The following is a 55,844-nucleotide window of genomic DNA, read 5'->3' on the forward strand; positions in this document are numbered from 1 at the left end:
GGTGCACCATGCGTTCCTGTTTACCGGCACCCGCGGGGTCGGCAAGACCACCATTGCCCGTATTTTCGCCAAGTCGCTGAACTGCGAGCAGGGCACAAGCGCCGATCCATGCGGTCAGTGTCCGGCCTGCCTGGATATCGACTCCGGTCGCTACATCGATCTGCTCGAGATCGATGCCGCGTCCAATACCGGTGTGGATGATGTCCGCGAGGTGATCGAGAACGCCCAGTACATGCCCTCCCGCGGCAAGTACAAGGTCTACCTGATCGACGAAGTGCACATGCTGTCCAAGGCGGCGTTCAATGCGCTGCTCAAGACGCTGGAAGAGCCGCCGGAGCATGTGAAGTTCCTGCTGGCCACCACCGATCCGCAGAAGCTGCCGGTGACGGTGCTCTCGCGCTGCCTGCAGTTCAACCTGAAGCGGTTGGACGAGGACCAGATCCAGGGCCAGATGACCAAGATCCTGGCGGCCGAGGAAATCGAGTCCGACCCGACCGCGATCGTGCAGTTGGCCAAGGCCGCCGATGGCAGCCTGCGTGACGGCCTGTCGCTGCTGGATCAGGCGATCGCCTATGCCGGCGGCGCGCTGCGCGAGGATGTGGTGCGCGCGATGCTGGGCACGGTCGACCGCACCCAGGTCGCGGCGATGCTGGATGCGCTCGCCGATGGCGATGGTCCGCGCCTGCTGCAGACCGTGGCCCTGCTGGCCGAGTTCTCGCCGGACTGGAGCGGGGTGCTCGATGCCCTGGCCGAAGCCCTGCACCGGATCCAGGTGCAGCAGCTGGTGCCGGGCGCCGCGACGGCGGGCGAGGGGATCGATGCCGAGGCCTTCGCCCAGCGCCTGCGCCCGGAAGTGGTCCAGCTCTGGTATCAGATGGCCCTGGGCGGCCGTCGTGATCTGCACCTGGCCCCGAGCCCGCGCGCCGGGTTCGAGATGGCCGTACTGCGCATGCTGGCCTTCCGTCCCGCCGCCGCGGTACCGCCCGTGCCCCGCGATCCGGGCACCGGGACCGACGTGAACAGTGGTGGCCAGGCCAGCGGCCACGGCACCGGCATGGCCGCTGCGGCAGCCAGCGCGGCGTCTGCTTCGGTCGTGGCGCCGGTCAAGGCGAGCGCCCCCGTCGCTCAGCCGGCCCCGGTGGCACCCGTGGTTGCTCCTGTCTCCGCGGCACCTGAGCCCGCACCGCCGGCACCGAAGCGACCTTCCCCGGCCCCGCCCCCGGCAGCCGCCGAGCCGGTGAAACCGGCCAAGCCCAGCGTCACAGCGCCCGCTGCCGACGATGATCTGCCGCCGTGGCACCGTGAAAGCGATGCCGCCGATCGCGACGAAGCGCTGGCTGCTGAAATGGCCACCCCGGATGCGGCCATGGTCGCCCCGTGGGAAGCGCCGGCCGAGCGGACCGTGGCACCTGCTGCGCCCGCGCCTGTACGTGATGCCCCCGCCCCGGTGGCCCGCCCGCAGGGCATCGCCATCGCCCCATCTGCTCCGGACACCGCGCCCGTCGGCGAAAGCGGTGACCTGACCGCCGATGCCTGGCTGGAACTGGTGGCCGGCAGCCAGCTCAATGGCCCGTCCAAACAGCTGGCTGCGCACTCGGCGTTCATCAGCTACCAGCACGGCGTCTTGAAACTGGCGATTTCGCCCGGATTTGAGTACTTGAGTTCGGACCGCTCGCAGGCGGCGCTGATCGCGGCGTTGACCGGCCCCTTGGGGCAGGCCCCGCGCCTGGTGATCGATACCGGTGCAGCCGGTGCCGAGACCCTGCATCAGCGCGCTGACCGCCAGCGTGGCGAACGCCAGACGGCGGCGGAAGCCGCTTTCATGGCCGACCCTTCGGTGCAGTTGCTGGTGCAGCAACACGGTGCCCGGGTCGTCGCCGATTCCATTCGTCCTTTTGAAGAGTAAAGACCCATGCGCGGCAATATCGCCCAACTGATGCAGCAGGCCCAGAAGATGCAGGAAAACCTGCAGAAGGCCCAGGAAGACCTCGCCAAGCTGGAAGTCACCGGCAGCGCCGGCGGCGGCATGGTCAGCGTGACCCTGACCGGCACCAAGGAATGCCGCAAGGTGCGCATCGATCCGTCGGTGCTGTCCGATGCGGAAATGACCGAAGATCTGGTGGCCGCCGCGTTCAACGATGCCTCCAACAAGATCGACGCCGAGTCGAAGAACCGCATGGGTTCGGCGACCGCCGGCATGCAGCTGCCCCCGGGCATGAAGCTGCCGTTCTGACCCACCGCCTGCGCCGGGTGTCTGCCTGGCGCGACCGTGCTGACCGCGCCGCGAAGCCTCCGGGCTTCGCGCGCTTGTTTCTGAGATGAGCGATCCGCCATGAGCCTGCCCCTGCTCGAACAATTGATCGAGGCCTTCCGCGTGTTGCCGGGCGTGGGCCAGAAGACCGCCCAGCGCATGGCGTACCACGTGCTGGAGCGCGAGCGCGAGGGCGGCCAGAAGCTGGCCGAGGTGCTGGCCAAGGCGATCGAGCGGATCGGGCATTGCGAGCAGTGCCGGGATTTCAGCGAGACCGATATCTGTGCGGTCTGCGCCAACGGCAGCCGCGAGCGCCAGCAGCTGTGTGCGGTGGAATCACCGGCCGATCGCCTGGCGATCGAAACGGCCACCGGCTACCGCGGGGTGTACTTCGTGCTGCAGGGGCGGCTGTCGCCGCTGGATGGCATCGGCCCGCGCGAGCTGGGCCTGGATCAGCTGGAGGCGCGGCTGAAGCAGGGCGAGGTCAACGAGTTGATCATCGCCACCAGCGCCACCGTGGAAGGCGAAGCGACCGCGCATTACCTGGCGCAGATGGCGCGCAGCTGCAAGGTGCGGCCCAGCCGCCTCGCGCAGGGTCTGCCGCTGGGTGGCGAACTGGAATACGTGGATCGCGGCACGCTGTCGCACGCCTTCGGCACGCGTACCGAAGTGCAGGAATGACGCGGCGCACCGCGCGGCAATGATCGAAACCGGGGGCGCATCCGCGCTACTCTCCAAGGCCCTGTTCCACGAGGTGCCCTCATGAGTCACGACACCCTGTTCGGCAAGATCATCCGCCGCGAAATCCCGGCCACCATCGTCTACGAAGACGAGGACGTGCTCGGCTTCAAGGACATCGCCCCACAGGCGCCGGTGCACGTGTTGTTCATTCCCAAGCACGAGGCGATCCCGACCCTGGATGACGTGCGCCCGGAGCAGGCACACCTGATCGGCAAGCTGGCCATGGCCGCCGCGGAGTACGCGCGCCGCGAAGGTTTCGCGCAGGATGGCTACCGGATCGTCATGAACTGCCGTGAGCACGCCGGGCAGACGGTGTTCCATATCCACCTGCACCTGCTGGCCGGCGCGCAGTTGGGTCACTTCGGAACGCCCAACGGCTGAGCCGGCCAGGCACAGACAAAAACGCCGCCCGAGGGCGGCGTTTCTGCGTCAGCGTGTTACCACCAGCCCCAGCCGCGGTAGCCCCAACCCGGACCCCAGCCCGGGCCCCACGGGCCGTACGGGTAGGCGGGCACCACATCCACCTGGCGCTGTTCCGGCCACAGGTAGATGACGTCGGCATCCAGCTTCGGCAGGCGATAGTCGTACTCGCCGATCCGGGTGTTCTCGTAGCCGCCGATCTTGCCGATGAAGGTCACATCGCGGCCCGGCTCGAACACCGCTGGATCATAGAAGCCGGCGCGGCAGGCGATGAAGCGGCCGTCACTGGCGTCGGCCGAGGTGGTGCTCGGGCGGCCGCTGCCGTTGAGCGGGCGCGAAATCATCTGGAAGCAGGTCTGGCCCTGGCCCGGATTGGTTTCGATGATGCGGCCACCCCAGCGCACCGGGGTGCCCACCTGCTGGGTGGGAACCGCGTCGCGCGGGCTGACCATACTGAACTGCCCCTGCAACGGCTTGGGCGCGGTGGCGCAGGCAGCCAATGCCAGAGAGGCAGCAAGGGGAAGCAGGATTTGAATCTTCATGGGGATGCTCCGGAGGTCGGGCGATGCCTGCGCAGGTCGCGCAATAATGAAGTGAGGTCGACGTCAGCGCCAGCGTAGCGCGCCTGGACGAAACGCGCGCTGAGCGACAGCAGCGCAGGATCGGGTCGCTGCCGGTCTACCCGGCGTGCCCACTCGCCAGCCGGTTCGGCGCTGGCGCGGGACAGTCCATAGCGCGCGTACCGGCGTCCCAGCGCGTGCCACGCGCGCAGCAGCGGGTCGCGCTCGCGTTCGCCCCGGGCCAGCAGCCATGCCATCCAGCCTAGCGCGGCCAGTGCGAAGACGATGAAAATTCCCACCAGCTGGCTCGGATCCAGCCGCTCGAAACCAAACGGTTCAAGAAGCTGCTGCTGACGGTTGGCATCGAAGGACAGGACTAGGTCGTTCCAGCCCCGGCGCAGCCAGTCGCCCATCTGCCCGATCTGCAGCCATCGGCTGTCCAGCGTGGCGCCGGCGGCGCCGGCCCCCAGCCGGTCCTCGAGCGTGTCGTAAACGCGCTCCGGCGCAACGGCGGCGGTCGGATCGACCCGCACCCAGCCACGCCCCGGCAGCCACACTTCGGCCCAGGCATGTGCATCCATCCGGCGCAGTACCCAGTAGTCGCCATACGGGTTGCGGATGCCGCCCGCGAAGCCGGTCACCACCCGCGCCGGGATGCCTGCATTGCGCATCAATACGACGAACGAGGAGCTGAAGTGCTGGCAGAAGCCGGCCTGCTGATCGAACAGGAATTCGTCCGCGCCATCGCGACCGGGCTCGGGCGTATCCAGGGTGTAGACGAAACGCGCCCGCACCCAGTCGAGCGCGCGCTGCACGATCACCGCATCATTGCTGCCCGCGTCCTGTCGCCACTGCCGGGCCAGGGCTGCCGTGCGCGGATTCAAGCCGTCGGGCAACTGCAGCGCAAGGCGCCGCTCGTAAGGCGTCAGCGCGTCGGTATAGGCCACCGCCGGTGCCGAGGTCAGTCGCCAACGGGTCAGCGCGTTCAACGCCGCGTGGCTGCGCAGGCTGTGGTTGACATCCAGGTCGCTGCCGGGCGGTGCCTGCAGCGGCAGATCCAGCGCGACCAGCTGGCGGCGATCGGTCGGCTCGTAATCGATCTGGTAGTCCCACTGCGTGCTGGCGTGGGTTACCGCGGCCGGCGCACGCGTGATCTGCCGCCGGTCCTGCTCCCAGCGCTTGCCATCGAAATGGGTCAGTACCGGCCCGCGCCAATAACGTTGCTGCGGCGCCGGGATCGCGCCGAAGAACTGCACGCGAAGCGCAGGGGTGTCATCGGCCATCAGGTCCAGCCACTCCCCGGGCTCCATCGTGTCGGACAGGCCGGGCTTGCCCACCGCGCGGTCCGGGATGCCCCAGAGCGGTTCGCTCAAGCGCGGGAACAGCCAGAAACCGGCCAAGGCCAGCGGCAGGCCTAGCAGGACCAGCCGGCCGATGCCGCGCAACTGGCGTTTGAGGGGCGCTGGCGGTGCCTGTCCCTCCAGGTGTGCCAGGCGTTGCAGGGCGAGCAGTGCGACCAGGCCGGCCAGCACGGCCAGCGTCATCGTCAACGGGCCTTGGTCGAGCAGGAACGCGGCGAACGGGCCGAACAGCCCGAAGCCGACCAGGCTGCGGCCATCGCGCAGGCTGCGCAGCTCGCTGGATTTCAGCGCGAGCATTGCGGCCAGCAGCGCGCAGCCGGTGTCGCGGCCAGGCCGTGGACCCATCTGCCAATAAATGGCGGCCAGCATGGCCAGCACCAGCAACAGTCGCAGGGCGCCCGGCAGCAGCCGCTGCCGCGAGGCCAGCGCGGTCAGCAGTGCGACACCGGCGATGACGGCGGCCAGCACGGTGGGCAGCTGCAGCAGCAGCGGCAACAGGCCCAGCGCCGCGCTGGCCAGCGCCCAGTAGCGCGCGCCGGGACTGAGCAGGGACACGGGCCGGTCAGTCATGGGGCAACAGCGCCAGCGCGCGCTGGCACAGGTGGTGATGGGCACTGCCGTTGCCGGGCCCGAGCACCGGTTGGCCGGGCAGCTTGAGCGTATAGCGGCGGCCTTCGCGCTCGGCCAGGTCGATCCAGCGCGCCATGCGTGCGATCCGTGCTTCGGTGCCCAGCGGTGCCAGGTGCCACCAGTCCAGCACGATCTCCACCCCGACCGGCTTTTCGTACTCGCGCACCAACAGGGTGTCGCGTCGCGCGGAGTGTTTCCACGCGATGCTGCGCACCGGGTCGCCAGCGCGATACGGGCGCAGCTGATGCAGCTCGTCGCCACTGGCATGCACGCGGGTATGCAGGGGGTCGCCGCCGCTTTCCGGCAGGGCGGGTGCGTGCGTTTCCGGTGCGGCATAGACCAGCAACGGCGTTTCCGGCCAGACCCACGACCACGCGCGCACCAGACCGAGCGGTTGCGTGGTGGCGATGCGGATGCGGGCCAGGTCGAACCAGCCGCGCCGGTGCGTGGGCAGCTCGAGATCCACTTCGATCTGGTCGCTGTCGATCAGGTGCCCGAACGCGGCCACGCCCTCGTGCTCCACCTGCAGGCCGCGACGGGCACGGGTATCGGCGCGCGACAGGCTGATGCGCAGCCGCAACGGCGCGCCCGCGGTGACCGGCTCGGCGGAGACCGCATCCACCTGCAACCCGGACAGCTGCAGGTGCGAGCTGATCGCACTGGCGATGCTGACCGTCGCCAGCAACAGGGCCAGCAGCAGCGCAGGATTGTTGTTGTAGTTCAGCGCGCCGAGCAGCATCGCCGACAGCAGCGCGGCGACGAACAGCCCGAACCGCGTCGGCAGCACATAGATGCGGCGCCGGTCGAACCGGCACGGCAGGTGCTCTGGGCGGCGCGGTCGCGCCAGATGTTGCAGTTGCTGCCAGCGGGCTCCCCAGCCGCGGCGCATCTCAGTCGACCTGCACGGTCTGGAGGATGGCGCGGGCCAGTGCCGGCCCGTTGCCGGCTTCGGCCTCGGGCACCAGGCGATGCCCGGCCACTGCCACGAACAGGGTCTGCACGTCTTCGGGCACCACATGCGCGCGGCCGAGCAGCAGCGCATGCGCCCTGGCGGCGCGCAGCAATGCCAGGCCGGCACGCGGCGACAGGCCCACGCGCACCCCGGCGTGCTGGCGGCTGCGGGCGAGCAGGGCCTGCACATACGTGATCAACGCCTCGCTGGCATGCACCTGGCCCACCGCCTCGCGCAGCGTGCGTACGTCCACCTCGCTCAGGCGCGCGGTGGCCTGCGCGATCAGATGGCGGCGATCGGTGCCGCGCAGCAGCTCGCGTTCCGATTCCGGATTGGGGTAGCCCAGGGCCAACCGGAGCAGGAAGCGATCCAGCTGCGAGTCCGGCAACGGGAACGTACCGGAGAGGTCGACCGGGTTCTGGGTGGCGATGACGAAGAAGGGATCCGGCAGCGGATGGGTCACGCCATCCAGGGTGACCTGCTGCTCGGCCATCGCTTCCAGAAGCGCACTCTGGGTACGCGGCGGCGCGCGGTTGATCTCGTCGGCCAGCAACACATGCGTGAAGACCGGGCCGGGGTGGAACTGGAACTGGCGGCTGCCGGCGTCATACACCGAGACGCCAAGCACATCGGCCGGCAGCAGATCGGAGGTGAACTGCACCCGCTGGAAGCCCAGCCCGAGGCTGCAGGCCATGGCGTGGGCGAGGGTGGTCTTGCCCAGCCCGGGCAGGTCCTCGATCAGCAGATGGCCGCCGGAGAGCAGCGCCACGAACGCCAGCCGCACCTCCTGCGCCTTGCCCAGCACCAGCCCGTTGACCTGATCCTGGGCGGCGCGAAGGGACTGACGCAGTACATCGGTTAGCATGGCTGGCACGGGGGGCGAATGATCCATGTCCGTCTCGATTCGATGATTCCACTGATTCTATAGAGCAATGCAGGGCGAACAACGCGCACGCACCATATTCCTGTTGTTGTGGACGCTGGTCACCGCCGTCAAGCTGGTGGTGGCCGCACGTCTGCCCTTGTTCGTGGACGAAGCTTTTTACTGGCAGGAAGGCCAGCACCTGGCGGCGGCCTATTCGGACCTGCCGGGCCTGACCGCCTGGCTGGCACGCCTGGGCGTGGAAGTGGGCGGCAATCATGTGCTCGCGCTGCGCCTGCCGTTCCTGGCGATCGGAGCGTGGCTGCCATGGCTGGTGTCACGCATCGCCACGCGCTGGTTCGGTGCGGTGGCCGGTTGGCAGGCCGGCAGTCTCACGTTGCTGATGCCGCTGTCGGCCACGCTGGGCATGCTGGCCGTGCCCGATGTGCCGATGGCGCTGGCTGCGGTGCTGTGCCTGGATGCCGGCGCGCGCCTGCTGCGCAGTGTCGATGCCGCGGCGGCAGTAAAACTGGCCGCCGGCCTGGCGATCGGCGCACTCAGCCATTACCGCTTCATCGGCGTGATCGTGGTCGGCTTCATCGCGCTGCTGGTGCTGCCGCAGGGCCGGCGCATGCTGCGCGATCCGCGCGTCTGGGTGGCCCTGGCGGTGGGTGTGCTGGCGTGGCTGCCGCTGCTGTCGTGGAATGCCGACAACCATGATGCGGGCCTGAAATTCCAGGTGATCGAGCGCCACCCGTGGGCGTTCGAATGGAGCGGGCTGTGGTTCCTGGTGATCCAGCCGATGCTGGTCACCCCGATCCTGTGCATCGCGATGTGGAAGGTGGCCCTGGCGGGCACCCGCTCCGGTGGCGGCGCACGCGCGCAATGGCGTTACTTCGGCCTGATCGGCGCGGTGTCGACGCTGTCCATCTTCGGCCTGGGCTTCTTCACCGATGTGGAGCGCATCAGTTTCCACTGGCCGCTGCCGGGTTATCTGGCGCTGCTGATCGCCGTGCCGGTGGTGCTCAACGGCTGGCCGCGCTGGTTGCGCCGTACCGGCTGGTGGTTGGCCGGCGCCGGGCTCGCGCTGGCCTTCGGCTATTACCTGACGGCGTCCATCCCGAGCGTGCGCGAGCAGTTGGCCGGCTACAAGTATTACCCACGCAACTTTGCCGGCTGGGAACCGTTGGCAGGCGCCGTGCGCGACGAGCTGAAAAGCATGCCGCCCGGCACGCGCGTGCTGGCCGGCAACTTCAAGTTGGGGGCGGAGCTGGGCTTCCAGTTGCGCGATCCCTCGATCGAGGTGCTGCGCCACCCGCTGAACGACAAGCACGGCCGCAGTGCGCAGCTGGGGCTGTGGGGGCTGCTGCACGATGGCCAGCGCGACGCGCCGATGCTGCTGGTGCTGTCGCCCAGCGATCAGCGCTATCGCGATCTGCTGGCGCGCTACCACGCGGTCTGCGAACAGGTCGGCCCGCTGCCGCCACCGCGTGTGGTCAGCAACGATCATGGCTTCCAGCGCTTCCTGCTGTTCAAGCTGCCGGCCGAACGCGTGGAGGGGCCGTGCGTCACGCCGGCGATGGCCTGGCTGGATGCGCCACAGCCCGGTGCCGCGGTGGGGAGCCCCCTCGAGGTGCGTGGCTGGGCCTTCAAGGATGGCGTGGGCATCGCGCGTGTCGAGCTGCTGGTCGATGGCAGGCCGGTGGGCGATGCGGTCTACGGGCGGCCCTACGACATCACCGGCGCGTGGAAGATCTCCACCGATCCGCAGCACCCGAATGTGGCCTTCGATGCCACGCTGAAGACCGACCACCTCGCGCCCGGCCGTCATTGGCTCGGTATGACGCTGCACGGCAAGGACGGCAGCGTGGAGCAGTGGCAGGAACAGGCCTTTACCGTCCCCGCGCGCTGAACGTGCGTGCTCTTCCATGGATGACACCGTCATGCGCGATGCGCCGCAGGAATCTACCCCCTTGTCTGCTTCCCATCCGTACCCCGCGCCGGTGGCGCCTGCGCTGATCCGGACGTTGTGGTGCGCGGTGGCGGGCATCGTTTCGGTGGGTGTGGCCGCCATGCTGTGGCTGTCGCCACGCGTGCTGTACGCCGATCCGTGGCGCTTCACCCAGAAGCTGCTGGAGATGCCGTGGCCGGGCAACGTACTGGTGTCGGACAATGGCCACCGTGAAATCCTGCCGAACCTGGTGCGCTATGCCGAGCTGGAGTGGCTGCACGGCAATCAATGGCTGCAGATCGGTACCGGCGTTGCGTTGGCACTGGCGACAGCAGGGCTGCTGGCCCGGATCATCAGGGCCGATGCCATGGCACCACCGGTGCGCGCCGCCGCCGCCCTGGTCGCGGCGCTGTCGATCTTCTGGCTGGGCAGCCAGCGCGCGCTCACCCATGCCAACGAATCGGTCCACGCGTACCTGATCACCGCAGCGCTGATGGCCGGCGTCGCCCTGCTGCTGCGTGGCGATCGTCGCGGCGCGGTAGTGGCCGCCGTGTGTGGCGTCGCGGCGACGTTCTCCTTCGGCAGCGGCGTGGCCGTGTTCGTGGGGTTGGCGGCGGTGATGATGGTGCGGCGTGCGCCGTGGTCGCACTGGGTGCCATGGACCGCCGCCCTGCTCGTGGCGGTCGGGCTGCACCTGGGCATGGGGCGGACGGGCATGCCGACGCAGATGGCGCTTGCCCCGCTGCCGCAGCTGGACGTGCTGCTGCGCTGGCTGGCCTCGCCCTTCATCTATCTGGCCTGGCCGGCACTGGATCCAGCGGCGGCGCAGCAGTTGCCGTTCGCGCCCGTGCGCGGTGCGGTCCAGTCCGTGGCGAGCGCGTATGAGGCGCTGTTCGGACCGGTGCTGACCTCGCGCTGGCCGCATCTGCTGATCGGTGCGTCGGGGCTGACCGCGTTGTTCGGCATGACCTGGCGCACCTGGCAGCGCGGCCGCAGCGCCGGGGCCGGGGAGTCGGTGGGGCTGGCGATGGCATGGTTCGGCCTGGCCGTGGGCGCGCTGGTCGCACTGAGCCGCTGGAGTTACTTCGCTGACTACCCCACGCAGGTGGCCGCAACGCGCTATGTGCCCTGGTCGTGGCTGTTCTGGTCCGGTCTGGTGTTGTGGACGATCGTGCGCGTCGGCCTGCGCCATCCCGGGCGGGTGGCGTGGGCAGCCCTGCTGCTGGCGCTGGTGGCCGTGCCGAGCACGGCGTGGATGGCCTATCTCGGCGCCGGCATGCAGCGGGTGGCCAACATGACCGCCACGGCGGCCGCGGCCGGTGTGGTCGATCCGGATCAGACCCATGGCGAAAGCGTGCCCGGCGAAGTGCTGGCGGCGCTACCCAGCCTGCGCGCGCACGGGGCCTCCGTGTTTGCCTGGCCGGAAGCCCGCTATCTGGAGGGTGCGCCAACGGCGGCACCCGGCGTGGTCGTTCCGGTCGGCGATGTCTCCCTCGTGGCGGTGCGCAACACCCTCGGGGGCTCGGCCTGGCGCATCCAGTTCAGCGCCCAGAGCAGGGCGCCGCGGCTGGTCCTGCAATGCGGTGGGCGTCCCGTGGGCCTGGCCATGCCGCTGGCGGGCCGCTGGGTTGGCTGGGCCACCGGCGAACTTGATGCCAGCTGCCTGGAGGCGCTGCAGCTGCGCTGAGGCTCAGGGCAGGGTGTGGCCGGCCTGGCGCAGCAGCTGGCTCAGCGCGATCAGGGGCAGCCCGATCAGTGCGGTCGGGTCGCGGTTCTCGATCGCCTCGAACAAGGTGATGCCCAGGCCTTCACATTTGAAGCTGCCGGCGCAGTCCAGCGGCTGCTCGGCGGCCACGTAGCGGGCGATCTCTTCAGCCCCCAGGGCACGGAAGTGGACCCGGGTCAGATCACAGGTCGCCAGGGCCTCGCCGTCGCGCACCAGGCTCACGGCCGTGTGGAAGTCCACGACCTGCCCGGACATCGCGGCCAGCTGCGCATGCGCGCCCTCCACCGTGCCCGGCTTGCCCAGCGGGGCGCCGTTCAGTTCCGCTACCTGGTCCGAGCCGATCACCCACCGGCCCGGGTGCAGGCGGGCAACCGCCTCGGCCTTCGCGCGCGCCAGCCGCACCGCCAAGGCCCGTGGGGCCTCACTGGGGCCGGGGGTCTCATTCACCTCGGGGCGGGCGGTCTCCAGGGGCAGGCCGAGCCGCTCCAGCAGGTCACGGCGGTAGCGGGAAGTAGAGGCAAGCAGCAGCGGGGTCATGCGACAATACCGGGCACGGAAGGGCGGCAGTCTGGCCCCTCGGGGCGGGGATCGGCAACCTGACTGCGCAGGCATTTGACAGCGGCCCGGACGATCCTTAACATTCAGCGGCTTATGTCCGCAAACGTGCCCGAAATGCTGGATGCTTGGCGGATGGTCGCAGCACGCAGGTGCTTCGACGGCCAGGTGGATCTAGCGGAATTGACCCGCCTCCAGGGCCTTGTCGCCGATACCGAAGGAACGTGCACCTATGCACTGGAATTCGCGCACGACGACATCCTGCAGGTATCCTATGTTGAACTGTCCATCGACACCGCGCTGCCGCTGATCTGTCAGCGCAGCCTGCAGCGCTTCCTGTTGCCGGTTTCGATGGTGCAGCGGCTCGGCCTGATCCGCAGCGAAGAGGAAGAATCCTCGCTGCCGGAAGGCTGGGAACCGTGGCTGGTGCCCGAAGACGGCATGCTGCGACCGCTGGAGCTGGTCGAGGACGAACTCGTCCTGGCCGTGCCCGTCGTGCCGTTGTCTCCCGATGGCGAGGCAGTGGACAAGGACTGGGCACCGACCGAAGAAGAAATCAGCAAGGCCAATCCGTTCGCGGCGTTGGCGGCACTGAAAAAACAATAGCAGCCGGATTGTCGTCGGCGGCTGCGGCGAAAGCGAAAACTGTGCTGGGCGCTGGCGTCCTGCGCGACGATACGACGAAGCAAAACGAACCGAGTTTGGAGCAATCCCATGGCTGTGCAGAAATCCCGTGTCACCCCGTCCCGCCGCGGTATGCGCCGTGCGCATGACGCCCTGAGCGCCAAGCAGCTGTCCACCGATCCGACCACCGGTGAAGTGCATCTGCGTCACCACATCACCGCTGACGGTTTCTACCGTGGCAAGAAGGTGATCACGACCAAGTCGAACTCGGCCGTCGAAGAAGATTGATTTGTAAAGGCCGCTGCCCGGTCGGGCAGCGGCCTTTACCCCATTCTTCCCGATCGTCACGTTTGGCGATCGAGCTACAGGACATGCAATGAGCAAGCGGATCTACTCGAGGATCGCGGGCACCGGTAGTTATTTGCCCGAAAAAGTGTTGACCAACCAGGATCTGGAGAAAATGGTCGACACCAGCGATGAGTGGATTCAATCGCGCACTGGTATCCGCGAACGGCACATTGCGGCCGAAGGCGAGACCACCAGCGACCTCGGCTACCACGCCGCGGTACGTGCGCTTGAAGCGGCCGGTATCGACGCTTCGCAGCTCGACATGATCGTGGTGGGTACCACCACGCCTGATCTGATTTTCCCGTCCACCGCGTGCCTGATCCAGGCCAAGCTCGGTGCGACCGGCTGCCCCGCCTTCGACGTCAACGCCGCCTGTTCGGGCTTCGTGTTCGCGTTGAGCGTGGCCGACAAATTCATTCGTTCCGGTGATGCACGCCATGTGCTGGTCATCGGTGCGGAAACGCTGACCCGTATCGTCGACTGGACCGAGCGCACCACCTGCGTGCTGTTCGGCGATGGCGCGGGCGCCGTCGTCCTCAAGGCCGACGAAGACACCGGCATCCTCAGCACCCACCTGCATTCGGATGGCAGCAAGAAAGAGCTGCTGTGGAACCCGGTGGGCGTCTCGGCCGGCTTCGGCGAGGGCGAGAATGCCCGCGGCGCGATCCTGATGAAGGGCAACGACGTGTTCAAGTACGCCGTCAAGGCGCTGGACTCGGTCGTCGATGAAACCCTGGAAGCCAACGCGCTGACCAAGGACGACCTGGACTGGCTGATCCCGCACCAGGCCAACCTGCGCATCATCGAAGCCACCGCCAAGCGCCTGGAGATGTCCATGGACCAGGTGGTGGTGACGGTCGACAAGCATGGCAACACCTCCTCGGCCTCCGTGCCGATGGCGCTGGACCACGCCGTCCGCTCCGGCCGCGTGGAGCGCGGCCAGCTGCTGCTGCTGGAAGCGTTCGGCGGCGGCTTCACGTGGGGTTCTGCTCTGCTGCGTTATTGATAGTGTCAGTTACGACAACGTGACGCTGTCGTTACGGCCCCATTACGGGGCCGTATGCATTTCAGGAGAACTGTCATGGTTGAGCCCATCGTCATTGACGGGCAGCGCGCCTGGCTGAAGCAGTACGGCGAAGGAAGCCGCGTGGTCGCGTTGGGCCTGCTGAACTTCATCGCCCGCCGCTTCCAGCTCGATGCCCTGCGCCCACCGCCGCACCGCGGTGGCGACGCCGCCCGCGAAACCGAAGCCCGCCGCCTGGCCGAACTGCAGGCGCAAGGGGTCAACGTCCCCAGTGTGATCGGCAGTGGCCATGCCGCCCTCGTGCTGGGCGACAACGGCTCCTCGTTCAACACCTGCCTGCGCGAAGCCGACGATGCCGGCCGTGACCGCCTCGTGTCCGCCGCGATGAATGCCATTGCCCAGGCGCACCACAAGGGCGCGTACTTCGGCCAGCCGCTGCCGCGCAACCTCACCTGGGATGGCAAGGAGATCGGCTTCATCGATTTCGAGGAAGATCCCCTGGAAGTCATGGACCTCGCCCAGGCCCAGGCCCGCGACTGGCTGATGTTCGGTTACGGCGTGGCCAAATACTACGAGGACCGTCCGCAACAGCTGCAGACCCTCATGGCGCAGGCGATGGACGGTGCCGAAGCTCCGGTGCTGGCCCATGCTCACGACGTCACCGGCCGCCTGCAGGGGCTGGCCCGCGCCAGCATGAAGATGGGCCGCTCCGCCCGCGCACTGGCCCATTCCATCCTGATCGTCCACGGCGCCACCACCCTGGGCGTGCTGATGCTGGCCGTGATCTGCATCGATTTCTTCAGCGACGGCGATCTGGACATCCTCCAGCTGTTCACCTGAGCAAAGACCCCACATACGCGGCAGTACAGACGAAGGGCGACGTTCCCCTTTATCATTCGCCGTTCGATTTTTGCAGGCGGATGATCACGTGACCGGTACCAATCTCGCATTCGTGTTCCCGGGCCAGGGCTCGCAGTCGCTGGGCATGCTGGCCGAACTGGCCGAGCTGCACCCGCAGATCCGCGAGGCCTTCACCGAAGCCTCCGACGGCGCCGGTGTCGACCTGTGGGCGCTGTCGCAGGGCGGTCCCGAGGAAATGCTCAACCGCACCGAATACACCCAGCCGGCCCTGCTGGCCGCCAGCATCGGCGTGTGGCGCGCCTGGAACGCCGTTGGCGGCGCCCAGCCGGCCGTCCTGGCCGGCCACAGCCTCGGCGAGTACACCGCCCTGGTGGCCGCCGGCGCGCTGACCCTGCGGGACGGTGCCCACCTGGTGCGCCTGCGCGGCCAGCTGATGCAGGAAGCCGCCCCGACCGGCGTCGGCGCCATGGCCGCCGTGCTCGGCGCCGAAGATGCGCTGGTCGTGGAGGTCTGCGCGCAGGCCGCCGGCAGCCAGGTCGTCGTGCCGGCTAATTACAACTCGCCCGGTCAGATCGTCATCGGTGGCGATGCGGCTGCCGTGGATCGTGCGCTGGCGCTGCTGGCCGAGAAGGGCGTCCGCAAGGCCGTCAAGCTGGCTGTCAGCGTGCCCTCGCACACCCCGCTGATGCGCGAAGCTGCCAACCGCCTGGCCGAAACCATGGCCGGCCTGGACTGGCGCCCCCCGGCCCTGCCGGTGGTGCAGAACGTGGATGCCCGTGTGCATGACGGCGTGGACGCCATCCGCCAGGCGCTGGTGCAGCAGCTGTACCTGCCCGTGCAGTGGACCGGCTGCGTGCAGGCGCTGGCCGCCCGTGGCGTCACCCGCGTGGCCGAATGTGGCCCGGGCAAGGTGCTGAGCGGATTGATCAAGCGCATCGACAAATCGCTGGACGCGCGCACACTGTCCACGCCCGCCGATTTCGAGACGGCCCGCGAGACCTGGGCCGCCTGATGTCTTTCGATCGCGCCCGTGCTGGAATGGCTTCGCGCCAGGCCGGCCGGACCGGTCCCGTTTGAGGAAATGAGATGAGCAAGCCCCTTCAGGGTGAAATCGCACTGGTCACCGGCGCCAGCCGGGGTATCGGTGCCGCGATCGCCGACGCACTGGCCGCGCAGGGCGCGACCGTCATCGGCACCGCCACCACCGACGCCGGTGCCGCCGCCATCGGTGAACGCCTGGCCGCCGTGGGTGGCCACGGCCGCGCACTGAACGTCACCGACGCCGCTGCGCTGGAAGCCGTGCTGGACGGGATCGCCAAGGAATTCGGCGCCATCAGCATCCTGGTCAACAACGCCGGCATCACCCGCGACAACCTGTTGCTGCGGATGAAGGAAGAAGACTGGCAGGCGATCCTGGACACCAACCTGACCAGCGTCTTCCGCACCTCCAAGGCCGTCATCCGCGGCATGATGAAGGCGCGCAAGGGCCGCATCATCAACATCGCTTCGGTGATCGGCGTGACCGGCAATGCCGGCCAGGCCAACTACGCCGCGGCCAAGGCCGGCATCATCGCCTTCTCCAAGTCGCTGGCCAAGGAAATCGGCTCGCGCGGGATCACCGTCAACGTGGTCGCGCCGGGCTTCATCGATACCGACATGACCAAGGCCCTGCCGGAAGAGCAGCGCACCGGCCTGGTCAAGTCGATCGCCCTGGAGCGGCTCGGCGAGCCGTCCGATATCGCCAACGCGGTGGCGTTCCTGGCCGGTCCTTCGGCCAGCTACATCACCGGCGAAACCCTCCATGTGAACGGCGGCATGTACATGCCGTAAGCATGTGGCGCAAGGACTGCGCCGCAAGTGGTTGATCCGTTTGATGTTTTGCTGCAATGCAAGGTGTCGCTGGTTTCCACTACACTATCCCACGGTCATCCCTCACCGGATGGCGTCATTTTTGAACCACTACTCCATCTGGAGCGATATCCAATGAGCACCATCGAAGAACGCGTCAAGAAAATCGTCGTCGAACAGCTTGGCGTCAAGGAAGAGGAAGTCACCAACAGCGCATCGTTCGTCGATGACCTGGGCGCTGACTCGCTGGACACCGTTGAACTGGTGATGGCGCTGGAAGAAGAGTTCGAGTGCGAAATCCCGGACGAAGAAGCCGAAAAGATCAGCACCGTGCAGGCTGCGATCGACTACATCAACGCCCACGTCAAGGCTTGATGTCAGGCGGCTCGCGCGCGGCCGTGGCGATTGCCGCGACCGCGTGCGGCAAACCCATGGGGCCGCGCTTGCGGCCCTGTGCTTTTGAGCGTTATACCGCGTGATACCCGCAACACCCGGGTCAGGAGAATCTGCAATGAAGCGTCGCGTCGTCGTTACCGGCATGGGCATGGTCTCGCCATTGGGCAATGATATGGCCAGCAGTTGGAAGGGCATCACCGAAGGCCGTTCCGGCATCGGTCCGCTGACCAACGTTTCGCAGTCCTACCTGGACCGTTTCACCACCAAGATCGCAGGTGAGGTCAGGGACTTCGACATCACCGCCGACAACGAACAGTTCGGCAGATTCCGGGTCACTGGCAAGGATGCCAAGAAGATGGACCCGTTCATTCATTACGGCCTCGGTGCCGCCTTCATGGCCTTGAACGATTCGGGCCTGGAAATCACCGACGGCAATGCCGAGCGCATCGGCGCCATCGTGGGCGCGGGCATCGGCGGCCTGCTGGGCATCGAAGAGCAGACCATCGATTTCCACGAGGGCAAGAAGATCTCGCCCTTCTACGTGCCCAAGACCATCATCAACATGCTTCCGGGCCAGTTGAGCATCATCACCGGCCTGAAGGGGCCGTCGTTCTCGGCGGTCTCTGCCTGCGCGACCTCGAACCACTCGATCGGCACCGCCATGCGCATGATCCAGTACGGCGATGCGGACGTGATGGTGGTCGGCGGTGCCGAGCGCGGCTCCTCGCCGACCGCCCTGGGCGGCTTCTGCGCGATGAAGGCGATGAGCACCCGCAACGATGCGCCGGCGGAAGCCTCGCGCCCGTGGGACAAGGAACGCGACGGCTTCGTGCTCGGCGACGGTGCCGGCATCCTGATCCTGGAAGAGTACGAACACGCCAAGGCGCGTGGCGCGCGCATCTATGCGGAGCTTGCCGGTTTCGGCGCCAGCTCGGATGCGTACCACATGACCGCGCCGAGCGAGAACGGCGAAGGCGCCGCACGCTGCATGACCATGGCGTTGAAGGACGCCGGCGTGACCCCGGAGCAGGTCGGTTACCTCAACGCGCACGGCACCTCCACGCCGCTGGGCGACCTGGGCGAAACCATGGCGATGAAGACCGCCTTCGGCGACCACGCCTACAAGATGATGGTCAGCTCCACCAAGTCGATGACCGGCCACCTGCTCGGCGCGGCCGGCGGCGTGGAAGCGATCTTCTCGGTGCTGGCGCTGCGCGACAACATCATTCCGCCGACCATCAACCTGCATGAAGCGGGCGAAGGTTGCGACCTGGATTACGTGCCCAACACCGCACGAGAGGCCAAGGTCGATGTGGTGATGTCCAACGGCTTCGGCTTCGGCGGCACCAACGGCACGCTGGTGTTCAAGCGCATCTGACCGCCCGTTCCGTGTATCCCCACCCGGGCCGCCATCATGGCGGCCTTGGTGTATCTGGCCCCCGCGCACGCTGCGCGCCCTTCCGGTGTCCTGTCATGTTCCAGACGCTTCCGCTGCCCGCCATGACCGACCTGCTGGCCCTGCAGCGCCTGGCCCCGCAGCGTTACCCGCTGCTGATGGAATCCACCGCCTCGGGCACCGCCCAGGGCCGCTGGGATCTGCTGCTGATGGGCAACGGGGAATCGCTGGCTTTGCACGCCGATGGCGTGGTGCGTGATGCCGAGGGTGCCGCGCATGACGGCCGCTTCCTTGACGTGCTGGATGCGCACTGGGCCGCACTGCGGCTGCCGCGCGAAAAAACCACGTTGCCGTTCCGCGGTGGCTGGGCACTGATGCTGGATTACGAGCTGGCTGGCCAGATCGAGGACGTGCTGGCCTTGCCTTCGCGCGCCGATGGACTGCCGTCCGCGCTGGCGCTGCGCTGCCCGGCGGCCGTGCTGCACGACCGCGTGCTCGGCCAGTTCCATGCCGTGTGCGAGACCGGCCAGGCCGCGCTGCTGCAGACCCTGCAGGACGACCTCGCCGCGGCCGCCACGCTGGCGCCGTTGCCGACGTGGCAGCCACCGGTGGCGATCGGCGAGGACGCGCCACAGCGCTTCACCGACGGCGTCGGCAAGGTGATCGATTACCTGCGCGCGGGCGACGTGTTCCAGGTGAACCTCTCGCGGCGCTGGAACGCGCAGTTCGCCGAGGCGCTCTCGCCGCAGGCGCTGTATGCGCAGCTGCGCGTGGCCAACCCCGCGCCGTTCGCCGGGCTGTTCATGGCGCAGGGCAGGGCGGTGGTCAGCTCTTCGCCCGAGCGGTTGGTCTCGGTGCACGGCGATGACGTGCAGACCCGCCCGATCGCCGGCACCCGCCCGCGCTTCGCTGGCGATGACGATGCCGCGCGCATCCAGGAGCTGGTCGGCCATCCCAAGGAACGCGCCGAGCACGTGATGCTGATCGATCTGGAACGCAACGACCTCGGCCGCATCTGCGCGCCGGGCAGCGTGGAGGTGGATGAGCTGATGACCGTGGAGAGCTACGCCCACGTGCACCATATCGTCAGCAACGTGCGTGGCCGCCTGCGCGAGGGCGTCAGCCCCGGCCAGGTGATCGCCGCGACCTTCCCCGGCGGCACCATCACCGGCTGCCCCAAGGTGCGCTGCATGCAGATCATCGCCGAGCTGGAGCAGGCCGCCCGCGGCGCCTACACCGGCGCGTTCGGCTGGCTGAACCGCGATGGCGACCTGGACCTGAACATCCTGATCCGCACCGCCGAAGTGGCCGGCGACACCGCCAGCTTCCGCACCGGCGCCGGGATCGTGGTCGATTCGGTGGCCGACAAGGAACTGGACGAAACCCGCGCCAAGGCCCGCGGCCTGCTGCGTGCGCTGGGCAGCGATGCCTGAGCCGTTTGGCGGTGTGCAGCACCCGCGCGGTATGCTGCGCGGCGAAGAAATGGATTCGAGGTGAGCATGGCGGGTGCGAAACGGGGATGTCTGGCCGTACTGGCCGTGTTGCTGGTGCTGGCCCTGCTGGTTGCGGCCGCAGGCGCTTGGTTCTGGCATCGCCAGGGCGCCTTTGCCGATGCACCGGTCACCCCCAGCGCGGAGAGCGTGGTGATCGCCTCCGGTGATGGCTTCAGCACCGTGCTCGGCAAGCTGCGCCAGGCCGGCGTGGACGAAGGCAGCGACACCCAGTGGCAACTGCTGGCGCGCCAGCTGGATGCCGCCGGCAAGCTCAAGGTGGGTGAATACGCGCTCGATCCCGCGCTGACCCCGCGCGAGCTGCTGACCCGCATGCGCCAGGGCCGCGTCCTGCAGCACCGCGTCACCATCGTGGAAGGCTGGAACATCCGTCAGCTGCGCGCCGCGCTCAAGCGCGCCGATCCGCTGGTGCACACCACCGACGAACTGGACGATGCCGCCCTGATGAAGGCGGTCGGCTTCCCGGGCGAGCATCCGGAAGGCCGCTTCCTGCCCGAGACCTACGTCTACCAGCGTGGCGACAGCGATATCGACGTGCTCAAGCGCGCGCATGCCGCGATGGAAAAAGAACTCACCGCCGCGTGGGACAGTCGCGTGGACGACCTGCCGCTCAACTCGCCGTATGAGCTGCTGATCCTCGCCTCGATCATCGAGAAGGAAACCGCACTGCCCAGCGAGCGCCCGCAGATCGCCGGGGTGTTCATGCGCCGCCTGAAGATCGGCATGCGCCTGCAGACCGACCCCACCGTGATCTACGGCATCGGCAGCAGCTACGACGGCAACATCCGCAAGCGCGACCTCACCACCGATACGCCGTACAACACGTACACGCGCGCCGGCCTGACCCCGACCCCGATCGCCATGCCCGGGCGTGATGCGCTGCATGCCGCCGCGCAGCCGGCCAAGGGCGATGCGCTGTACTTCGTGGCCGTGGGCGATGGCAGTGGCGCGCACATCTTCTCGGCCAACTACACCGACCACAACGCCGCCGTTGCCCGCTACCTGCAGCAACTGCGCAGCAAACGCACCAACGAGGCCGCACCCCAATGAGTCCCGCGCTGCACCGGCACCCGCATTTCGTCAGCCTGGAAGGGGGCGAGGGCGCCGGCAAGACCACCGCCATCAACGCGATCCGCGAGGCCCTGCAGGCGCGCGGCCATGAGGTGGTGCTGACCCGCGAGCCCGGCGGCACCGCGCTGGCCGAGCGCATCCGCGCGCTGGTGCTCAAGCCGGACGCGGAGATCTCCGCCGAGCCGCTCTCGGCCGAGGCCGAGCTGCTGCTGGTGTTCGCCGCCCGCGCCCAGCACGTGCGGCAGGTGATCGCCCCGGCGCTGCAGCGCGGCGCCTATGTGCTGTGCGACCGCTTCACCGATTCCAGCTACGCCTACCAGGGCGGCGGCCGCGGCCTGGATGCGGCGTGGATCGCCGATCTGGAGCGCCGCGCCGTCGGCCTGCTGCCCGGCCTGACCCTGCTCCTGGATGTGGACGTGGCCGTCGGCCGTGCCCGCGCGAACGGCCGCGACCTGTGGCCGGACCGCATCGAAAGCGAGCACGATGATTTCTTCCAGCGGGTGCGCGCGGTGTTCCGCCAGCGTGCCAGCGAAGACCCCGCACGTTACCGCCTGATCGACGCCAGCCAGGACCAGGCCGGCGTCGCCGGCGCGGTGGTGGCGGCCGTGGAGGCATGGTTGGCACAGGAGCCGGATCGTGGCTGAACCCTTTTCCCCCTGGCAGCAGCGCGCCTATGACCAGACGGTGGCCGCGCTCGACGCCGGTCGCCTCGGCCATGGCCTGCTGTTCTGCGGCCCGGCCGGCCTGGGCAAACTGGGCGTCGCGCTGCGGCTGGCCGAGCACGTGCTGGGGCAAGGCGAGCCCGCCGCCGCCAAGCGCAGCGCCCAGCTGCTGGCCGCCGGCACCCACCCGGACCTGCAGCGGATCTCGTTCATCCCCAACAAATCCGGCGACAAGCTGCGCACCGAGATCGTGATCGAGCAGATCCGCGAGGTCTCGCAGAAGCTCTCGCTGACCCCGCAGTACGGCGTAGCCCAAGTGGTGATCGTCGACCCCGCCGACGCCATCAACCGCGCGGCCTGCAATGCCCTGCTCAAGACCTTGGAAGAGCCGCAGCCCGGCCGCTACCTGTGGCTGATCAGCGCCGACCCCGCGCGCCTGCCCGCCACCATCCGCAGCCGCTGCCAGCGTCTTGAGTTCAAGCTGCCGCCCCGCGAGGAAGCGCTCGCCTGGCTGCAGACCCTGGGCCACAGCGAAGCCAGCGCCCGCGAAGCACTGGACGCCGCCCGCGGCCACCCCGGCCTGGCCGACCAGTGGCTGCGCGAAGACGGCCTGGCCCTGCGCCGCCAGGTCGCCAGCGATCTGGAAGCCCTCGTTGCCGGCCGCTCCGGCACGGTGGAACTGGCCCAGCGCTGGACCGCCGACGACAACGCCGCCCTGCGCCTGCGCCACGCCGCCGATCTCGCCCTGGCCCAGGCCACCGGCGGTGGCTTGACCGATCCCGATCGATTGCACAAGCTGGCCGCCTGGTTCGATGCGGCCAACCGCACCCGCGACCTGCTGCGCACCACGGTGCGCGCCGATCTTGCGGTGGTTGAGCTGCTGCTGGCCTGGGGAAAGGTCAACGAACGGCACGCCAAGGGGAATAGAGCATGAGCGCCACCAACGCCCGACAGGGCATCCTGTCCCTTGCCGTCAAGGACAAGGCCGCGCTGTACAGCGCCTACATGCCGTTCGTGAAGAACGGCGGCATCTTCGTGCCCACGCCCAAGCGCTACTTCCTCGGCGATGAGGTGTTCCTGCTGCTCACCCTGCCGGACTCCAGCGAGCGCCTCCCGGTGGCCGGCAAGGTGATATGGGTGACCCCGGCCGGGGCCCAGGGCAACCGCGCGGCAGGGATCGGCGTACAGCTGGCCGATGGCGCGGAAGGGGAGACCGTCCGCCACCGGATCGAGACCCTGCTGGCCGGCATCCTGACCGCGGACAAGCCCACGCACACGATGTGAAGAAATTTCGGCGAAACCGTTGACGTCAAAATTTGCCGCCCTATAATGAGCGGCTCGGCAGCATCGGGCGGTTAGCTCAGCGGTAGAGCATTGCCTTCACACGGCAAGGGTCACAAGTTCGAACCTTGTACCGCCCACCATGATTCAGTCGAAAAAGCCTCCGGAAACGGGGGCTTTTTTGTTGGGTTGGGTTAGCCATTCCAGGCTTGAGCAGGGCGACTTGGCGGACGAAATGGGCGACCCCACTATCCTCCGCATGGGAGGGACAATTACGCCGCATCGAAATCTGATGGGGGCATTGAATAAATGCCTGGGCGCCTCGTCGCTCAATCGAATGACGAATGGAGAATGTTCATGGAAGGACCGATTGGAACCCTGGCTCGGGTAGTGATGTGGGTCGGCCTGGCTGCCTTTGTCTGCAGTGCGCAGGCGTCTGGCGCTGACAAGCCGCCTTCGTTTGAGGAAGTGCAGGCAGCGGCCAAGGCGGGTAGCGCTGAAGCCGAGAATGACCTGGGTTACAGGTATCTTCAGGGCGCTGGAGTCGCCAAAGACGAGGTGCAGGCGGCGATCTGGTATCGCAAAGCGGCAGAGCAGGGCTATGCGCCGGCCCAATCCGCGCTCGGTGGACTGTATCTACACGGAGTTGGCGTGCCGCCAGACGCGATGCAGGCCAGCGGCTGGATACGCAAGGCGGCGGAGCAGGGCGACGCACTGGCACAGTCCGATCTTGGAATGATGTATCTCAAGGGAATTGCCGTCCCACAGGATGATGTCCAGGCCATCCTCTGGCTCCGCAAGGCGGCTGAGCAGGGTTCACCCGCAGGGCAATACAACCTTGCCAGTCTGTATCAAAGAGGAGGTGCCGGCCTCGCTGAAGATGACGCTGAGGCCATACGCTGGTACGGCAAGGCAGCTGTGCAGGCCGCCTCGCAGCTGGGCGTCAGGCAGTCCCGCCAGAAGCTCTGCGAGTATCGCGGCGAAAACAGCGTGTGGTGTGCCGAGGTCGATACGCCCGGGGCTTTCGGTCCCGTGGACGACTTGGTGGCGGCGGCCGAGGGCGGCGACGCAAAAGCGCAGAGCGCACTCGGTGACATGTATCAGCGGGGCCTCGGTGTGCAGAAGGACGTGACTCAATCGGCCGACTGGTACCGCAAGGCGGCAGCGTCGGGGTACGCCCCGGCGCAGGCCATGCTGGGATACATGTACTACGAGGGGATCGGCGTGACCAAGGACATTGATGTGGGTCTATCTCTGTACTGCAAAGCTGCTGCACAGGGAAACTCACGGGCGCGGGCGAATCTCGAGATCATGCAGATTTACGGGCAATTCGATCTGAAGGAATGTTCCGTTCGTCTTGCGCGATGAGTATCAGATGCTCAAGCTTTCTAGAGTTGACTTGATGGTTGAAGTTTCTAGTGCCCAGCTGGGGCGGGGCAGTTATGTGCCTAAGCAATCTTTGGGGGCGCCGGCGAGGTGACTTCCTGTGTGGATCGGTCCGCTTCTGGCCGAAAGTGGACGTTCGGGGAGGACGGAGGCGCCGACCGCTGGTAATGTCCGCTTTCGACGGCGGTTTCAACTGGTCAATGCAACAGCTTGTTGATATCGCTCGATCGGTGTCTGGAAGTCCCGCGCGACTGGATGAAGAGCGTGCGATAGATCGTCTCGTGTGAGACCTGGCAGCTCGGATCGTCCGGGTAAGTCCGCTTGAGCCAGCCAGTCTCGGCGAGAACCCCTCGCACGGACGAGTGATGCCGATCGAACAGCCTCGCCATCTGGTGCAACGACTCGCCCTGCCGTCAGCGGTCCCACATCAGGGCCTTGTGGCTGTCGGAACCGCCACCCAAAGCGGACACCACGGGCGACGACTCAGCGCCATTTCGTCGGCGATCCGGCTGATTCATCGGCGGCTTCTGTGGCTTGGTCGCAAACGGGTAGCCACGCCCCCACGCGGATGGCAACTTGCCGCGGCGATCACGTCGACCTGGAGCCCCGTATGACCCCCGTTGTCCTGTATTCGCCCGATCCGGCCCGCGGCTGGCTGCCCTGGGCCTGGCTGACGCCGATCCTGATGATCCTGTTCAACGCGGTACCGGTGATCGCGCTGGACGGGTGGATGCAGTCGCAGCATTGGTCGACGCCGGGCGGCGATCCGATCGGCCTCGCTGGCTTGCATGCGCTGCTGTGGATTGGCTTCGCGCCGACGCTGGCGGCCGTGCTCGCCTGGGTACGCTTCGTCGAAGGGCGCTCGCTGGCGAGTATCGGGCTGACCGGTCCGGCGCCGCTGAAAACCTTCCTGCGCGGAATGGCCGTTGGATTCGGCACGATCGCGCTGGTCGTAGTCGCGATCTGGATGGCTGGCGGCATGCAGGCGGCGGGCTTGGGGCAGGCCTGGCGGTCGCCCGTCAGTCTGCTGCACATCGGTCTGCTGCTATTGAGTTTCATGTTCCAGGCGAGCGTGGAGGAAGTCATCTTCCGCGGCTGGATGCTGTCGGTGGTGGCGCGCAAGACCAATGTGACGGTGGCAGTGCTGCTGGTGTCGCTCGTTTTCTGCTTCCTGCATTTCAGTCCGCACCAGCCGCCCCTGGTCATGCTCAGCACGTTCCTGTTCTCGCTGTTCGCCTGCGCCTGGGCGCTGCGGAGCGGCAATATCTGGGGCGTGATGGGCTGGCACGCGGGGTGGAACTGGTTGCTCGCAACCGGCTTCGAACTGCCCGTCACCGGCATGGATGCGCACTTGCCGGCGCTGCTGGTGGCGCTGCGCCCGCAAGGCCTCGACACCCTGACCGGTGGCGCGCAAGGGCCGGAAGGCAGTTACCTGTGCAGCGTCTTCTTCGTCGCCGCGATCGCGTGGATCCAGTGGCGAAAGACGCGCGGAGCTCAGAACTTCTCGCCGACCAGCAGGTAACGCCACTGCCCGGGCGGCATCGCCCCGTCCGGGCCCTTGCCGATCGGATGCGGGTTCGCGACGTACCGGCGACGACCAAGCAATGGAGCGTCGGCTAGCGCTCAGGGCACTCGGTGGTGCCTAAGCGTGGTAGCCGTGGGAATCTCCCGTCTTGAGGGAGTACAAGCGTGCTACTTCACCTCCTGCTCGCTTTGCAATTTGCTACTGGTGCGGATTCCGTTCCAGATATTTGGCGAACAAGAGGCAGCTCAGGTTCGGGATGCGAGTTCCACTACCGGCTGGAACCGAGACTGCCTTTGCTGAAGTGTCAACAAAGGGTGATCTGGCTTCCTCGATAAAGCTCGACTAGGCCCACCTTCGGGTTACGTTTCGCGATGACTGCTCCTGGCCGAGAGCGGACGTCGGTCCTGCAGCGGTCTTCTCGAAGCGCTTATATCGATCCAAGCTTCCCGCGCACGTCCTCAACAAACGCCCGCCCCACCGGCACCTCAGCCCCATCATTCAGCACCAACCAGTAACGGCTCCCCGAAGCCGCATGCAACGTCCGCACATGCGTCAAATTGACCAGATACGACCGATGGCAACGCACAAAGTCCGGCGGTAGCACGGCAGTAAGACTCGCCAGCGATTTGTCATGCAGCTCACTCCGCCCATCGCGCATACGTACTTCGCTGTAGTCCCCATCAGCACGAATCCAAAGCACATTGGCGAGCTCCACCATCGCCGTCCCCTGCGCATGCCAGATGCCCAGGTAACGCGCCGCCCCGGACCGATACCGCCCAACATCCAGCAACCGCTCCAGCGCCTGCCCCAGCCGTTCGCGTGAGAAAGGCTTCGGTACAAAATCCAACACCCCATGCTCAAATGCCTGCAGCGCCCGCCCCCGATGTGCGGAGACAGCCACGCAGTGATAGCGCCCAGCGACCACGCGCTTCAGAAGATCGAATCCATCCTCACCACCGAGATTCAGATCCAGCAGCAGGCCGTCATACACGCTGCGCTGCAGCCGGTCACCGGCGGCGTCCAGGTCGGCCACGGCATCGAATCGCGCGCGGCTGCCAGCCAGTTCGGTACACATCCGCAGCAGCCGCTGTCGGACCAGCAGTTCGTCCTCGACGATCAGGATGCGCATGTCAGCTCCATGCGGCCGTACCAGTCATTGCCATCCGGGCGTTGTTCAAAGCGCCAGCTCTCGGGGCAGGTGGCGGCCAGGCTGGCCTCGATATAGCGCGTGCCCGTGCCTTGCCCACGATGCGGGGCAGTGCCGCGTGCACTGCGGAGTTCCAGCATCCAACGGTCGCCCTCGCGTTGAATGCGCAGGCGGAACGGATGCTCGGCACACGCCCCCGCCCCCGCGTGGGTGAGCGCATTCTCGACCTGCGCATGCAGCACGCCGGGCGGCAGCCACAGGCCGTTGTGTTCGCCCTCGACCTCAAAGCCGATGTGGCGATCCAGTGCGAGCCCGACGATGTCCAGGTGGTTGCGGCACAGCGCCAGCTCTTCCTCCAGCGGCACGCTGGGGCGGGTGCTGCTCTCGCGCAGGCGGTCGAACTGCTCGGCCAGGGATTCGACCATGCGGCTGGCGCGCATCGGTGCCTGTTCGATCAGTTCCTGCAGGCCGGTGAGGGTGTTCATCAGCCAATGCGGCTGGATGCCCCGCTGCAGCAGCTGCAGCGAGAGACGGGCGCGCTCTCCGCGCAGCTGCGCGTTGTGGTGGTCCAGCATCCGCAGCTGGGCGGCGTGGCGGATCAGCAGGAAGCCCATCAGCACGGCCAGGAACAGGAAGTAGGGGCCGTCGAGGAAAATCCCGCCAGCGAGCGGCACGGCGAGTGCACCGGCCACCACCAAGGTCAGGATCGGCCAGCGCTCGTCGGGCTCGCCGCGGGCGCGCAGCAGCACGTAGGTGGAGGTCAGCAGGCTGAGCAGCAGCAGTGCGGCACCGCGGCCGTCGAAGCTGGGCACGAAGGCGGCCAGCGCCAGCAGTGTGGCGAGATAGGCGATGCGGGCTGTCTTCGGCACCGCGACACCGAAACGACGCGCCAGGTAAGCCGGCAGCAGGATCGCCGCGGCGAGGTGCAGCAGAAGCAGCATGAGCAGTCGTGGGCCGTGCCACGGATAGGCATAGCCGACCAGCGGACGCCATGCTTCGACGACGGGCAACGCAAGGCCGACGACACCCAATGCGAGCAGCAGGCGCGCACCCGCTACCCGTGGCCGGCCGCGCTGTGCAGCGAGGAAGTAGAGGCAGGCGGCACCCAGCGCCCCCGTGGCAAGCGCGGCGATCAACCACGGTCCAAGGTTGAGGCTGTAGATCGAGGCGGCCGGCCCGACCGCAGCGAAGGCGTCCGCGCCCCGCAGTTTGAACCACTGATGATGGCTGGAGGCGAGCAGCACCAGCGTATCGGTGTTGTTGGGCGAGGAGGGCGGCAGCACGCGGATGTTGTCCACCTGTCCCGGCTGCTCTTCGTCCGCGTTGCGGCCGACGGTGCCATTGGCGGCCAACGGCTGGCCATTCCAGAAGGGCTGGCTCGCGGCGCGCACCGAGATGCGCAATGCACGGTCATCCGCGTCGTGTGCGGTTGACGCAGGCAGGCGCCAACGCAGCCAGTAAGGGCCGCGCCACTGCACCAGCTCGCGTTGGTTGGCCGGTTGCCACTGCAGGGTCGTCGGCGGCGCGGTGGGCAGTGCGCCATCAGCGCCCAGCGTGGCGGGTGCCATCTCCTAGGCCTCGTAGTAGTGCACGCCCGGTGGAGGCGCGACCAACAGCAGCCACGCGGCGACCGCGATGAGCAGGACGGCGAGGGCGGTCAGGGTGCGTGGGATCTGCATGGGCCCATCGTATCGGTTGCACGGAGTCACTGGACCCCCGCCTGGAGCTGTTCGGCGGACGGGCGCTCCCCGGTTGCCCTGGGCGAGGGGATGCTGGCGGCGTAGTACATGCGCCGCCCCTCGGCGCCCGCTTCACCCTTACCTCCCACCCGGAGTTCGTCATGTCCAACGTCCCGATGTCCCCGTTCCGTTCTCCTGCTCCCGGCCTGTGCCTGGGGGTCACGCGGTGGGCAGCGCTCTGCCTGACCCTGGTCGGTGCACCCGTGCTGGCGGCCGATGCGCCGGCGCCGTTGGTGTTCACCCCGTATGCGTTCGAGACACAGAAGCACGGCACGATCGCGGCCGAGGCGGGCTATCTGGAGGTGCCGCGTCGGCATGCCGACCCCAACGGCCCGCGCATGCGTCTGCGGGTCGTGCGCCTGCTGGCAACGGGTGGCGATGGCAATGCGGCGCCCGTGGTGTATCTGGCCGGTGGTCCGGGGGGCTCGGGGATCGGGACCGGGCGCGGACCGCGCTGGCCGGTGTTCGATCAGGTCCGGCGCGAAGCCGACGTGCTGCTGCTCGATCAGCGCGGGGCGGGTGAGTCCGAGCCGCCGTCGGCGTGCCCGCATGAGCACACGTTCGACGATGCAAAGCCGCTGCAGCACGATGCCGCGCTCGCCGCGCTGCGTGACGTTGCCGCCCGCTGCGTGGCGTACTGGCGGGAGACGGGCGTGGACCTGGGGGCCTACACCACCGCGGAAAGTGCCGGCGATCTGGAGGACCTGCGGCGTGCGTTGAAGGTGCCGAGGATCAGCCTGTGGGGCATGAGCTATGGCACGCATCTGGCGCTGGCCACGGTGCGCCTGCACGGCGCCGGTCTGGACCGCGTGGTGCTGATGGGGACGGAAGGACCTGATGACACCTTGAAGCTGCCGCTGTCGGCCGATGCGCTGCTGGCGGAGTTGAGCGTGCTGGCCAAGGGGGCGGGATTCGATGATCTGACCGGCTCGGCCACGCGCGTGCTGGCAGCACTGCGCGAGCAGCCGCGTCAGGGCCGCAGTGTCATGCACGGTGGCAAGCCGGTGATGATCGGCGCGTATGACGCGCAGTTGGCGATCAGCGCCTGTCTCGGGCGCCGCATGACCCAGCAGTGGCTGCCGCTGATCCTGCGCGATGCCGAGAACGGCGACTACGATCTGCTGGCGGCGATGGTCCTGCTGCTGCGCAGTGAGTACGGCAGCTACGGCGCGATGTCTCTGGCGATGGATGTGGCCTCGGGCCAGACTGCGCAGCGCCGCGCACTGGCCGACGCGCAGTCACGCGAGAGCCTGTTTGGCGATGCGCTGAACTTCCCGTTCCCGGCGCTCGGGGATGGGCTGGGGCTGGTCGATCTTGGCGATGCTTTCCGCGGGCCACTGCGTAGCAACGTGCCAGTGCTGTTCATCAGTGGCACGCTGGATGGGCGCACGCCGCCAGCCAACGCCGAGGCGCTGCGGCCGGGCTTCAGCGACAGCCGCACCTTGCGGGTGCGCGGGGCCAGCCACGACAACGAGCTGTGGCTCGGGACCCCTGCCATCGCCGCAGGCATCACGGACTTCCTGGCAGGTCGGCCGGTGGGTGATGCGGAGCTGGACGTGGGGGCGCCGGTGTTTGCCAGGAGCAAGAGCGATCTGGTGGATCCGCGGGGGCGCTGAGGGCTGCCGGAAGTGCGACTGTGTGCAGGCGCTGTGGACCGACCGAGGTGTATGGTTTCGGCTGGCCCGGCGCTTGCGCCAACACAGGAGGACGCGATGACCGACCCAACGGTGACTTCCGTGCACGGCACGCCCGATGATTATGGCGACACGCTGTACCGGGTGTATTTCGAAGTCGGGGAATCGGAGGACATCGCCCGCGATGCGATCATCACGTTCCTCGTTCAACGCGCCAGAGACAATCCTGCCTTCGACTTCGACGCCTCGCTCCTGCACGCGCGTCCGCACGGCTACGAAGTGGACCTGCCGATGCAGCTGATTCCCGAGGTGGTGCGGGCGCTGGCCGAGCAGAATGTGGCGGTGTACCAGGTGGTCCGGCTCGGCGGGGTATAGGGGCGCCGCTGGGGCATCACGTGGCATCACATCCGTGCTCGCCTTGGCGCTATCCTTCCGCCAGCGCCAGCCGCACCCTGCGTGCTGGCCGGATCGATACTCTCAACCTGGATAAGGCAGCAATGGCAGATCCTTACAACAGCGGTGGCCGCGCAGGCCCGGCAACCCGGCTCGACGATGCGATGGTGACCACGGCGATGGAGCTGCCCGGCTTCCGCGTGGTGCGCAGCCTGGGCGTGGTGCGCGGCATCACCGTGCGTTCGCGTTCCATCGTGGGCAACTTCCTCGGCGGGCTGCAGACCATCTTCGGCGGCAACATCACCATCTACACGCAGCTGTGCGAGCAGGCGCGCGAAGAGACCTACCGGGACATGTCCAACCATGCGCGGCTGCTGGGCGCCAACGCGATCATCGCGATGCGCTATGACGCTACCGATGTGATGACCGGCCTGACTGAAGTGCTTTGCTACGGCACGGCGGTGATCGTCGAGCCCACGCACGTCTGAGCATCGCGCGCGATACGCCCTGAGTATCGCAGCAAGCTCTCATCGGTATTGGCATCCGCGCTGACCAGGGCGGATGCTGTCCGCATGACGATCAACGACACACTTTCTTTCGTCGGGCAGGTGGCCCTGGTCACCGGTGCCGCGGGTGGGCTCGGCTTCGCTTACAGCCGATTGCTGGCGCAGCGCGGCGCACACGTGGTGATGCAGGACGTGGGCGCCACGCCGGACGGCACCGGCCGCGATCCGCAGCGGATCGATCACGCTGTAGCGCGTCTGCGTGCAGAGGGGCTCCCTGTCGAGGCCAGCCACCATGACATTGTTACCCGCACTGCGGCTGCCGCACGGGTCGCTGACATTCTGCAGCGACACGGCCGTCTGGATGTGATCCTGCACAATGCTGGCTGGGTCGAGTATCAGCAGACCGATGCGGTGGATGAGGATCGTTTCGACCACATGATGGCGGTCGCGGCCAAGGCGCCGCTGTGGCTGGCGCAGGCGGCATGGCCGGCCATGCAGGCGCAGGGCCATGGCCGCATCGTGCTGACCACCTCCGACCGCGCGCTGTATCCGCAGTACGTGCAGCACGGGCTGGCGGCGTACGCGGCGGCGAAGTCGGCCGCGGTTGGGATCGTCAACGTGCTGGCGGCCGAGGGTGCGGCGCATGGCATCGTGGTCAATGCGGTGTCGCCGGTCGCTAAGACCCGCATGTGGGGCATAGAGGGCGAGCCGGATGAGCTTCATCCAGAAAACGTAGCACCAGGCGTCGTGTTCCTGGCCTCGCGCGCCTGCAGCGAAGGCGGTTGGATCCTGCGTGCGAGCAACGGCCAGTTCCATGCCACTCGGCTGACCGAGGCCGAGGGTGTGCACTATCCGCGCGATCTGCGGGCGGTGCCGGCCGGCAGTGTGGAGGAGGTCGCCGCGCAGTGGCCGGCTATCGCGAAGGCGGCTGTAGAGCCACGCTGAAGGCTGCGCATGTATGGCGCGACCAACGGGGATCACCTCGATCGCCAGCGTGGTTGGGCTGCCGATGGAGATAGTCTCCGTCTACAATCCCCGCATTCACTACATCGAGGGAACGATGGACATCAGGAAATGGATCATAGGGCTTGGCTTTGCTCCATTGATAGCATCATGTTCATGGATGGGACCGTCTTCCCCTACGGTCGATAGAATCACTGAGGCGCGGCGTAACAGCCCTATCGAGGTGAAATTCAGGGGTGTTGGGCCAATCGGTAATGACCTGCTTGAGGTCGTGCAGGTCAGGCCCGTCAGTATCACGGAGGTGCCCTTCCCAGAACGCAAGCGGTATAGGGTTCAAGGCCGGACAGTACTGGCCTTGCGCGCTGGCGGCGCTGCATCTTATGAGTTTCTCCAGCAGCGTGCCGCAGAAGAGGAGGGCGCCCGTACGACACTGGCGGAGCACTATCGTCAATTGGAAGGAAAGATTGGATTACGCTTTGCCAAGGATCGGATGGAGTCTTGGAAGGCGGGTGAGCAGGAGACCTTCAAGGACGACTTCGTCATCGAATGGTGCAAAGGGGCCTGGCGTCATATCGACACTGATTGCGGTTCAAGGCCCGTCGAGGTCATTTCGATGGATCGCTTGCAAAGGATGCAGCGTTCATTCGAAGAGCGCCTTGCCTCCGAGGAAGTCCACAAGGAAATCGAGCAGCGGCGCCTTGAACAGTCTGAGATGGAGCGTCGGCTGCAGAACGCGGCTGAGCTTGACGCACGCAAGGTCGCTATCCGCGCGGACCTGGCTGAACTGCAGCGCTGCACAGGGCACGATGGTCGCGCGTACAGCATGGAGTGCTTCCGCCCGATTCAGTCCTCGCTGTCCAAGCATGTCTCCAACTGCTCCAGGTCTGCATCGTTCGCACGTTCGGATGATCCCGAGGACTTCCTATGCAGTGAAGTCAGCAGTAACTACACCTTGATCGATGACTTCAGAAGACGCGATGGAAGTGGTCGCCCTGGCGCCAAGCTCGAGTGTCTGGAGAAAGATTGCTTCGCTGAGATCTCCGATGACACCAAGATCGGAGACCAGAATGTGAGGGTATTTAGGGCCACCATCGGCATGAGTGGGCCGGTGCTGGTGGGCGTGGATGTCTCCGCTGAGGGCGTCGCAGGTGCGGTGCAGCTTATGCAGTCCAGCGGTTCAGTTGAGCTGGACAACTGGGTCACTGCGCGCGCTCAGAGGTGGCACTACCATCCCGCAACGGAGGGCCACGCAATGAGGGATGGGCAGGCAAAGGTCGTTGTTTCCTTTGAGGTAGTCGCCGAGGATCCCACCTACGGATCGCTGGCCCGCGTGACTTCAGTCAGCAGCTGGGCCGGCGCTGAGGATGGCCAGCAGTAACGCTCCGCCGACTGATGGGCTGCCACAAGGTAGCTATCAATCCGCCAGCACGGCCTCCAACGCGGCCATCGCCTCACGCGCCACGTCACGGGGATCGCGTGCCTTCAGCGCATCGTTGAACACCTCCAGCCCGATCGGCCCGCTGTATCCCATCGCGGCCAGCGCATCGATCAGCGTCTCCAGCGGCCAGAGGCCATCGCCCGGCAGGCAGCGGTGATGGCGCGCCTGCGTGGTGACCTGGCCGGGCAGTGGCTGGGTCAGCACATCCGACAGCTGCACCAGCGCGATGCGCTCCACCGGCACGTCGCGCAGATCGTCGGCGGTGCGCCCGGCGGCGAACAGGTGGAAGGCATCGATCACGATGTCCAGGTTCGGCGCGCCGACCTGCTCGATCTGCTGCCACGCCGAGGGCAGGGTCGAATGCAGGCGACTCCACGCCATGCCTTCGTAGGCGATGCGCAGGCCACGTTCGGCGGCACGCGCGCACAGCCAGCGCAGATCATCGGTGACGCGGTCGGGCACGTAGACGGTCGCTGTGCAGGCGGGCACCAGCACGGTGCCTGCGCCCAGGTCCTTGGCCAGCGCGAGCAGTGACATCGCCTCTGCACGCTTGCCCTCGCGGGTGGCGGCCGAAGCGCCGTCGAAATCCAGCAGCACCTGCACATCGGTGAGCTGAAGGCCGGTGCGCGCAAGGATGGCGTGGACCTCGGCTACCGACGAAGACGCTACATCCTCGCGCCACAGCTCGACCTGTGCGAACCCGGCGGCTGCGGCGGCATCGAGTTTCTCGGTGGTGCTGCCGCCGAGCAGGACGGTGTTGAGGAAGCGCGGGCCGGGCAATGAGGACATCGAGGGGTACACCTTGCAGCGAATCAAACGTCGCCGCCGATGCTAGTGGCTACCGCATCGCCGCTATGTGCAGGCGGCCGGATGTCAGCGAAGCCCCTCCGCCGCGCAGCGGATGCTCAGCCATGCGCCGCCGCCCGGCGCGTCCCCGGCGCGGACCCGGAACCCATGCAGGCCGGCGATGGCGGCCACGATCGACAGCCCCAGCCCGAAGCCCTCGGTCGTCTCGCCGCCGCTGCCGCCGCGGAAGAAGCGCTGGTAGATCAGGCTGCGATCCTGCGGCGGGATGCCGGGGCCGTTGTCGATCACATCGATGCGCGGTGCGCCGTGGTCGTCCACCGCGCGCAGCACGATCCGGCCCTGCGCCGGGGTGAAGTGCAGCGCGTTGGAGAGCAGGTTGGCCAGCGCCTCGAACAGCAGTTCGCGGTCGCCCCACAGCGTGCCCACCTGCGGGTCGATCTCCAGCAGCAACTGCTGGTCCTTCTCCTCGGCCAGTGGCAGGTAGAACGCGTGCAGTTCCTGCAGCAGCTCGCCCGCATCCAGTTCCACGAAGGCCGAACGGCGCTGGTGGCTTTCCAGTTCCGATACGCGCAGCAGTGCGGAAAAACGCGCCATCAACATATCGGTTTCGGTCAGTGCCTTGTCCAGCTGCGCCGCGCGCGGGTCATCTTCCTCCAGCCCGACGCGGGTGCGGTACAGATGCGCACGCAGACGGGTGAGCGGGGTGCGCAGATCGTGGGCAATGCTGTCGCATACCCCTTTGACCTCGGTCATCAGCTGCTCGATGCGTTCGAGCATGGCGTTGACGATGCTCGACAGGCGGTCGATCTCATCCGGGTGGCCGGAAACGGGCAGGCGCTGGCCGAGATCGCCGGCGATGATGCGGTTGGTCGCGGCCTCGATCTGCTGGATCCGTTTGAGCGGGCGCCGGCGCAGGATGTGCCAGCCGGCCAGGCCGGGAATGATGGTCAACGAGACGCCCCACAGCAGCGCATCGAGGATGATGCTGTTGACCGCGGTGAGCTTGCCGCTCTGGCGAACGAACACCAGCAGGCGGCCGTCCTGGGTTTCCACGCCGAGCGCGCGCCCGGGCGCCTTGATCGGCCCACTGCCTAGGGACCAGCGTTCCACCGCCTGCGCGTGCCCGTCGATGCGCAGGCCATCGGGAATCGCCAGGAGTGGGCCAGCCAGTGGCTGCCCGCTGCGGCTGAAAATGCCGTAGGCGTACGCCCCGTGCAGGTCGTAGCGCAGGCTGTCGCGCAGCGCATCGTCCAGCGCCTGGCCCTCGAACTTCTCGAACAGGTGCGCGCGCTGCTGCAGGCCGGATTCGGCGAGGTCGTTGAGGTAGTCCGAGACGCGCCAGTACATCACCCCCAGCAGCACGCTGGACCAGGCGACGAACAGCACGCAGTACAGCCCAAGCAGCCGGCTGCTGGAGGAACGCCAGTGATCAGACATGGTCGTCCAGGACATAGCCGGTGCCACGCACGGTGCGGATCGGCTGGGCACGCCCGGGCTGGTCGATGCGCTTGCGCAGGCGGCCGATGTGGACGTCGATCAGGTTGGTGCCGGGATCGAAGTGGTAGCCCCATACCTCCTGGAACAACATGGTGCGGGTGACCACCTGGCCGGCGTTGCGCACGAGGAATTCCAGCAGTTTGAACTCGGTCGGCAGCAGGGTGATCTCCTCGCCGGCGCGGCGGGCGGTGCGGGTCATCAGGTCCAGCTCCAGGTCGCCGGCGCGCAACTGGTTCTCCGCCACGGCTGGCTGCCCATGGCGGCGGATCAACACCTCCACGCGGGCGGCCATTTCATCCGAGGCGAAGGGTTTGGTCAGGTAGTCATCGCCGCCGGCGCGCAGGCCCCGGACCCGCTCATCCACATCGGAAAGGGCGCTGATCATCAGCACCGGGGTGGTGATGCCCTGGCGCCGCAGGGCCGTGACCAGGGCCAGGCCATCCATGCCCGGCAGCATGCGGTCCAGGGTGATCACGGCGTAGTCGCCGCGGCAGGCCATGGCCAGGCCGTCCTCGCCATTGCCCACCCGGTCCACCTCGAAGCCGTGGCTGCGCAGTTCCGTGGCGATTTCCTCACCGGTGACGAGGTCGTCCTCGATGGTGAGTACGCGCGGCATGGGCCACTTTGACAATTGGGACGGGTGCATCGTCGCAACCCCCCGGAGGGACTGCAAATGAAAAATGTTTCATGCGGTTTTCGCCGGATCCTCGCCCCGCTTCTCCTATATTCGCCCCGAGCAGTGGCCCTGCCGCCCGGGGCCATGTGCCCCGTTCACGCCTGGAATACCGTCCCCCATGACCGATCCGCTCCCGTCCTCCCCGGCCCCCGGACTGTTGTCCGGCCCTTGGCGCCTGCCGCTGCTGGGGCTGGCCGTGGCGTTGGGGCTGGCCGCCTGCAGCAAGGAAGCGCCCAAGGCAAAGGGACCGGCGCCGGAGGTGACGGTGCTGACCATGCAGGCGCAATCGTTGGCGCTGGCCCAGGAATTGCCCGGGCGCACGGTGGCCTCTCAGGAATCGGACGTACGCCCGCAGGTTTCCGGGGTATTGCAGGCGCGGTTGTTCGAGCAGGGCGAGATGGTGAAGGCCGGGCAGCCGCTGTTCCAGATCGAACCGGCGCTGTACCAGGCCTCGGTGAACGAAGCGCAGGCCAACCTGCGCACGGCCGAGGCCAGTGCGGTGGCGGCGGGGTTGCGTGCGAAGCGCATGCAGCAGCTCGGTGTCGGTCAACTGGCGGCGCAGCAGGACGTGGATGATGCGATGGCCACCCACCACCAGGCCGAGGCGGCGGTGCAGGCGGCGCAGGCGGTGCGCGATACCGCACGCACCAATCTGGGTTTTGCGCGGGTGACCGCGCCGATCAGCGGGCGGATCGGCCGCGCGCTGTTCACCCCGGGCGCGCTGGTGACCAACGGCCAGGCCGAGCCGCTGGCGCGCATCCAGCAGGTGGATCCGATGAACGTGGATATCACCCAGTCCAGCAACGAGTATCTCGCGCTGCGCCGGGCGATCGCCGAGGGCGGCGTGGAAGCGACGACCGCGCCGGTGCAGCTCAAACTGTCCGACGGCACCGATTACGCCGTGACCGGCACGCTGGAATTCGCCGATATCGATGTGGACCAGGAAACCGGCAGCATCACCCTGCGCGCGCAGTTCCCGAATCCACAGGGGCAGCTGCTGCCCGGCATGTACGTGCGCGCCCGGGTCGGGCAGGGCACGCGCCAGCAGGCCCTGCTGGTGCCGCAGGCCGCCGTGGACCGCAGCCCGAAGGGCGAGGCGCTGGCGTGGGTGGTGGGCGCGGACGGGCGCGTGCATCAACGCACGTTCGCGACGGCGCGCGCGGTGGGAGACCAGTGGCTGGTGCTCGATGGCCTGCGTGCCGGTGAGCAGGTCGTGCTCAGTGGCCGCCAAGGGCTGAGCGAAGGCGCCACGGTCCGGATCAAGCCTGCCGGCGAAGCCGCACCGGCCACGGTGCCCGCCGCCGCGCCGGCCGGCGAAGGCTGAGCCGCCGATGCTGCCGCGCTTCTTCATCCACCGCCCGGTCTTCGCCTGGGTCCTGGCCATCTGCATCATGGCGCTGGGCACGATCGCGGTGACCCAGTTGCCGGTGGAGCAGTACCCGGACATCGCGCCACCGCAGGTCAACATCACCGCCAACTACACCGGTGCCTCGGCGCAGACAGTGGAGGACAGCGTCACCCAGGTGATCGAGCAGCAGATCAAGGGCATCGACCACCTGCTCTATTTCTCCTCCACCAGTTCATCTTCGGGCCAGGCGCGGATCACGGTCACCTTCGACCAGCGCGCCAACCCGGATATCGCCCAGGTGCAGGTGCAGAACAGCGTCAACCAGGCGATCAACCGGCTGCCCCAGGAAGTGCAGCAGCAGGGCGTCACCGTGGCCAAATCGCAGGGCGATTCGCTGATGGTGGTGTCGCTGTATGACACCCACCGGCGCATGGAGCGGGTGGACGTCTCCGATTTCCTGGTCAGCAACGTGCAGGATCCGATCAGCCGCATTCCCGGCGTGGGCGAGATCAACGTGTTCGGTTCGCCCTATGCGATGCGTATCTGGCTGGACCCGCACAAACTGCGCGCGTTCGATCTGATGCCCTCGGATGTGCGCACCGCGATCCAGGCGCAGAACACCCAGGTCACCGCCGGTGAGCTGGGCGCGTTGCCAACCGGGCCGGAGCAGGCGCTCAACGCCACCGTCACCGCCCAGTCGCGGCTGCAGACCGCCGAGCAGTTCCGCGCGATCATCCTGCGCACCCTGCCCAGCGGCGCGGCCGTGCACCTGAGCGATGTGGCGCGGGTGGAAATCGGCGCGGAAAACTACCAGACCAGCAGCTTCCTCAACGGCTATCCCGCCGCAGGCTTCTCAGTGACGCTGGCCTCCGGCGCCAATGCGCTGGAAACCGCCGATGCGGTGCGCGCCGAGATCGAGCGGCTGCGCCCGAGCTTCCCGCCCGGGCTGGAAGTGGCCTACCCGCGCGACAGCACGCCGTTCGTGCGGGTCTCCATCGAGGGTGTCATCCACACCCTGATCGAGGCGATCGTGCTGGTCGTGGTGGTGATGTTCCTGTTCCTGCAGAACCTGCGCGCGACGCTGATTCCGGCGATCACCGTGCCGGTGGTGTTGCTGGGCACGTTCGGCGTGCTGGCGGTGGCCGGCTTCACCATCAACACGCTCACCCTGTTCGCGATGGTGCTGGCGATCGGCTTGTTGGTGGATGATGCGATCGTGGTGGTGGAGAACGTCGAACGCATCATCCATGAGGAACACCTGCCGCCGCGCGAGGCGACCGAGAAATCGATGGGCGAGATCACCGGTGCGCTGGTCGGCATCACCGTGGTGCTCGGCGCGGTGTTCCTGCCGATGGCCTTGTTCGGCGGCTCCACCGGCATCATCTACCGGCAGTTCTCGATCACGATCGCCTCGGCGATGGCGCTGTCGGCACTGGTCGCGCTGACGCTCACCCCGGCGTTGTGCGCGACCCTGCTCAAGCCATCGAGCGCGCAGAAGCCACCGGGCCGTTTCTTCGCCTGGTTCAACCGCGGCGTGGAGCGCAGCCAGAACGGCTATCGCGGCAAGCTGGGCGGCATCGTGGCGCACCCGCGGCGCTGGATGGCCTTCTATGTGCTGCTGGTGGTGGGTGTGGTCGCCTTGTATGCACGGATGCCGACCGGCTTCCTGCCGGTGGAGGACCAAGGGCAGGTGACGTTCCAGTTCTCCACCCCGGAAGGCACGCCGATGGCGCGCACCGAGGCGCTCGGCGAGCAGATCAGCCGCTACTTCATGGAACACGAGAAGGGCAGCCTGGACGTGGTGTTCGTGGTGGTCGGCCGCAACAACGCCGGCACCGGGCAGAACGCGGGGCAGGGGTTCATGGCGCTCAAGCCGTGGTCCGAACGCGATGCCAAGCACAGCGCCGGGGCGATCATCGCCCGCGCCAACGCGCACTTCCGCAACCTGCCCGATGCGAAGATCAACGTGCTGGCGCCGCCGGCGGTGCGTGGGTTGGGACAGTCCAGCGGGTTCGAATTGTGGTTGCAGGACAACAGCGCTGCCGGCCGGCCGGCGCTGCAGGCCGCGCAGGCAAAGGTGGTGCAGGCCGCCAGTGATGACGATCGGCTCACCTCGGTGCGGTTGAATGGTCTTGGCGACAAGGCCGAGCTGCATCTGGACATCGACCAGGCCCAAGCCAGCGCGCTGGGCCTGGCCCAGGCCGACATCAATTCAACGCTGTCCTCGGCGTGGGGCGGCACCTACGTCAACGACTTCCTGGACCGCGGCCGGGTCAAGCGTGTGTACGTGCAGGGCGACCAGCCCTACCGCAGCGTGCCCGACGACATCGGCCAGTGGTATGTGCGCGGCAGCAACGGGCAGATGGCCTCGTTCGCCAGTTTCGCCAGCAGCCATTGGTCGCGCGGGCCGCAGTTGCAGCAGCGCTTCAACGGCCTGCCGGCGATGCAGATCCAAGGCAGTGCCGCCGAAGGGCGCAGCTCGGGCGAGGCGATGCAGACCATGCAGTCCCTGGTGGCCGATCAGCCCGGTTTTGAACTGCAGTGGAGCGGGCTGTCCTACCAGGAGCAGCTCTCCAGCAATCAGACGCTGTGGCTGTATGCAGCGTCCATTGCCTTCATCTTCCTGTGCCTGGCCGCGCTCTACGAGAGCTGGACGGTGCCGGTGGCGGTGATGCTGGTGATCCCGCTGGGCGTGATCGGCACGGTGATCGCCACCACCGCGGCGGGCTTCGTCAACGACATCTACTTCCAGGTGGGGCTGCTGACCACGATCGGTCTATCGGCCAAGAATGCGATCCTGATCGTGGAGTTCGCCGAGGCCGAGTACCGCGCGGGCAGCTCGGCGGTGGAGGCGGCACTGAAGGGCGCGCGCCTGCGCCTGCGGCCGATCGTGATGACCTCGCTGGCCTTCGTGGCTGGCGTGATTCCGCTGGCACTGGCGACCGGCGCTGGTGCGGTGAGCCGGCGCGAGATCGGTGTCAGCGTGATCGGCGGCATGCTCTCCGGCACGCTGCTGGCGATCCTGCTGGTGCCGCTGTTCTTCGTGCTGGTGCGGCGCCGGGGCAAGGGCCGGCCCGATCCGGCGGCAAAACACTGAACGGCGTTGCCTCCCCGGACCCCCGATTTCATCTTTTTGACCCATTCCGTTCACGGTGTCCATGCCGGTGCGCCATTAGCGTAGATCGTCCCCACACCGCTTGGAGACACGCCATGAATCCCCTGCAGACGGTCGCCCGGACCATGCGAAACGGGTTGGAAGAAGTGGCGGCCCTGCTGGTCGGCCAGCGCGCCGAGTCACTGCGCCAGGACGATACCGCCGCGCCCGGGGTGGGCATCCCGATGCCGCGCCGGCTACCGCTCAAGCGCCCGCTGTTGCATGGGCGCAAAGGCATGGCCCCGTGGCAGAAGGTCGGCCCGGGCCGCCGCTAAGGACGCTTGGCATCGGAAGGGTGGTTGACCCCGTCGTTGACCGGCACCTGCCCGATATCGAAGGGATTGACCCCGTCCAGGCAGCCGACGTTGTAGCCGTATTCGTCCGGTGAAGAGCGGCGCTGATGATGTGTATAGATGCCGCACACGCCGCAGAAGTGGTGTCGGGCCACATGCGTGTTGAACTGGTACAGGCGCAGTGCGTCGTGGCCCTGCACGATCTCCAGATCGGCCAGCTTCACCGAGGCCACGATCGCGCCGCGTCGCCGGCACATCGAACAGTCGCAGCGGCGGGGTGAGACCACGCCGTCCGGCAGATGCAGGCGCAGGACGACGGCCCCGCAATGGCAGCGCAGCAGATGGTGGCGCTGGATGGGCACCCCGCCCCCGGTGGTCAGACCCTGCATGCTGGGCGCTTCCTTGATGGCCGTTGATAGCGCAAGTATGCGACCGGCCGGGGGGGCGGAGCCAGCCGGTGCAGGGCCCCCGGGGTGAACGGCGGCCCGAAGCTGAACAGGCTCGACATGCGGCGCACACAGGGGTTATGGCTAACTAGCGCCCCGGATAGACGACGGATCGATGCGTGAAGAAGGCAGGACGATGGGGGCTGGCGCTGCTGATGCTGCTGGCGGCGCTGTGGATCACCGGTTTGCTGGCCTACCAGCTGCCGGGTCCGGGCTGGGTGCGGTATCTGCTGGTCGGGCTGTGGGTCGTGTTCGCCGTCACCGGGGCGATCGGGGTGGCGCGTGCGCGCGCCGGGCGCTGGCCGGGCGTGCTGTACGGCGTGGCGCTGGTGGTCTCCGGCATCTGGTGGCTGCTGCTCACCCCGCGCCAGGATCGCATCTGGGCCGATGATGTCGCCCAGCGGCTGAAGGTGGTCGAGGTGGATGGCCCGCGCGTGGTGCTCGACAACGTGCGTGATTTCACCTGGCGCAGCGAGACCGACTACGACGCGCGCTGGGTGCGCCGCGAGTACAACCTGGACCAGCTGCGCTCGGCCGACCTGATCCTGTCCTACTGGATGGGCCCCATGATCGCGCACACGCTGATCTCGTTCGGCTTCGACGACGGTCGCTACCTGGTGTTCTCGCTGGAGATCCGCAAGGAGCGCGGCGAGTCGTTCTCCGCGCTGGGCGGGTTCTTCCGCAAGTTCGAGATGACCCTGGTCGCTTCGGAGGAAACCGACATCGTGCGCACGCGCACCAATGCGCGGGGCGAAGATGTCTATCTGTACCGCCTGCATGGCATGACCCAGGAGCAGCTCAAGGCGCTGTTCGTGTCCTACCTCGGCGAGGCCCGCAGGCTCGATGCCGCGCCGGCGTTCTACAACACGCTGACCAGCAATTGCACGACCATTGTGTACGAACTGGCCAAGCAGATCGCGCCGGGCCTGCCGATGGACTACCGGCTGCTGGCCTCGGGCTATTTCGCCGAATACGCGCGCGATCTGGGGGTGCTCACGCCGGGGGTACCGTTCGAGACGCTGAAGGCACGCGGGCGGATTACCGACCGTGCGCGGGCGAGCAATGCAAACGATGATTTTTCACAGGTGATCCGCCGGGATGTTCCGGGGACAGGGCAGGGAAGCGTTCCATGAGATCCATTGTGAAACTGCTCGCGCACCGCGCGTTGCCGATGACGGCCGTGGTGCTCTCGCTGCTGCTCTCCAGCGGCTGTGCGATGGTCACCATGAAGCAGGTGGCCCCGACCGAGTACCTGGCCAACAAGCGTGGCGACGTGCTCACCTCGGGCAAGCTCAGCGCCGCCTCGCAGGAAACGCTGAGCGTGATCGGCATGGACGTGGCGCAGTGCGAAAAGGATGTGACTGCCTGCCAGAAGACCCTCGCCGACACCGATGTCCTGCCCGAAGAGCAGCGCCTGTCGGCGCAGTCCGAGCTCTGGGTGAAGACCGCGCTCGCGCTGACCCCCAAGCCCAAGGACCGCGAGAAAACGCCGATGTCCGATGCCGCGCTGGATGCATGGCTGGAAGCGGCGCGGTATGCGTATGCGTACCTGTTCTTCAGCGGGCGCACGCCTTCGGATCGCGCCTTCGAGGATCGCCAGACGCAGGTGCGCGATTACTACAATTACGCCGCCGAGCAGACCGCCTCGGTGGTGTTCAAGCGCAGCCGCGAGAGTGCGCTGGAAGGCGAGGATTACAACGCGGCCGTGGCAGGGGAGCGCTGGACGCTGACCTCCGATTTCGATGAGCTGCGCATGCAGAGCATCCCGACCCGGATGGTGTCCGCCTCGGCGGTGAGTTTTGCCGGGCTGCGCAGCACCTATCGCCGCGATGGCTTCGGCGCCGAGCTGGTGGTGATCATGGACCCCCCCAAGCTGGTTGCACCGGCCGACGGCGGGAAGGCGGAGATTCCGCAGTACAGCGAGATGTCGGCGATCAACGCCACCGCCCTGCTGCGCTTCAAGGGCGACAATCTGCAGCAGGTGCTCGATACCACCCAGGTGCTGTTTGATGTGTACTCGCCCGAGTCCACCGAGAGCGTGGACCTGCACGGTGAGAAGGTACCGCTGGCGGGCAACTTCACCGCGGCCTACGGCTTGTGGCTTGCCCAGTCCGGCTTTGCCACGCAGTCGCTGCGCACGCTGTTCGGCATGAGCGAAGGCATCGGCGCACCGCACATGTACCTGATGCAGCCGTGGGACCCCAACCGCCGCATCATCTTCATGCTGCACGGCCTGGGCAGCAGCCCGGAAGCCTGGGTCAACGTGGCCAACGAGATCATGGGCGATCCCGAGCTGCGCCGGCACTTCCAGGTCTGGCAGGTGTACTACCCGACCAACGCCCCGATCGCGCTGAACCGCTACGAGATCAACCAGGCCTTCAACAACACGCTCAAGCACTTCGACCCGACCGGCAGCACGCCGGCCGCCAAGGACATGGTGTTCATCGGCCACAGCATGGGCGGCGTGCTTGCACGCCTGCTGGTGACCTCCTCCGGCGATGTGCTGTGGAACGATCTGCTGGCCAACTACGATCTCAAGGGTGAGCGCCTGAAGCGCGTCGAAGCCAAGCTCGGCCCGCTGCTGCACTTCACCGCCGAGCCGAACGTGGAGCGGGTGATTTTCATCGCCGCGCCGCACAAGGGCACGGACATCGCGGGCAACCGGCTGGGGCGCCTGATCGGCCGGCTGGTGCGGTTGCCGATCACCATCCTGGGCAAGTTCGAGGATGTGTTCCTGACCCTGCAGGAATCCGAATCGGCCAACACCACCACGAAGCTGCAGGTGCCCAACAGCATCGACAACCTCAAGGCCAGCGATCCCTTCGTGAAGGCGGCTGGTGCACTGCCGATCACCCCGGGCCTGAAGTACCACTCGATCATCGCCCAGCGTAAACCGGACGTGCCGCTGCTGCAGTCCGACGATGGCCTGGTGCCGTACTGGAGCGCGCATCTGGAGGGGGCGGTATCGGAGAAGGTTATCCTCTCCGGGCACAGCGTGCAGGAGACCCCGCAGGCCGTGCTGGAGATCCGCCGCATCCTGCGTGAGGATCTGAAAGAGGTCGGCGACACGCATCCGTGAGGAGGCGCACGCCATGCCACCTCGCTCAGATCCGCCGCGCCACCGCCACGCTGAGCATCGCCAGCACCAGCATGATCGCGAAGGTCAGCAGGTAGCCCAGTGCTTCCCGGCCCTCCAGGAACAGCGCGAACAGCGAACCGGAGACGGCCAGCGTGGTCGCCACGCCCAAGGCCTCGCTGAGCTGCAGGGCGGAGGTGTTGGCGCCCTGGTGTGCCGGCGCTGACAGCGACAGCGTGAGCACCGAGAGGCTGGGATAGATCAGCCCCATGCCCAGCCCGGTCAGCACCCAACCGACCATCGCCGACCATAGCGGCATGCCGGGCTGGATCGCCAGCGACGTGGCCAGGATGCCCACGCACATCAACAGCGCGCCGGACTGCAGCAACTGCCGGCGTGACCAGCCCCGCTGCTGGTGGCCCTGCAGCCACGAGCCGGCAAACCAACCCAACGCGCCCAGGCTCAATGCCACGCCCGCCAACAGCGGGGTCAGGCCGCGTTCTCGCTGCAGCAGCAAGGGCAGGAACGCTTCGCAACCGAAGAACGCAGAGGCCGCGATCCCACGCAGCGCGATCACGCTGGGCAGGCCGCGGCGCAGGGTCAACGTGCCGGCAGGCAGGAGCTTCCAACTGCACAGTGCCAGCACGGCCAGGGCCGGCACCAGCAGCGCGGGCGCGAGCCATCCCTGCTGCTGGCCGCCGACATACAGCGCGAGCGCGCCGAGGGAGGCACCCACGGCCCAGGGCACCACGTTGCGGCCGGTGCTGCCCGCGGCCACTACGCCGACCTGGCGCAGGGCCGGGCGCAGCAGCAACGCCGCCGGAATGGCCAGCAGCGGCACGATCAGGAACACCCAGCGCCAGCCCAGGTGCTGCACGATCAGGCCGCTGATGCTGGGGCCGATCAGCGAAGGCACCACCCAACCGGCGGAGAATGCGGCGAACACGCGCGGCCGCATCGGCTCGGGGAACGAGCGCCCGACCAGCACATACAGCGCCACGGAAATCGCGCCGGCCCCCAGCCCCTGCATCAGGCGCCCAAGCACCAGCACCGGCATGTGCTGGGCGAAGCCGGCGACCAGCAGGCCGGCGATGAAGCACGCCAGGCCCAGCCACAGCGGGCGCGCCGGGCCCTGCTGGTCGCTCCAGCGCCCGGACAGCGTCATCCCGATCACGCTGGTGGCCAGGGTGCCGCCGAACGCCAGCGCGTACAGCCGCAGCCCGTCCAGGTCATGGGCCACCGTGGGCATCGCTGCGGCCACGGCCAACGCCTCGAAGCCATGCAGCGAGACCAGCGCGACCATGCCGATCGTGGTCGCCCGGTACGCCGGCGACAGGATCGAGGGGATCGGCGTGTCCTCCACCGGAGCGGTGGCGGGCGGAGAGGAAACTTCAGCGGACATGCGGGTTCCAGACATCGGGAGGAGGGCCGGGCTTGCAGTGCACCCCCAGCGGCGCGCAGGATGCCACCTGAACCATGGTTGAGGTCAAGCAGTGATCGCGCAGGAACTGAGTGTAGGCGAGGTCGCCAAACGGAGCGGGGTGGCCGTATCGGCGTTGCATTTCTATGAGCGCAAGGGTTTGATCCGCAGCCTGCGCACCGCCGGCAACCAGCGTCGCTTCGCCCGCGATGTGCTGCGCCGGCTGGCGGTGATCCGGGTGGCGCAGCGGGTCGGCATGCCGCTGGAGGCGGTCGCGACCGCATTTGCGGCGCTGCCGGAGAACAAGACGCCGACCAAGGCCGAGTGGGCGAAGATGTCGGCGTTGTGGCGCAGCGAGCTGGACCAGCGCATCGAGCAGTTGCTGCTGCTGCGTGACCAGCTCACCGACTGCATCGGCTGCGGGTGCCTGTCATTGAAGCGCTGCCGTCTGACCAACCCCGGCGATGCGCTCGGCGATCAGGGCGATGGCCCCCGCCGCTGGGAGTAGTGCCGGCCGCTGGCCGGCGTCGGCCTCACCAGACAGTGAATACCTGCCCGCTCTGGATCCCTTCCACGCTGCGCTGGTAGGCCAGCGATGCGCGCTGCGCCGTCACCGGTTCAAAGCCCGGGAAGTACGCGCCGTAGTCATCCATCGATTCGGCCAGCACATTCGGGCTCACGGCATTGATGCGCAGCCCCCGCGGCAGCAGCTCGCAGGCGGCGGCGCGCACGAAACCCTCCAGCGCGGCATTGGCCGCCGTGGCGTTGGCGCCATCGCGGATCGGTTGGGCGCTGATGATGCCGCTGGTCAGGGTGATCGAGCCGCCGGTGTTCACGTGATGCTGGGCGGCCAAGCTCAGCCGCACCTGGCCAAGCAGCTTGTCCTGCAGCCCCAGGTTGAAGTCGGCCGGCCGCATCTGGGCCAGCGGACCGAAGTGGACCCGGCCGGTGGTCGCGATCACGGCATCGACCTTGCCCACTTTCGCGAACAGCGCCTGCACGCTGGCATCGTCGGTCAGATCGACCTGCACATCGCCGCCGTGGCGGCCGGCGCGGATCAGTTCATGGTGGACGCCAAGCGTGCTGGCGACTGCCTGGCCCAAGGTGCCGCTGGCACCGACAAGCAGGATCTTCATGTGCATGTCTCCCGTAAACGTAGGGGGTAGCGCCACGCCATGCGTGACTGCGCTTGGTCGTCAATCATTCGCCGCCGACAATGCCTGCCCGCGCGTCGTCGCCGCGTCGATCGCGCGCGCGACCATGGCTTCAAAGCCGTCGGCCTGGAAACGCTCGATCGCGGCCTGGGTGGTGCCATTCGGCGAGGTCACGCGGCGACGCAGTTCGGCCGGGGCTTCGCCGGATTCATCGAGCATGCGCGAGGCACCGAGCAGCGTCTGCACCACCAGCGTGCGGGCCGCGTCGGCGGGCAGGCCCTGGGCGATACCGGCCGCTTCCATCGCTTCGGCCAGCAGGAACACGTAGGCCGGGCCACTGCCGGAGACGGCGGTGACGGCGTCCATGCGCGCTTCGTCATCGATCCACACGGTGCGGCCGGCGCTGGCCAGCACGGTGTCGGCCTGCGCGCGCTGCGCGGCGCTGACCGTGGCGGTGGCGAACAGTCCGGTGACACCGGCGCCGAGCAGGGCGGGCGTGTTGGGCATCGCGCGGACCACCGCCATGCCACCGCCCAGCCAACGGTCCAGCTGGCCGCTGGTGATGCCCGCGGCGATGGAGACCACCAGCGGTTGCTTGCCTTGGGCGATACCGGTCAGCGAGGCGCAGACATCGCGCAGCACCTGCGGCTTCACCGCCAACACCCAGACCGTGCCCTGCGCGGCGGCCTCGCTCGCGCTGGCGTAGGTCTTGATGCCGAATTCGGCGGTCAGCTGCTCGCGCAGGTCGGTCACCGGCTCGGCGACATGCAGGCTGGCCGGGGCCACGCCCTGGCGGACCAGGCCGGCGATCAGGCTGCGGGCCATGTTGCCGCCGCCGATGAAGGTGATGGGGGACGTACTCATGAACTCTCCTTGGAGCGGGCGGGGCACTCAGGCCGGTCGCGGGCGGGCGCCGAACAGCGCGGTGCCGATGCGGACCAGGGTGGCGCCATGGGCGATGGCCTCAGGGTAATCGCTGCTCATGCCCATCGACAGCGTATCCACGTGCGGATGCGCTGCGGCCAGTGTGGCGAACTGCGCGGCCATGCGGGTGAAGGCGGCCTGGCGACGCTCGGCGTCCGGCCAGGGCGCGGGGATCGCCATCAGCCCGCGCAGGCGCAGCTGCGGCGCCGCGGCGATGGCGGCGGCGAGGGTATCGATGTCTTCCGGCGCGCAGCCGTGCTTGCTGTCCTCGTCATCGATGTTGACCTGGATCAGCACGTTCAGCGGCGGCCGGCCGGGTAGGCGGTGCGTGGCCAGCGCGGTGACCAGCTTGGGCCGGTCCACGCTCTGCACCCAGTCGAAATGGCGGGCAGCCAGCTCGGCCTTGTTGGACTGCAGGTGCCCGATCAGGTGCCATTCCAGGCCCAGCGCCGCCAAGGCCTCGATCTTGGCCAGCGCCTCCTGCACGTAGTTCTCCCCGAAGGCGCGCTGGCCCTGCGCGGCCAGGGCCTGCACGGCCTCGGCCGGCTGCGTCTTGGAGACCGCCAGCAGGACCGGATCTGGCCGCCCGGCGGCCACCGCCGCGTTGTGCAGGTTCGTCAGGATGGCAGGCAGGGTCTGGATGGTCACGGCGGGTCCGGTGGATCAGGGGCTGGAGCGTATTGTGCACATCTCGCTCTATACTGCCGCCCGGGGAAAGAACCTTCCAGTCGCAGCAGTCATGGGGAGTAGCAGCGCATGGATATCGCCGAACTATTGGCGTTTTCTGTAAAGAACAAAGCGTCGGATCTTCATCTGTCGGCCGGCCTGCCGCCTATGATCCGCGTTGACGGCGATGTCCGTCGCATCAATATTCCGGCCCTGGACCACAAGCAGGTCCACGCGCTGGTGTACGACATCATGTCGGACAAGCAGCGCCGCGATTACGAAGAATTCCTCGAGGTCGATTTCTCGTTCGAGATTCCCTCGCTGGCGCGCTTCCGAGTCAATGCCTTCAACCAGAACCGCGGCGCGGGTGCGGTGTTCCGTACCATTCCCTCCGAGGTGCTCACGCTGGAAGACCTGGCCTGCCCGCCGATCTTCCGTGAGCTGATCGATCAGCCGCAGGGCCTGATCCTGGTCACCGGCCCGACCGGTTCGGGCAAGTCGACCACGCTGGCGGCGATGATCGACCACATCAACAAGAACGAATACGGCCACATCCTCACCGTCGAGGATCCGATCGAATTCGTGCACACCTCGCAGAAGTGCCTGATCAACCAGCGCGAAGTGCATCGCGACACGCACGGCTTCAACGAAGCGCTGCGTTCGGCCCTGCGCGAAGACCCGGACATCATCCTGGTCGGCGAACTGCGCGATCTGGAAACCATCCGGCTGGCGCTGACCGCCGCCGAAACCGGCCATCTGGTGTTCGGCACGCTGCACACCAGCTCGGCCGCCAAGACCATCGACCGCATCATCGACGTGTTCCCCGCCGGCGAAAAGCCGATGGTGCGCTCGATGCTGTCCGAGTCGCTGCGCGCGGTAATCTCGCAGGCGCTGCTGAAAAAGGTGGGGGGTGGGCGTACGGCCGCCTGGGAAATCATGGTGGGCACCCCGGCCATCCGCAACCTGATCCGCGAGGACAAGGTCGCGCAGATGTACTCGGCGATCCAGACCGGCCAGCAGATGGGCATGATGACCCTGGACCAGCACCTGCAGGATCTGGTCAAGCGCAGCCTGATCACCCGCAACCAGGCGCGCGAGTACGCCAAGGACAAGCGGATTTTCGAATAGTGGTAGTGCCGGCCGCTGGCCGGCTCCTGAAAACCTTCGGAGTACACCGCGATGAGCACCACCACCATCGACTTCACCTCGTTCCTCAAGCTGATGGCGCACCAGAAGGCGTCGGACCTGTTCATCACCGCGGGCATGCCCCCGGCGATCAAGGTCAACGGCAAGATCTCGCCGATCACCCAGACACCGTTGACGCCGCAGCAGAGCCGCGACCTGGTGTTGAACGTGATGACGCCGGCGCAGCGCGAAGAGTTTGAAAAGACCCACGAATGCAATTTCGCCATCGGCCTGTCCGGTGTCGGCCGCTTCCGCGTGAGCTGCTTCTACCAGCGCAACCAGGTCGGCATGGTGCTGCGCCGGATCGAGACGCGCATTCCCACCGTGGAAGAGCTCAGCCTGCCGCCGATCATCAAGACGCTGGCGATGACCAAGCGCGGCATCATCCTGTTCGTCGGCGCGACCGGTACCGGTAAATCGACCTCGCTGGCGGCGATGATCGGCTACCGCAACCACAACTCGACCGGGCACATCATCACCATCGAAGACCCGATCGAATTCGTTCACAAGCACGAGGGCTGCATCATCACCCAGCGCGAAGTGGGCATCGATACCGACAGCTGGGAGGCGGCGCTGAAGAACACCCTGCGCCAGGCGCCGGACGTGATCATGATCGGCGAGGTGCGCACCCGCGAGGGCATGGACCACGCCATCGCCTTCGCTGAAACCGGCCACCTGGTGCTGTGCACGCTGCATGCCAACAACGCCAACCAGGCGATGGATCGCATCATCAACTTCTTCCCGGAGGACCGCCGCAACCAGTTGCTGATGGATCTCTCGCTGAACCTCAAGGGCGTGGTCGCCCAGCAGCTGATTCCCTCGCCGGATGGCAAATCGCGCAAGGTCGCGATGGAGATCATGCTCGGCACGCCGCTGGTGCAGGATTACATCCGCGACGGCGAGATCCACAAGCTCAAGGAAGTCATGAAGGACTCGGTGCAGCTTGGCATGCGGACCTTCGATCAGAGCCTGTTCGAGCTGTACCAGGCCGGCGAAATCAGTTACGAAGACGCACTGCGCTACGCCGATTCGCAGAACGAAGTGCGCCTGCGCATCAAGCTCTCGCAGGGTGGCGATGCACGCACGCTGTCGCAGGGCCTGGACGGGGTGGAGATTTCGGAAGTCCGCTGACACAGGGGGCTTCAACAGGCGGCGCGACGCTGCGATAGTCGCGCGGTCCCGGGCAACCGGGCTGCAGGGGGCGCCGGCACCTCGCCGGTATCAACGCATCAGGTGATGGGCATATGGACATGCACGATCCGTATCGCGCGCCGGCGACCGCGCCGACGGCTTCTCCCGTACTGCCGGCGGCGACCTTTGCCGCCACCGATGTCGCACCGTATTACTCGCCACCCACGCTGAAGATCGCGGCGTTGTCGCTGACCACGCTGGGCATCTATCCGGTGTACTGGTTCTGGCGCAACTGGCGGGCGATCAAACGTCAAACCGGCGGCGATCAGTGGCCGTGGGCGCGTGCGTTGTTCTCGCCGCTCTGGTCGTTCCTGTGTTTCAGCGATCTGCGCAACGCCGCCAGCAATCATCGTCGCCCGCTGGCGTTCGCACCGGGGCTGCTCGGTGTCGCCTACTTTCTGCTCAATTTCTCCAGCCGCTTTCCCAACGCCCTGTGGCTGTTCGCATTGTTCAGCTTCGTTCCGCTGCTGCCGGTCAACAGCCTGCTGCGCCGCTACCACCACGACGAGGGCATGGACATGCGGGCGTATGACCGCTTCGGTGTGTGGCACATCCTGGTGGTGATCTTCGGCGGGCTCTTCCTGCTGATCGCATTGGTCGGCACCTTCGTGCAGGGCGCCACACGGTAGGCCCCGGCGTATCGGTGAGCATTGATGAGCCACGCTCATCACCGACAGCACTGCGCGGCATCCAATCTTCGCCGCCGACAGGGCTATCGTGGCTGTCTCCCATGATGCCGGTCCCACCGGCAGGAGTACCCCCATGCAGACACGTGAACTGGGCCGCAGCGGCCTGCGGGTTTCGGCCCTCGGCCTGGGCTGCATGGGGTTGAGCTACGGCTATGGGCCGGCCACCGACCGCACCGAGGCGATCGCGCTGCTGCGCGCCGCCGTCGAGCAGGGCGTGACCTTCTTCGATACGGCCGAAGCCTACGGACCCTTCTTGAACGAGGAACTGCTCGGCGCGGCGCTGGGCCCGTTCCGCGACCAACTGGTGATCGCCACCAAGTTCGGCTTCAAGGATGGCCATGCCGACGCCGGCCTGGACAGTCGCCCCGCGCGTATCCGCGCGGTGGCCGAGGCCAGCCTGGTGCGCCTGAAGACCGACCGCATCGACCTGTTCTACCAGCACCGGGTGGACCCGAACGTGCCGATCGAAGACGTGGCCGGCACGGTCAAGGACCTGATCGCCGAGGGCAAGGTGAAGCACTTCGGCTTGTCCGAGGCCGGTGCCGATACCATCCGCCGCGCGCACGCGGTGCAGCCGGTGGCCGCCCTGCAGAGCGAGTACTCGCTGTGGTGGCGCGAACCGGAGCAGAGTGTGCTGCCGGTACTGGAGGAACTGGCCATTGGCTTTGTGCCGTTCAGTCCGCTCGGCAAGGGCTTCCTGACCGGCGCGATCAACGCCGACACCGCGTTCGCCGCCGACGACTTCCGCAACAGCGTGCCGCGGTTTGCAGCTGAAGCGCGCCAGGCCAATCAGGCGTTGGTGGATCGCATCACCGCAATCGCCGCCGACAAGGGCGCGACGCCGGCCCAGATCGCCTTGGCCTGGTTGCTGGCGCGCAAGCCGTGGATCGTGCCGATTCCCGGCACGACCAAGCTGCACCGCCTGAAGGAAAACCTGGGCGCGGCGGCCGTGGTGTTGAGCGATGCGGAGCTGCAGCAGATCGGTGCGGCGCTGGACAGCGTCGCCATCGTCGGCGATCGCTACAACGCCGAGCGGCAGAAGCTGGTCGCGCGCTGAGCGGGGCGGTGGTAGCGCACGACCCACGGTCGTGCGCTACCGGTGCAACGCATCCCGGGTAGGTGCCGACCGTGGGTCGGCACACGCCTCACCCGCGAATGAAGGCCAACAGATCCGCATTGATCACGTCCGCGTGCGTCGTGCACATGCCGTGCGGAAAGCCTTTGTAGACCTTCAATGTGCCGTGCTTGAGCAGCTTGATCGCCAGCTCCGCTGAATCCGCGATCGGCACGATCTGATCGTCATCGCCATGCAGGATCAGCACCGGCACGTCGATCTTTTTCAGGTCGTCGGTGAAGTCGGTTTCCGAGAAGGCTTTGATGCAATCGTAGTGCGCGTTGATCGCGCCCATCATGCCTTGCCGCCACCAGTTGTCGACGATGCCCTGCTGCGGCGGCGTGCCCTCGCGGTTGAAGCCGTAGAACGGAATCGGCACGTCGCGGTAGAACGCCGCACGGCCCGCGACCAGTGCCTGGCGGAAGCCATCGAAGACCTCCCTCGGCGTGCCGCCCGGGTTGGTCTCGCTCTTGACCATGATCGGCGGCACCGCACCGATCAGCACGGCCTTGGCGACGCGCCCGGGTTTGGCCTGCGCCACGTAGTGCGCGACTTCGCCACCGCCGGTGGAATGGCCGATGTGGATCGCATCGCGCAGGTCCAGGTGATCGGCCAGCGCGTTGACGTCCGCGGCGTAGGTGTCCATCTCATGCCCGCCGCTGGTCTGCGAGGAGCGGCCATGGCCGCGGCGGTCGTGGGCGATCACGCGATAGCCCTGCAGCAGGAAGAACTGCAGCTGGGTGTCCCAGTCATCGGCGCTGAGCGGCCAGCCGTGATGGAACACGAGGGGCTGACCCTTGCCCCAGTCCTTGTAGAAGATCTCGGTCTTGTCGGCGGTGGTGACGTAGGGCATGGCACGGAACTCCTGGGGGGAGGGATGGGCGGTGCGGGTGCTGCCCGTGCATGCTGCGTCGACAGGGTGTTCAGCTGGCATGAAAGGTGGCCGTGCGTGCGCGTCTTCCCGGGCAGACAGCCCAAGGCCACGAGGCGGGGGCGTGAAGAACAGGCCGCTGAATCAATCTCCCCAGCAACTGTCACGCCGATCGTGTCTAATACCGCTCCCCACGTCACACCCCCACCCCCATGTCCCTTGATTCCCATGGCCCCGCGCCGTGCGACGACGCTGACGGCCACCTGGTCACCGCAGGCCCGCTGACCCCGCCACCGGACAGCGCCGGCACCGTGGCCGACCAGAAGGCGCTGCGCCATTCGGTGGCCGAGGACGTGCAGGGCATGGTCCTGGCGACCCTGGTGGCCTCGCTCGGCCTCGCGATCTTCGCCAAGGGCGGGCTGATGATCGGCGGTATGGCCGGGCTGGCCTTCCTGGCCCACTACACCTTCGGCTGGAACTTCGGCCTGGTGTTCGTCCTGGTCAACCTGCCGTTCTACTGGGTGGCCGTGCGCCGCATGGGCTGGGAATTCACCCTGAAGACCTTCGCGGCGGTCACCGCCTGCGGCGTGCTGACCGACCTGCTGCCGCGCTGGGCCGATTTCGCCCACATGAGCTCGCTGTACTCGGCGATCGTGGGCGGGGCCCTGGCCGGCCTGGGCATCCTGTTCTACATCCGCCACCGGGCCAGCCTGGGCGGCATCGGCATCCTGGCGGTGTACCTGCAGCGCACCCGCGGCTGGAGCGCCGGCAAGGTACAGATGTCGTTCGACACGCTGCTGATGTGCGTGGCGTTCTCGGTGCTGTCCCCATCCAAGGTGATGTACTCGGCGATCGGTGCGGTGGTGCTCAGCCTGGTGCTGATGTTCAACCACCGCCCGGGCCGCTACATGGGCGTCTGACGCCCGGTCATTCCCCCTGCGGCGGCACCGGCACGACGGTCACGCCGGAGACCCAGCGGCGGCTGCGCAGGTCCAGCGTGGCCACCTGCTCGCCAGGGCCGCGGTACAACCACAGCTGGCAGCACAGGGCATGGTCGCCGGCATAGCTGCTGCGCAGCGCGATGAGCGTGGCGCTGTAGCACTGCTTCCCCGAGCGGATCACGGTGTCGGCGGCGGTATCGAAGGTGTAGCTGCCGGCGCCGCGCCACGGCCAGATCTCGGCCTCGCCCGGATCGGTGCCGGGGGGCACCGGGCAACGCGCCTGCGCGTCGCCAAAGTGCGCCACGCCGTCGCCATCGAGGGTCAGCGCGGCCAGCAGGCGCTCAATGTGCTTGAGCAGGCGCCGGTCGGCCGCGATCGCCGTGGCGTTCGCGTCCAGCGGTTCGCCGTCGACATGCATCACCGGATCGGCCAGCCGATGCTCGCGGCCATAGCGCACCTTCAACTGCACCGTGGGGCTGCGCTCGCGCGGGTCGGCGGACAACGGCCGGTTCAGCAGCAGGGTATCGCCGTAGTAGTCGCCATCGCGGTAGGCGATGTAGCTGACCCCGTCGATGCGCAGCCAGTACAGCCCCTGATCGCTGCCACGCCCGCTGAGGCCGTATTGGCCCT

General features: G+C 67.4%; 54 protein-coding genes, 1 tRNA gene and 1 pseudogene (2 of these 56 only partly in view). 38 read left to right on the forward strand and 18 right to left on the reverse strand.

Features of this window, described 5'->3' with window-relative positions:
- From dnaX to BCL79_RS16610, 4 genes are all read left to right on the forward strand, one after another.
- Positions 1-1,906, forward strand: partial view of a DNA polymerase III subunit gamma/tau gene (dnaX, locus tag BCL79_RS16595; RefSeq protein ID WP_121043038.1) — the 3' portion only. Its footprint begins 107 nt before the window's first position; 1,906 of the gene's 2,013 nt are visible here — the last part of the coding sequence; its start codon lies off the left edge, out of view; the stop codon is at positions 1,904-1,906.
- Between the two features lie 6 nt (positions 1,907-1,912).
- A complete protein-coding gene (locus tag BCL79_RS16600) occupies positions 1,913-2,233 on the forward strand; it encodes a YbaB/EbfC family nucleoid-associated protein (RefSeq protein WP_019185335.1) in 321 nt (106 codons plus the stop codon).
- Between the two features lie 99 nt (positions 2,234-2,332).
- The gene (gene recR / locus BCL79_RS16605; RefSeq protein WP_121043040.1) at positions 2,333-2,932 is read left to right on the forward strand and encodes a recombination mediator RecR; all 600 of its coding nucleotides are present in this window, start codon (positions 2,333-2,335) and stop codon (positions 2,930-2,932) included.
- A gap of 81 nt (positions 2,933-3,013) precedes the next feature.
- Complete coding sequence (locus BCL79_RS16610; RefSeq protein ID WP_121043042.1) at positions 3,014-3,373, forward strand: histidine triad nucleotide-binding protein; 360 nt, start codon at positions 3,014-3,016, stop codon at positions 3,371-3,373.
- 56 nt (positions 3,374-3,429) lie between these two features.
- Here BCL79_RS16610 and BCL79_RS16615 read toward each other — a convergent pair whose 3' ends face one another.
- From BCL79_RS16615 to BCL79_RS16630, 4 genes are read right to left on the reverse strand one after another with little or no spacing between them, the layout of a single operon-like run.
- Positions 3,430-3,954: a Slp family lipoprotein gene (locus tag BCL79_RS16615; protein WP_019185338.1), complete on the reverse strand. Its 525-nt coding sequence runs from the start codon at positions 3,952-3,954 to the stop codon at positions 3,430-3,432.
- Positions 3,951-5,903 (reverse strand): transglutaminase TgpA family protein, encoded by a 1,953-nt coding sequence (locus BCL79_RS16620; RefSeq protein ID WP_121043044.1) that lies wholly within the window; start codon positions 5,901-5,903, stop codon positions 3,951-3,953. Before BCL79_RS16620 ends, BCL79_RS16615 begins: the two co-directional genes overlap by 4 nt.
- Entirely contained in the window at positions 5,896-6,852 is a 957-nt protein-coding gene (locus tag BCL79_RS16625; protein ID WP_121043046.1) for a DUF58 domain-containing protein, read from the reverse strand. Before BCL79_RS16625 ends, BCL79_RS16620 begins: the two co-directional genes overlap by 8 nt.
- Before the next feature lies 1 nt (position 6,853).
- Entirely contained in the window at positions 6,854-7,807 is a 954-nt protein-coding gene (locus BCL79_RS16630; protein WP_121043048.1) for an AAA family ATPase, read from the reverse strand.
- 40 nt (positions 7,808-7,847) lie between these two features.
- Between BCL79_RS16630 and BCL79_RS16635 the strand changes: the two genes are divergently transcribed.
- A complete protein-coding gene (locus tag BCL79_RS16635; RefSeq protein ID WP_121043050.1) occupies positions 7,848-9,689 on the forward strand; it encodes a glycosyltransferase family 39 protein in 1,842 nt (613 codons plus the stop codon).
- A gap of 61 nt (positions 9,690-9,750) precedes the next feature.
- Entirely contained in the window at positions 9,751-11,415 is a 1,665-nt protein-coding gene (locus BCL79_RS16640) for a hypothetical protein (RefSeq protein WP_226956718.1), read from the forward strand.
- A 3-nt stretch (positions 11,416-11,418) separates the two neighbouring features.
- Here the strand turns inward: BCL79_RS16640 and BCL79_RS16645 are convergent, their stop codons facing one another.
- Positions 11,419-11,991 (reverse strand): Maf family protein, encoded by a 573-nt coding sequence (locus BCL79_RS16645; RefSeq protein WP_121043052.1) that lies wholly within the window; start codon positions 11,989-11,991, stop codon positions 11,419-11,421.
- 114 nt (positions 11,992-12,105) lie between these two features.
- On the opposite strand from BCL79_RS16645, the gene BCL79_RS16650 reads away from it, so the two are divergent.
- The 15 genes from BCL79_RS16650 to BCL79_RS16720 all read left to right on the forward strand — a co-directional run bounded on the left by BCL79_RS16650 (position 12,106) and on the right by BCL79_RS16720 (position 24,399).
- Positions 12,106-12,615 carry a YceD family protein gene (locus BCL79_RS16650; RefSeq protein WP_121043054.1) on the forward strand — a complete coding sequence of 170 codons (510 nt, stop codon included), beginning with the start codon at positions 12,106-12,108 and terminating at the stop codon, positions 12,613-12,615.
- A 108-nt stretch (positions 12,616-12,723) separates the two neighbouring features.
- Complete coding sequence (gene rpmF / locus BCL79_RS16655) at positions 12,724-12,921, forward strand: 50S ribosomal protein L32 (RefSeq protein WP_017357626.1); 198 nt, start codon at positions 12,724-12,726, stop codon at positions 12,919-12,921.
- Positions 12,922-13,009: 88 nt separating this feature from the next.
- Positions 13,010-13,987 (forward strand): beta-ketoacyl-ACP synthase III, encoded by a 978-nt coding sequence (locus BCL79_RS16660; RefSeq protein ID WP_121043055.1) that lies wholly within the window; start codon positions 13,010-13,012, stop codon positions 13,985-13,987.
- 75 nt (positions 13,988-14,062) lie between these two features.
- Positions 14,063-14,845, forward strand: coding sequence for a serine/threonine protein phosphatase (locus BCL79_RS16665; RefSeq protein ID WP_121043057.1), 783 nt, complete (start codon positions 14,063-14,065; stop codon positions 14,843-14,845).
- Positions 14,846-14,933: 88 nt separating this feature from the next.
- Positions 14,934-15,878 carry an ACP S-malonyltransferase gene (gene fabD, locus BCL79_RS16670; RefSeq protein ID WP_121043059.1) on the forward strand — a complete coding sequence of 315 codons (945 nt, stop codon included), beginning with the start codon at positions 14,934-14,936 and terminating at the stop codon, positions 15,876-15,878.
- A 74-nt stretch (positions 15,879-15,952) separates the two neighbouring features.
- On the forward strand, positions 15,953-16,696 hold the full coding sequence (gene fabG, locus BCL79_RS16675) for a 3-oxoacyl-ACP reductase FabG (RefSeq protein ID WP_121043061.1): 744 nt from the start codon (positions 15,953-15,955) through the stop codon (positions 16,694-16,696).
- Between the two features lie 153 nt (positions 16,697-16,849).
- Positions 16,850-17,089 (forward strand): acyl carrier protein, encoded by a 240-nt coding sequence (gene acpP / locus BCL79_RS16680; RefSeq protein WP_017357544.1) that lies wholly within the window; start codon positions 16,850-16,852, stop codon positions 17,087-17,089.
- Positions 17,090-17,225: 136 nt separating this feature from the next.
- On the forward strand, positions 17,226-18,488 hold the full coding sequence (fabF, locus tag BCL79_RS16685; RefSeq protein ID WP_121043063.1) for a beta-ketoacyl-ACP synthase II: 1,263 nt from the start codon (positions 17,226-17,228) through the stop codon (positions 18,486-18,488).
- Positions 18,489-18,583: 95 nt separating this feature from the next.
- Complete coding sequence (locus BCL79_RS16690; protein ID WP_121043065.1) at positions 18,584-19,939, forward strand: aminodeoxychorismate synthase component I; 1,356 nt, start codon at positions 18,584-18,586, stop codon at positions 19,937-19,939.
- Between the two features lie 66 nt (positions 19,940-20,005).
- Complete coding sequence (gene mltG / locus BCL79_RS16695; RefSeq protein ID WP_121043067.1) at positions 20,006-21,067, forward strand: endolytic transglycosylase MltG; 1,062 nt, start codon at positions 20,006-20,008, stop codon at positions 21,065-21,067.
- The gene (gene tmk, locus BCL79_RS16700) at positions 21,064-21,732 is read left to right on the forward strand and encodes a dTMP kinase (RefSeq protein ID WP_121043069.1); all 669 of its coding nucleotides are present in this window, start codon (positions 21,064-21,066) and stop codon (positions 21,730-21,732) included. Before mltG ends, tmk begins: the two co-directional genes overlap by 4 nt.
- Positions 21,725-22,684 (forward strand): DNA polymerase III subunit delta', encoded by a 960-nt coding sequence (locus BCL79_RS16705; protein ID WP_121043071.1) that lies wholly within the window; start codon positions 21,725-21,727, stop codon positions 22,682-22,684. The genes tmk and BCL79_RS16705 overlap by 8 nt, the downstream gene beginning before the upstream one ends.
- Complete coding sequence (locus BCL79_RS16710; RefSeq protein ID WP_088432861.1) at positions 22,681-23,034, forward strand: PilZ domain-containing protein; 354 nt, start codon at positions 22,681-22,683, stop codon at positions 23,032-23,034. The genes BCL79_RS16705 and BCL79_RS16710 overlap by 4 nt, the downstream gene beginning before the upstream one ends.
- A gap of 65 nt (positions 23,035-23,099) precedes the next feature.
- A tRNA-Val gene (locus tag BCL79_RS16715) sits at positions 23,100-23,174 on the forward strand.
- Between the two features lie 214 nt (positions 23,175-23,388).
- Entirely contained in the window at positions 23,389-24,399 is a 1,011-nt protein-coding gene (locus BCL79_RS16720; protein ID WP_183073809.1) for a tetratricopeptide repeat protein, read from the forward strand.
- Between the two features lie 260 nt (positions 24,400-24,659).
- Here BCL79_RS16720 and BCL79_RS20525 read toward each other — a convergent pair.
- Positions 24,660-24,845 (reverse strand): annotated as a pseudogene (locus BCL79_RS20525) (hypothetical protein); the annotation flags it as partial.
- Between the two features lie 182 nt (positions 24,846-25,027).
- Here BCL79_RS20525 and BCL79_RS16730 point away from each other — a divergent pair.
- The gene (locus BCL79_RS16730; RefSeq protein WP_121043075.1) at positions 25,028-25,939 is read left to right on the forward strand and encodes a CPBP family intramembrane glutamic endopeptidase; all 912 of its coding nucleotides are present in this window, start codon (positions 25,028-25,030) and stop codon (positions 25,937-25,939) included.
- Between the two features lie 430 nt (positions 25,940-26,369).
- Here BCL79_RS16730 and BCL79_RS16735 read toward each other — a convergent pair whose 3' ends face one another.
- Positions 26,370-27,071 carry a LytR/AlgR family response regulator transcription factor gene (locus BCL79_RS16735; RefSeq protein WP_121043077.1) on the reverse strand — a complete coding sequence of 234 codons (702 nt, stop codon included), beginning with the start codon at positions 27,069-27,071 and terminating at the stop codon, positions 26,370-26,372.
- Entirely contained in the window at positions 27,059-28,657 is a 1,599-nt protein-coding gene (locus BCL79_RS16740; RefSeq protein ID WP_259462200.1) for a histidine kinase, read from the reverse strand. Before BCL79_RS16740 ends, BCL79_RS16735 begins: the two co-directional genes overlap by 13 nt.
- Before the next feature lie 272 nt (positions 28,658-28,929).
- Here BCL79_RS16740 and BCL79_RS16745 point away from each other — a divergent pair, with 272 nt between their 5' ends.
- The 5 genes from BCL79_RS16745 (at position 28,930) to BCL79_RS16765 (ending at position 33,702) form a co-directional block, all read left to right on the forward strand.
- Positions 28,930-30,444: an alpha/beta hydrolase gene (locus tag BCL79_RS16745; protein WP_259462201.1), complete on the forward strand. Its 1,515-nt coding sequence runs from the start codon at positions 28,930-28,932 to the stop codon at positions 30,442-30,444.
- 96 nt (positions 30,445-30,540) lie between these two features.
- Entirely contained in the window at positions 30,541-30,837 is a 297-nt protein-coding gene (locus BCL79_RS16750; RefSeq protein ID WP_220668928.1) for a hypothetical protein, read from the forward strand.
- 122 nt (positions 30,838-30,959) lie between these two features.
- Entirely contained in the window at positions 30,960-31,343 is a 384-nt protein-coding gene (locus tag BCL79_RS16755; RefSeq protein WP_121043079.1) for a YbjQ family protein, read from the forward strand.
- Positions 31,344-31,427: 84 nt separating this feature from the next.
- Positions 31,428-32,306: an SDR family NAD(P)-dependent oxidoreductase gene (locus BCL79_RS16760; protein ID WP_121043081.1), complete on the forward strand. Its 879-nt coding sequence runs from the start codon at positions 31,428-31,430 to the stop codon at positions 32,304-32,306.
- Positions 32,307-32,319: 13 nt separating this feature from the next.
- Positions 32,320-33,702, forward strand: coding sequence for a TonB family protein (locus BCL79_RS16765; RefSeq protein ID WP_121043083.1), 1,383 nt, complete (start codon positions 32,320-32,322; stop codon positions 33,700-33,702).
- 36 nt (positions 33,703-33,738) lie between these two features.
- Here BCL79_RS16765 and BCL79_RS16770 read toward each other — a convergent pair whose 3' ends face one another.
- From BCL79_RS16770 to BCL79_RS16780, 3 genes are all read right to left on the reverse strand, one after another.
- Positions 33,739-34,551: a sugar phosphate isomerase/epimerase family protein gene (locus BCL79_RS16770; RefSeq protein ID WP_121043085.1), complete on the reverse strand. Its 813-nt coding sequence runs from the start codon at positions 34,549-34,551 to the stop codon at positions 33,739-33,741.
- An 84-nt stretch (positions 34,552-34,635) separates the two neighbouring features.
- Positions 34,636-36,006: a sensor histidine kinase gene (locus tag BCL79_RS16775; protein ID WP_121043087.1), complete on the reverse strand. Its 1,371-nt coding sequence runs from the start codon at positions 36,004-36,006 to the stop codon at positions 34,636-34,638.
- On the reverse strand, positions 35,999-36,682 hold the full coding sequence (locus BCL79_RS16780) for a response regulator transcription factor (protein WP_121043089.1): 684 nt from the start codon (positions 36,680-36,682) through the stop codon (positions 35,999-36,001). Before BCL79_RS16780 ends, BCL79_RS16775 begins: the two co-directional genes overlap by 8 nt.
- A 178-nt stretch (positions 36,683-36,860) precedes the next feature.
- Between BCL79_RS16780 and BCL79_RS16785 the strand changes: the two genes are divergently transcribed.
- The 3 genes from BCL79_RS16785 to BCL79_RS16795 all read left to right on the forward strand — a co-directional run bounded on the left by BCL79_RS16785 (position 36,861) and on the right by BCL79_RS16795 (position 41,519).
- Complete coding sequence (locus tag BCL79_RS16785; RefSeq protein WP_259462202.1) at positions 36,861-38,066, forward strand: efflux RND transporter periplasmic adaptor subunit; 1,206 nt, start codon at positions 36,861-36,863, stop codon at positions 38,064-38,066.
- A 7-nt stretch (positions 38,067-38,073) separates the two neighbouring features.
- Entirely contained in the window at positions 38,074-41,187 is a 3,114-nt protein-coding gene (locus BCL79_RS16790; RefSeq protein ID WP_121043091.1) for an efflux RND transporter permease subunit, read from the forward strand.
- A 113-nt stretch (positions 41,188-41,300) separates the two neighbouring features.
- Positions 41,301-41,519 (forward strand): hypothetical protein, encoded by a 219-nt coding sequence (locus tag BCL79_RS16795; protein ID WP_121043093.1) that lies wholly within the window; start codon positions 41,301-41,303, stop codon positions 41,517-41,519.
- Here the strand turns inward: BCL79_RS16795 and BCL79_RS16800 are convergent.
- Positions 41,516-41,926, reverse strand: a complete 411-nt coding sequence (locus BCL79_RS16800; protein ID WP_121043095.1) for a GFA family protein — start codon at positions 41,924-41,926, stop codon at positions 41,516-41,518. The genes BCL79_RS16795 and BCL79_RS16800 overlap by 4 nt on opposite strands.
- Before the next feature lie 212 nt (positions 41,927-42,138).
- On the opposite strand from BCL79_RS16800, the gene BCL79_RS16805 reads away from it, so the two are divergent.
- Both BCL79_RS16805 and BCL79_RS16810 read left to right on the forward strand, forming a co-directional pair.
- Entirely contained in the window at positions 42,139-43,116 is a 978-nt protein-coding gene (locus BCL79_RS16805; protein WP_121043097.1) for a DUF4105 domain-containing protein, read from the forward strand.
- The gene (locus tag BCL79_RS16810) at positions 43,113-45,062 is read left to right on the forward strand and encodes an esterase/lipase family protein (protein ID WP_121043099.1); all 1,950 of its coding nucleotides are present in this window, start codon (positions 43,113-43,115) and stop codon (positions 45,060-45,062) included. Before BCL79_RS16805 ends, BCL79_RS16810 begins: the two co-directional genes overlap by 4 nt.
- Positions 45,063-45,087: 25 nt before the next feature.
- On the opposite strand, the gene BCL79_RS16815 is transcribed toward BCL79_RS16810, so the two are convergent.
- Positions 45,088-46,461, reverse strand: coding sequence for an MFS transporter (locus BCL79_RS16815; RefSeq protein WP_121043101.1), 1,374 nt, complete (start codon positions 46,459-46,461; stop codon positions 45,088-45,090).
- A gap of 91 nt (positions 46,462-46,552) precedes the next feature.
- Between BCL79_RS16815 and soxR the strand changes: the two genes are divergently transcribed.
- Positions 46,553-46,987: a redox-sensitive transcriptional activator SoxR gene (gene soxR / locus BCL79_RS16820; RefSeq protein WP_183073810.1), complete on the forward strand. Its 435-nt coding sequence runs from the start codon at positions 46,553-46,555 to the stop codon at positions 46,985-46,987.
- A gap of 25 nt (positions 46,988-47,012) precedes the next feature.
- Here soxR and BCL79_RS16825 read toward each other — a convergent pair whose 3' ends face one another.
- From BCL79_RS16825 to BCL79_RS16835, 3 genes are read right to left on the reverse strand one after another with little or no spacing between them, the layout of a single operon-like run.
- Positions 47,013-47,615, reverse strand: a complete 603-nt coding sequence (locus BCL79_RS16825; protein ID WP_121043102.1) for a short chain dehydrogenase — start codon at positions 47,613-47,615, stop codon at positions 47,013-47,015.
- 60 nt (positions 47,616-47,675) lie between these two features.
- Positions 47,676-48,497: a pyrroline-5-carboxylate reductase gene (gene proC, locus BCL79_RS16830; RefSeq protein ID WP_121043104.1), complete on the reverse strand. Its 822-nt coding sequence runs from the start codon at positions 48,495-48,497 to the stop codon at positions 47,676-47,678.
- A 27-nt stretch (positions 48,498-48,524) separates the two neighbouring features.
- Positions 48,525-49,205, reverse strand: a complete 681-nt coding sequence (locus BCL79_RS16835; RefSeq protein ID WP_121043106.1) for a YggS family pyridoxal phosphate-dependent enzyme — start codon at positions 49,203-49,205, stop codon at positions 48,525-48,527.
- 108 nt (positions 49,206-49,313) lie between these two features.
- Here BCL79_RS16835 and BCL79_RS16840 point away from each other — a divergent pair, with 108 nt between their 5' ends.
- The 4 genes from BCL79_RS16840 to BCL79_RS16855 all read left to right on the forward strand — a co-directional run bounded on the left by BCL79_RS16840 (position 49,314) and on the right by BCL79_RS16855 (position 53,345).
- Positions 49,314-50,351, forward strand: coding sequence for a type IV pilus twitching motility protein PilT (locus BCL79_RS16840; RefSeq protein ID WP_019185385.1), 1,038 nt, complete (start codon positions 49,314-49,316; stop codon positions 50,349-50,351).
- A gap of 51 nt (positions 50,352-50,402) precedes the next feature.
- Positions 50,403-51,539 carry a PilT/PilU family type 4a pilus ATPase gene (locus BCL79_RS16845; RefSeq protein ID WP_121043108.1) on the forward strand — a complete coding sequence of 379 codons (1,137 nt, stop codon included), beginning with the start codon at positions 50,403-50,405 and terminating at the stop codon, positions 51,537-51,539.
- A 113-nt stretch (positions 51,540-51,652) separates the two neighbouring features.
- Positions 51,653-52,228 (forward strand): hypothetical protein, encoded by a 576-nt coding sequence (locus BCL79_RS16850; RefSeq protein WP_121043110.1) that lies wholly within the window; start codon positions 51,653-51,655, stop codon positions 52,226-52,228.
- Between the two features lie 133 nt (positions 52,229-52,361).
- On the forward strand, positions 52,362-53,345 hold the full coding sequence (locus BCL79_RS16855; RefSeq protein ID WP_121043112.1) for an aldo/keto reductase: 984 nt from the start codon (positions 52,362-52,364) through the stop codon (positions 53,343-53,345).
- Positions 53,346-53,433: 88 nt separating this feature from the next.
- Here BCL79_RS16855 and BCL79_RS16860 read toward each other — a convergent pair whose 3' ends face one another.
- Positions 53,434-54,255 carry an alpha/beta fold hydrolase gene (locus BCL79_RS16860; protein WP_121043114.1) on the reverse strand — a complete coding sequence of 274 codons (822 nt, stop codon included), beginning with the start codon at positions 54,253-54,255 and terminating at the stop codon, positions 53,434-53,436.
- A gap of 230 nt (positions 54,256-54,485) precedes the next feature.
- Here BCL79_RS16860 and BCL79_RS16865 point away from each other — a divergent pair, with 230 nt between their 5' ends.
- Positions 54,486-55,193, forward strand: a complete 708-nt coding sequence (locus BCL79_RS16865) for a YitT family protein (protein ID WP_121043117.1) — start codon at positions 54,486-54,488, stop codon at positions 55,191-55,193.
- A gap of 7 nt (positions 55,194-55,200) precedes the next feature.
- Here BCL79_RS16865 and BCL79_RS16870 read toward each other — a convergent pair whose 3' ends face one another.
- Positions 55,201-55,844: the 3' portion of a hypothetical protein gene (locus BCL79_RS16870; protein ID WP_147433920.1), read on the reverse strand. Its footprint extends 496 nt past the window's final position; 644 of the gene's 1,140 nt are visible here — the last part of the coding sequence; the start codon falls outside the window, past its right edge; it ends in the stop codon at positions 55,201-55,203.

This window comes from Stenotrophomonas rhizophila (assembly GCF_003651185.1).
Classification (GTDB): Bacteria; Pseudomonadota; Gammaproteobacteria; order Xanthomonadales; family Xanthomonadaceae; genus Stenotrophomonas; species Stenotrophomonas maltophilia_Z.

Coding starts and splice junctions, on each gene's coding strand:
- BCL79_RS16600 (WP_019185335.1), top strand. CDS start 1,913: ATGCGCGGCAATATCGCCCAACTGATGCAGCAGGCCCAGAAGATGCAG.
- recR (WP_121043040.1), top strand. CDS start 2,333: ATGAGCCTGCCCCTGCTCGAACAATTGATCGAGGCCTTCCGCGTGTTG.
- BCL79_RS16610 (WP_121043042.1), top strand. CDS start 3,014: ATGAGTCACGACACCCTGTTCGGCAAGATCATCCGCCGCGAAATCCCG.
- BCL79_RS16615 (WP_019185338.1), bottom strand. CDS start 3,954: ATGAAGATTCAAATCCTGCTTCCCCTTGCTGCCTCTCTGGCATTGGCT.
- BCL79_RS16620 (WP_121043044.1), bottom strand. CDS start 5,903: ATGACTGACCGGCCCGTGTCCCTGCTCAGTCCCGGCGCGCGCTACTGG.
- BCL79_RS16625 (WP_121043046.1), bottom strand. CDS start 6,852: ATGCGCCGCGGCTGGGGAGCCCGCTGGCAGCAACTGCAACATCTGGCG.
- BCL79_RS16630 (WP_121043048.1), bottom strand. CDS start 7,807: ATGGATCATTCGCCCCCCGTGCCAGCCATGCTAACCGATGTACTGCGT.
- BCL79_RS16635 (WP_121043050.1), top strand. CDS start 7,848: ATGCAGGGCGAACAACGCGCACGCACCATATTCCTGTTGTTGTGGACG.
- BCL79_RS16645 (WP_121043052.1), bottom strand. CDS start 11,991: ATGACCCCGCTGCTGCTTGCCTCTACTTCCCGCTACCGCCGTGACCTG.
- BCL79_RS16650 (WP_121043054.1), top strand. CDS start 12,106: ATGTCCGCAAACGTGCCCGAAATGCTGGATGCTTGGCGGATGGTCGCA.
- rpmF (WP_017357626.1), top strand. CDS start 12,724: ATGGCTGTGCAGAAATCCCGTGTCACCCCGTCCCGCCGCGGTATGCGC.
- BCL79_RS16660 (WP_121043055.1), top strand. CDS start 13,010: ATGAGCAAGCGGATCTACTCGAGGATCGCGGGCACCGGTAGTTATTTG.
- BCL79_RS16665 (WP_121043057.1), top strand. CDS start 14,063: ATGGTTGAGCCCATCGTCATTGACGGGCAGCGCGCCTGGCTGAAGCAG.
- fabG (WP_121043061.1), top strand. CDS start 15,953: ATGAGCAAGCCCCTTCAGGGTGAAATCGCACTGGTCACCGGCGCCAGC.
- acpP (WP_017357544.1), top strand. CDS start 16,850: ATGAGCACCATCGAAGAACGCGTCAAGAAAATCGTCGTCGAACAGCTT.
- fabF (WP_121043063.1), top strand. CDS start 17,226: ATGAAGCGTCGCGTCGTCGTTACCGGCATGGGCATGGTCTCGCCATTG.
- BCL79_RS16690 (WP_121043065.1), top strand. CDS start 18,584: ATGTTCCAGACGCTTCCGCTGCCCGCCATGACCGACCTGCTGGCCCTG.
- mltG (WP_121043067.1), top strand. CDS start 20,006: ATGGCGGGTGCGAAACGGGGATGTCTGGCCGTACTGGCCGTGTTGCTG.
- tmk (WP_121043069.1), top strand. CDS start 21,064: ATGAGTCCCGCGCTGCACCGGCACCCGCATTTCGTCAGCCTGGAAGGG.
- BCL79_RS16710 (WP_088432861.1), top strand. CDS start 22,681: ATGAGCGCCACCAACGCCCGACAGGGCATCCTGTCCCTTGCCGTCAAG.
- BCL79_RS16720 (WP_183073809.1), top strand. CDS start 23,389: ATGGAAGGACCGATTGGAACCCTGGCTCGGGTAGTGATGTGGGTCGGC.
- BCL79_RS16730 (WP_121043075.1), top strand. CDS start 25,028: ATGACCCCCGTTGTCCTGTATTCGCCCGATCCGGCCCGCGGCTGGCTG.
- BCL79_RS16735 (WP_121043077.1), bottom strand. CDS start 27,071: ATGCGCATCCTGATCGTCGAGGACGAACTGCTGGTCCGACAGCGGCTG.
- BCL79_RS16740 (WP_259462200.1), bottom strand. CDS start 28,657: ATGGCACCCGCCACGCTGGGCGCTGATGGCGCACTGCCCACCGCGCCG.
- BCL79_RS16745 (WP_259462201.1), top strand. CDS start 28,930: ATGTCCAACGTCCCGATGTCCCCGTTCCGTTCTCCTGCTCCCGGCCTG.
- BCL79_RS16750 (WP_220668928.1), top strand. CDS start 30,541: ATGACCGACCCAACGGTGACTTCCGTGCACGGCACGCCCGATGATTAT.
- BCL79_RS16755 (WP_121043079.1), top strand. CDS start 30,960: ATGGCAGATCCTTACAACAGCGGTGGCCGCGCAGGCCCGGCAACCCGG.
- BCL79_RS16760 (WP_121043081.1), top strand. CDS start 31,428: ATGACGATCAACGACACACTTTCTTTCGTCGGGCAGGTGGCCCTGGTC.
- BCL79_RS16765 (WP_121043083.1), top strand. CDS start 32,320: ATGGCGCGACCAACGGGGATCACCTCGATCGCCAGCGTGGTTGGGCTG.
- BCL79_RS16770 (WP_121043085.1), bottom strand. CDS start 34,551: ATGTCCTCATTGCCCGGCCCGCGCTTCCTCAACACCGTCCTGCTCGGC.
- BCL79_RS16775 (WP_121043087.1), bottom strand. CDS start 36,006: ATGTCTGATCACTGGCGTTCCTCCAGCAGCCGGCTGCTTGGGCTGTAC.
- BCL79_RS16780 (WP_121043089.1), bottom strand. CDS start 36,682: ATGCCGCGCGTACTCACCATCGAGGACGACCTCGTCACCGGTGAGGAA.
- BCL79_RS16785 (WP_259462202.1), top strand. CDS start 36,861: ATGACCGATCCGCTCCCGTCCTCCCCGGCCCCCGGACTGTTGTCCGGC.
- BCL79_RS16790 (WP_121043091.1), top strand. CDS start 38,074: ATGCTGCCGCGCTTCTTCATCCACCGCCCGGTCTTCGCCTGGGTCCTG.
- BCL79_RS16795 (WP_121043093.1), top strand. CDS start 41,301: ATGAATCCCCTGCAGACGGTCGCCCGGACCATGCGAAACGGGTTGGAA.
- BCL79_RS16800 (WP_121043095.1), bottom strand. CDS start 41,926: ATGCAGGGTCTGACCACCGGGGGCGGGGTGCCCATCCAGCGCCACCAT.
- BCL79_RS16805 (WP_121043097.1), top strand. CDS start 42,139: ATGCTGCTGGCGGCGCTGTGGATCACCGGTTTGCTGGCCTACCAGCTG.
- BCL79_RS16810 (WP_121043099.1), top strand. CDS start 43,113: ATGAGATCCATTGTGAAACTGCTCGCGCACCGCGCGTTGCCGATGACG.
- BCL79_RS16815 (WP_121043101.1), bottom strand. CDS start 46,461: ATGTCCGCTGAAGTTTCCTCTCCGCCCGCCACCGCTCCGGTGGAGGAC.
- BCL79_RS16825 (WP_121043102.1), bottom strand. CDS start 47,615: ATGAAGATCCTGCTTGTCGGTGCCAGCGGCACCTTGGGCCAGGCAGTC.
- proC (WP_121043104.1), bottom strand. CDS start 48,497: ATGAGTACGTCCCCCATCACCTTCATCGGCGGCGGCAACATGGCCCGC.
- BCL79_RS16840 (WP_019185385.1), top strand. CDS start 49,314: ATGGATATCGCCGAACTATTGGCGTTTTCTGTAAAGAACAAAGCGTCG.
- BCL79_RS16845 (WP_121043108.1), top strand. CDS start 50,403: ATGAGCACCACCACCATCGACTTCACCTCGTTCCTCAAGCTGATGGCG.
- BCL79_RS16850 (WP_121043110.1), top strand. CDS start 51,653: ATGGACATGCACGATCCGTATCGCGCGCCGGCGACCGCGCCGACGGCT.
- BCL79_RS16855 (WP_121043112.1), top strand. CDS start 52,362: ATGCAGACACGTGAACTGGGCCGCAGCGGCCTGCGGGTTTCGGCCCTC.
- BCL79_RS16860 (WP_121043114.1), bottom strand. CDS start 54,255: ATGCCCTACGTCACCACCGCCGACAAGACCGAGATCTTCTACAAGGAC.
- BCL79_RS16865 (WP_121043117.1), top strand. CDS start 54,486: ATGTCCCTTGATTCCCATGGCCCCGCGCCGTGCGACGACGCTGACGGC.